This window comes from Bradyrhizobium sp. IC3123 (assembly GCF_020193625.1).
Taxonomy (GTDB): Bacteria; Pseudomonadota; Alphaproteobacteria; order Rhizobiales; family Xanthobacteraceae; genus Bradyrhizobium; species Bradyrhizobium yuanmingense.
Map to the genome: position 1 here is coordinate 57,672 of NZ_JADYVF010000015.1, position 57,671 is coordinate 115,342.

Here is a 57,671-nt window from a genome sequence, read left to right on the forward strand (position 1 = left end):
GGCCCCGATTTTCGGCATCAACAACTGCGCGTGAATCCGGACGCTGCGTCGGATCGACGTTTGATCGAAGAGCCGCACTACAAGAAGTGACAGGAGCGCCCACGGTCACCTGACCACCGAAGCTGCCGTTCAGCCAGGAGGGCGCACCGCAACATTTGTAGCGACACGTCGTTGGACGAACGCGGGGCGATCGGCTTTCACGGCGGCAAGATCGAGGTCGAGCGCTCGCGGGGTTAAGGAAATCGACTGTTCACCGCCGCTGACGCTAGGAGCTGTCGAAGGCGATCCGCGGCGCTCCGATTGGGCCTCGTCACTTAGCCGCTGCCAGATCGCCTCAGTGGGAGCCACGGGTGTGCACCCGACACCTCGCCGAAGCCGCAGCCCGCACGCGCCTGACCTTGACTGCTGATGAACCTCCTCGCTGTTCTTGAAGCGCCCGCAAAGCCATACCTACGTGTTTGTTCTCCTTGAACACGGTGTTAGAGAGCCGATTTCGTGCATTGTCATCACTGGCTTCGAGCGACTGGTCGCGCTCGCCGGGGAAACGCGCCACCTTGTAAAGCATTTGAAGATACTTCTCAGCAGTCGCCGTGACAGTTTTTGTCGAGCACTGACGCCGCTCATCATCTCGTGAATGTAATCAAAATCCGCGCGACACATTCGGCGGCGGTTTGCGGCCGAGGCGTCGGGCAAGGCCAGCGGAACCGTTCCCGCGCGCCGCATCCAATCGCTGCTCAAAGGCGTCTTCTACCGGCTGGTTCGGCTGCTGATCGTCTGACGGCGTGCTGTACCGATGGCGGGGGTCCTGTGTTGGATATCTCGAAATTGTGCGAGTCCATGCCAGTCTCCCGTCCAGGATCACTTCAGTGGGTTAGTCCGTACTCGGAGAATCTTTCGAGAAGCTGACGAGGCTACAGCCGGCTCCGGATCGCATTCGCACCGGGAACCAGGACTGGGCGGCCATGGAAGACTATGAACCGATCGAGGGGCTAAACTTGGCCGAGGGATTTGCGCGATTCGGATCCGAGGCCGCCTTGTCGGCGATCGAGCGAAGATTGAAGCAGGTGCTTGGTTCGAACGATATTGATCTTCTAGATTCTGACACGGCAGCACACGGGGCATGCACTGACGAGTTGCGTGAAAGACAGCATCTTCTGCCACTTCCATTTCTCGAGAGAGTGGTCGCCCGATGTTCCTACAACGGAGCCTCCGGAGCCGTCTCTAGGATCGCCGCGCACGGCACGCAAACCGCGCTCGATGTATTGCTAGAAATCCACACGGGCGCCACCGCCTCGCTCAAGGGAGCGGTTATGGATTCGTTAGAAACGCTGGCGGGCCGGTTGGGCGCATGAATTCGGCTGACCGGCAAGGGCAGACCTGAGGCAGCAACAGTTTGAAGTGACTGCAAATCGAAGATGCTACCAGGAGCGGCGGCAGACCTCCCCTCGTCGGCCACCAAGCAGGTATCCCTGAAAGGCACGCCATATGGTCTATTGTCCTTAGTCCTAGGACAAAGGACGGAGCGAATTTGTACGAAAAGTCAAGACCTTGTTGTATTGCTGAAGCTCGTGAGCCTTCAGCAGGCCAAAAATGAGGGCGATGCGCATCCTGGGGAGGCTGCGTATCACGATGACCCTTACTCCGTACGCAGCCTGGAATCAGCCCTTGGTATCAGCAAGACAGAGGTCAATGCCTCGATCAACCGGAGCCTTTCGTCGGGACTTGCGGTCAAAGATCGGGAATCCGGCCACGCAAAGCCTAACCGCCGCAATCTTCATAATTTTGTGGTGCACGGATTGAAGTTCGTTTTTCCGGCTAAACCGGGTGCGATGACCCGGGGCATCCCCACCGCCTTTGCCGCCGCCCCGCTTAAAAATCTTATCAGCGCAGGAGAGTACATTTATGTCTGGCCGTATGCAAAAGGCAAAGACATGGGGCAGGCGGTAGAACCGTTGTACAAAAGCGTGCCCCAGGCCATTCAAAAAGACGATCGTCTGTATGAATATCTGGCCCTATCGATGGTGTCAGGCTTGGAAATCAAAGGGAGGCTGGGTTCGCGGCCGAGCGTCTATCGGAAAGGCTTCTCAGAAAATGACCACCGTTAAAGACCGATTGCTTCAAATGTTGCAAACGGTCGCGCAATCTTTGGGAGATGAACTGCGCGAGCGGCTAGTATTTGTTGGCGGTTGAAATCCAAAACGCAGACGATGATGTTCGCTGCTACATTGCAGAGAAGTTCAAAGCGCTCTTAGGTCATGAGGATTTTGACCATTTCCTCGACGGCAATATCAAGGGACCTGAAGGCCGGGTCGATATTGTACGAGAGCGCTTTGTTGCCATAAGCCAGAGCGATGCTGGCGAGTGAGAGGGGAATGGAGATCAACTGGCGCAGTGAGCAAGGAAAGAGGACGCGCGATAACCGGGATTGCGGGGGAGTCGGAGTGCGCGCCGATGCCGTGTTATTTCTCCTTCTCGACGGTTCAACCTCTGGCCAAACAAGCGGTGACCTTGCCCGGCAGATTACCCGCGATGCCGTAGATTGGTACGTCGGCCACAGACGAAGCCGCAACGATAGAAAGCCTCAGCGCGCAGTTGCGCCGCACTCATCGCAGTTTATCTCCGCGGTTTGCGCTGCCGCGAGAGCTTGAGATCGCGTGCAGCTCCGGACATGGCGGTCAGCGTGAAGCGCAAGGCGTCGGCTCCAACTCGTCCACCAGTTCCAGAGGGTCCATAACGTTCCCCTGGACTTCGACATCTTGGCGCGGACCGAACCAAGCCGGGATGCGATGACCCCACGAGAGCTGGCGCGAGATGGTCCAAGCACTGCGTTTTAGAGCGTTTGTTGTCCATGTTTTCGATAGTGGCGAATACATGAAGAGCCGTGGCATTGGCCTAGCGTAGTCCCCACTTTTCCTGAAAGTTGAGTCGTGCTTCAAGGGTACATGAGCAGCATCCCTGAGCGACAGCGATTAGCTTGACGAAGGAGTGACCTGCCATTGCTTTTCATCCAGCCGCAGTTAGAGTCTCGGGGTTTTTGCAGCGAGACCGAAGTTTGGACCACTCAGAACTAGAGTTTTGCGCCTCTTGCAGCGAGACCGAACTTTGGACCACCCGGAACTAGAGTTTTGCGCCTCTGATCACGTTGGCGGGCTGGTGGCGCCGACGTGGGTGTGCAGCAAAATCGGTGGTCGATTTCCGATTGCCCCATGGGGCCGTTCTTCATTGTACTATCTGCGCCAAGTCTCCACTTTTTGCTGGGCGTCCGCAGCTTCTTCCAGTTGAAATAGGTCGCCTGGCTGATCCCGGCCTTGCGGCAGATCTTCGCCAGGTCCGTGACCAAACCTGTCGCCGTCAACGTGCGCGGCGGCAGCTTTCAACGGTCCCATGATCGAGGCGGAAACGCCACGGCTGCATCCGGGTCAACAGGATCATCGACGCTTCGCGATTTGGGCGGTCGTGCGTTACGTATTGAATTGTTTGCCGCAGAGTTGCGCTGGCGTTCATCGATGGACGATGAGACCGCTCGAGACTCAAGCCTCCGCTCCAGATCCGCCAATCCTGCCTTACATTCGGCGACAACCGATTGGGCGCGAAGCAGCTTGACCTTGAGCTCGTCCTGTTGCCTGAGTATTTTCTCAAGATCCGAATCGTTCTGCATTAGCTCATTGACCATCTGCAAGCACCGATGCAAGGCCGGCACCTAGCTTCAAGAATGCAGGCTCCGCATGTCGCAGATGCCCCACCCTGAGCCATGGGCTAAAGCGATGTCCAACGACCGCCCAGAGGACGCCTTTACGCTGGCGTTCTCGTTGAGAACCACCATTCGTTGCGAGCCCCTTAGAAGACAATCGGCTTCTGCCCGGCAAACCGGAGCGCGACCTGGAGATCGCAGAGTTCGCGAGGCAGGCGCACGGTTTGGAAAGCGCATCAGGGGACCTCTGCCATCGATCAAGCGGGCAAGTTTCATCTGAATACTTCGACCGGATGCTGAAGGAGCATCATAGTCACAGGTGGTTTCGTCACATCTTCAAGCAACCGGCATGCCAATGCCGATTGAGCGTTTTTATGAAGAAACGATGTCGGTTTTCCCGCAGCACGTAGTTGCAGGCGGTGTTGTTGTCGCGCTTGAAACAAACGGCGTCTTGAGCGAGACAGCCAAGGTCGCAACCACGAGCATCCGCGCACTTTCTAATGAAACTCTGGCAGGACTGGATCGAGTTCTTCCTGCTCGAGCGTCTTGGCTCCATCTTTCGCCAGGTACGCTGCCAGAGCTGCGATACCGGAGTCCGCTGGACATCGAGCGGGTGCCGATTTTTTGAACGGCACTTGTCCCAAACGCTCGGCAACTTCGACGCTCATGAGGTGGGGACGGATCGGTCGATCGACGGCGCGCTCGATGGTGTGGAAGATCCAGGTGCCGTCCGGATCGATGTCCGACCAATGAAAGATCGGCGTCTGTTCGGATACCAATCCTGCGATTGTCCGCAGCGCCTGCTGGGTGGCAAGCGAGGGGTACCCGCCGACATACATGGTCGTTCCTAATCGACCTGGGTCCGCCTCGGCGATGTGCCGATTGAAGCTTGCGAAGTTTTCGATCGTCAGAACGTAGGCTGGCCGCTCCCGGAACCGGACGCGATCAGCCTCCTTGGGAGTGATTCCGAGATAATGCGGAGATATCCTGGAAAGATCGGCTCCGTCGAGGTCGATCTTGCCCGCGATCAGCAGGGGCGGCGCGAAGCGCTCCAGCCCGATCGCTCGCAGTGCCTCGCGGGGGCGGGCGCCAGGCGGAAAGTCCATCATGCCGCTCAAAAGCCGGACCACGGCCCCCTCGATGCGCTCGAGTATCTTGCTGTGCCCCACCGTACGTCGCGAGAAAGTTTTGTAGTCGACGTCCAGATGCTTGTTGTCGAGGATCGCCTGGGCGAGAACGAATGCGTGGCGCAGCGTGTCGACGTCGGACGAACCGAATCCGTGCCACGTCTTACCCCGCGCCCACACCTCTGCGATTTGAGAGCCGCTGTTCTTCAAGGACTCGTGCAGCGCCACTCCGGCTACAAGCCGGACGGCGGCATGCTCCGCGATGCGTGAGGCCGGGGTGCGGCCGAGATATCGGTATAAGATCTCCGCCGAGACCAACCGCACGTGCGCCACTTGGTCTCGGCTGGCGCCGCGCCCCCAGCGGATGGAGACCGCGCCGGCACTTTCGGCTTCCCTGATCTGTTTCAGGAAGGCGTCCGCCGCGACGACTGATGGGAAGGCGGGGTAGTCCGGGTGGGCGATCGGGCTTGCGGCCCCCGCCTCGAAGCGGTTGAGCAGGTCGTTCAGCAGGCCGAGCGCATCCGTGAAACGCCGAGCCATGGCTACTCGGCGGCCAGACGGGTGGCGAGCTCATCTTCGGACATCAGGTCCGGATCGATGGCCATGAGTTCGCGCTTGGCCTTCTCTTTGAGTTCCACCACGGTAGCCCTGGACTGCTCGCCGATCCGGTCCACCTCCACGATGGTGTCCATGTGCTCGAGCACGGCGACGCGCTTCTCGAACGGCGCGGCAATCACGAACTGCAGGCCGAGGTTTTTGTAAAAGCTCATCATCTGCCGCTGGTTCTTGCCGTCCATCTTGGAGAAGGCCTCATCGAACATGGCCAAGGCAAAACCGGCGGGCTTGCCGGCACGACGCTCCGCGCTGCCGTAGACGGCGGCCAGCGAAGCGCCGATGGCAACGTAGATAGGCACCTGCTGTTCGGCGCCAGACCCGGTGCCGCGCCGCTGCTCCCAGCGGGTCGAGCGGCCGGTGGCCACATCCTCCATGTGGATCTCGAAGGTGTAGAAGTTGCGGTAGTCCTCGAACTGGGTGAAATCCTTGTCGGGGTCCTCGAGCAGCGCCTCGAGTGCGACGATCGTATCCTTGTGCGGGAAGTCATCGGGCACGTCGCCCCGGAACAGCATATCGAGCGCCTCCGGAGAGGTTTTGGCGATCTCGATGATCTTCAGGATGGGCTGGAATTCCACCATCTGGGTGCGGTGGAATGAGTATCGCTCGTTATGGAAGGGATGTGCGTAGAGGCTACGGTTCAACGATTGCAGCTCCCGCTCCATCTTTCCGATCCGGGCCGTGAGCGCGTTGATGAACTCGCCGCGCAGCAGGGTGGACGCCTTCTCCGCCGCTTCCCGCGCCTGCCGTTCGTACTGGCGCAGCTCGTTGGATTCGATATCCGAGATGAGCTGCTCCATCCACGGCTTCACCTCCCGCAGCGGCTCGCTTTCCGCGCCGACCTGCGAACTCATCCCGAACTGGTCAAAGTAATCGTAAAGAAGCTCGCGGACCCGTCGCTCGATCCGGGCGCGCTCGTTGTCGGACGCGTCCGCATCCTTCAAGGCCTTCTCGGCGATGGCCCGGTGTTTCTCCGCGGAGCCCTTTTGGGCTGCGGCATCGAGGCGGTCGCGGTAGACGGCCCTGCCTTTCGCGGTGGAGTAGAGTGAGAAGAACTTGCGGTATATCGACCGCGCGACCCTGAGGTTGAGTTCGGAGCCGGGCACGTTCTCGCCCTCTCCGAGCCTCCTCTCCGCCGACCTGACCTCGCCGTCGTGCTCGCCAAACGCCTTCTGCTGCGTCTTTCTCTCCTCCAGCCTCTTCTCCTTCAGCTTCTGCTGCGCCCTCTTTTTGTCGCGAAGCCCCCCGTCCCCCGCGCCGTCGAGAGCATCGAGCCTGGCCTGAGCTTCAGCGATCTCAGTCTGCGCGGCCGCGAAAGCGGCCGCGCAAGCCGCGAGGTCATTACGTTCCTCGCAGATGTTCTTCAGAGCGGCAAAAGCCTGCTCCGCGGCATGGGCCTCCTTTCCCTTGTCGGTCAGAATCCGACCCAGTTCCTCGGCCTGATCCTGCAGGGAGCGCAGGGCGTTCGCCTGGGCCGCCTTTCCGATCTTATGCTGCGAGGATTCGATCCAGCGATGGCTCCGGACGAGTCCGTCGTCGTAGAGGCCGTCCTTCATGATAGCCCGGCCGGGCCTGTTGAACTGGTCGAGCGTGTCCGCGAGACGGACATTGCCGTAGCGGCGCATGATGAAGGCCATCGCGTCCGGATCCTGGCTCCGGAAGATGGAGGGAAAAGTGCCGCGCTCCGGCTTGGCCCTGAACTGCTCGAGCTTGTTTAGGCTCACTAGCGATGCATGGCGAAACTCGCGGCGACCTTCCTTGAAGATTGACGTGGCGGCGCTGATATCCGCTCTGTCCACGAACACGGCTTCCCGGTCGCGGCCTAGGAGCGCCTCGGCGGCTCCTATCCACTCGGGTTCGGCGACGTCGATGATGTCGCAGAGCACGCGCGGCACCATTCCCCTCTGCCGCAGCCTGCGGCAAAGAAGTTCAGTGTCGTCGCCGAGATAGGCGCGCGCCCCTCCGGCGGCGTGCTGTCGGATCCGTTCGAGCACCTCGTCGCGGCGGCCTCGGAGCCCGGAAAGCTCCGCGATGATCGTTTGACGCGCTTCGTCGATCTTCGGCAGCCATTTGGCGCCGCTTGCCGCGAAGGACTTCTCGGCCGCGGTGACCTCGTCGGAGACGCCCTCGATGTCCGCCCCGGCGGTGGCCGTCACAAGACGCTCAAGCGCAGGAACGAAGTCCTCGAAACCGTCCGCGCACATCGCCCTTAGCGGCTCCAGGCGACGGATGTTCTCCATGCGAGCCTTGAAGTCCGCCGAGGCGCGGTGCGCCGCCTGCCCGGCCACATCGGCGGTCTGCTGCAGGGACTTTCTGCCGGTCTTGGCATCGTGCTCGGCGATCGCGGCCGTGAGCCGTTCGATCTCGTTGTCGACGGCCTTGACGTCGTCGTCGATGAATTCGAGTTCTTTTGCTGCGGCGTCCCGGCGCGCCATCTCGCTACGCCGCTTGGTCTTGAAGTCCAGGTTTGTCGCGCGCGCCGCGAGCCAAGTCGCGCGTTTTGCGATCCACTCCTCCCTGAACTTGGTCTCGAGCGCCTCTTCAAGGGTGCCGAGGACGCCCCGGAGCGCCCTCAGGGCTTCGAGCCTGAGGCGCATCTTTCGAATGGTTTCGCTGATGTTACGGTATGTCTGGATCGACTCGCGCAGCTCCTTGATGCCGATCGGACTGTCCTCGAGGATGTAGTTCCGCACGAACTGCGTGGCGGTCTGGTTGTGGTCGAGCGTCATCGCGTTGACGATTGATTTCTGCAGGGCGCTGGCGTTCTGCTCGCCATAGGGCGAATGCGGCAGAAGATGGCGCATGTACTCGCGGACGTAGTCGCTCGCCCGGTCGCGATGATTGACGAAGTTGCCTTCGCCGACCGCCGCGAGGACCCGGGCGCGCACGTCCTCCCATTGCGCCGGGAATTGCGACTTTCCTCGCTGCTCGATGAAGTCCTTGGAGCTCAGAACGGTCCCGACGGCGACGAACAGTGCCAGCACAGTCTCCCTGCTGTCGGATTTGCGCGCCTCGAGCGCCATGCCGATCGTGACCGGTGGCCGGGCGCCTTCCGTGTCTTGGAAGCCGAGCGCGATGTAAGTGCGCGCCTCGTCGCGCCGGCGCTGGTCTTCGCCGAGCGTCCCAAGGCAGTAATCGACGACGCTGCGCTTCGAGCCGCTGCGCGATTTTCCGCTATCGCCGGCGACCGCGTTCAGGCGCAAGAACCGCCGGCTCCCGCCGGTGAGGACGACCTGTGCCATGTCGAGGATCGTCGATTTGCCGGACCGGTTCTCGCCCAGCACCCCGACGTGTCCTGTCACGTCGATGTCGGCGACGTCGAACAGGTGCCAGTTCACCATCGTGAGGTGTCGCAGCTCCATCATGCCTCGTCTCCTGCGGGCTGCGGAAACCGCGCCTCCTCGCTACGGACGTAGCGCTCAAGCCGTTGGAGGGCATCGCCGCCACTAATCAGCTTGATCATCGGGCGGATCCTGATCTCGCAGTCCTGCTGCTCGTCGTCAAAATCACCGATCTCGACCAAACTGCGCTGGGCGGCCTCGCGCAGGATGTCCCGGAAGCGGGCGGGCGAGATCGCGCCACCGCCGCCGTGTTGGGCCATCTCGCGGTAGCGATCGAACAGGTCGTTCAAAGTGGCCACTACGACGGCTCGGTCCTCGACTGCTCCGACGTTCACCTCCTGCTGCCAGTAGGCCGCCAGCACCAGCATCACGATGGTTTCGTCGAGCTTCATCCGGGGCAGCGGCACGTCCTCGTCCATGGCGACGATGCCGGCCCACTGCGCCTCCGGATCGCGATGGACGCGGTATCCGCAACTATCGAAGAAGCCGTCGACCACGTCGCGGAAGCGGCCATCCATGATCGTGTTGTAGACTGTCCCGGTCCGGGGGTCTCCCGCGAACACGAACTGCCGCCGTAGCAGGAAGTGCAGCGCCTTGCGGAGGTCGGCTGCCTTTTCCGCGCCGAAGGAGCGCTCGACATTTTCGAATTCACTAAGCATGAGCCGCCCTCGCCTTCCGGACTGCGCCCGATCGCTTGACCAGGAAGTTTGCGCAACGGAGCCATTCGCTGTCGTGTGGTGGCGTGTCGGGGCACGGTTCGAGTTCGAACCCGGCCGCGACCTGCGCCGGAACCTCGCCCGTCAACGCATATCGGCGGGCGCAATCGAAGGCGAGGAAGTCGTCCACGGTGCCGATTTCCATGAAGCGGGCTTCCCTGGTCGCGAATGGCGGCACCTGGCCCTCGAGGAATCGTCTGACATCCTCGGGGCGGGGCGCGATGCGAGCGATGTACTCGAGGCGGAGCTTCTTGCGCAGTTCGTACAGCGGATCCGACGGCGGCTCGGAGAGCTCCCTTGCTTCGACGGGACGGCGCGGCTGCCTGGCCGGCGCCTGATGGTGCTCCGACCAGGGGGACCGCAACGGCTCGATGCTCCATTCGATTGCAGCCTTCTGGTGTCTGCCGTCGCGCAGTAGGGCATCCAGGCGCCGCACCAGGTCGCCGGCCCGGCCGACGAGTCCCTGCCCGCCCCGCTCGGCGTATTTAATGGTGTTGCGGACCCGGGCTTCGAGCTGCCTGCGGAAGGCCTCGATCCTATCGAACATCTCCCCGATCTGATCGAAGATGCTTTCGATGGCCAGCAGGTCGTCGGCCGCGGCCATTCGACCGTCCTCGAAGTCGGCTGCCATGCTGGAAGCTGTGTACTCCTCGGCGAGGACCTGCATGGTTTCCGGGGTGTAGGAGATCCTCCGCGCGAGGTCGACAATGGCGTCGCGGAAGCGGTACGGATGGTTGACGGTGAGGATGGACTCGAAATCCTTCAACAGGAGCTGGTCGACGAACTCCTCGAAAAAGGCTTCCAGCCGGGTAGCGACGGTTTTCGACTCCATGACGGTCCGTCGGACGCGCTTCAGGTCGGCCAGAATCGCACGCAGGCTCTTAGTGAACTGGTCGGCCTGATTGCGCGCCTCGCGGACGGCGAGCGCGGCTTCGCGCTGCTTGCGGTCGGTGATCTCGGGCCTCAGTTTTTCGACGGCCTCCAGGTTGAGGCGGATTTGCACGATCAAGCCGCCGAATCGCTGCGAGAGATCCTTGTTGAGGCTCGCGAGCCGCTGGATCACGAGCAGCGGTCCCATAGCCATGTCCACGGTGACGCGAAGCCCGTATTCCTCCTCTTCAAGCCATCCCCAGGCGAGCAGCCGGGCGTACAATTGTCGGGCAAGACCGAGCGCCTTGTCGCCCTTCTCGGAAGCGAGCGCGACGTCGGCCTTCCGGATCCGGCGGCGTCCCGCGGAAATCATTTCCGGCAGGCTGCCGAAATCATCGCCCTCGTTCCAGAGGGCGGGGTTGACGCGCATGACGTCGTAGATGGCGTGGACCACCTGCTGCGGCGTCGGGAACGACGGGGCGCCTGAAAAGAAGCGTTCATGTAGATCGAGCAGACACGCTGCGTACAGGTGCTTGTGATCGCGCGAAAAAGCTAGAAACGCATCGTCATGCAAATGGCGGAACAAGGTCAATGACGCAGCTCCTGGGCCCGACTTCATCTTGGGTCGGCGGCGTTAAACGCACGGCCTGCCGGGCAAAATGTTGTTGAGAGTGGGTTTGGAAAATACAACCGGAAGATCAGTTCTTAGTATGTTCTAATATAGCTTTCCAGCTCAATCGCTGTCGAGACTCCAAAAGTCCGATCGAAGCTAGTGCCGGTCGTGGATCGGAACAATCCGGCCTCAAGTCATTGAATTCATTGTTGTTACCGTTATGGCAAAATGGATACAAATTTGCTACCATTTTGGCAGGATGGATACAAAACCATTGTTACCACTCCGCCAAAATGGTAACAAATACCTATGAAGCAGTTTTCCAACATCGACCAAGTCATGTTCTCCGACCTGGTTCAGAAGGCGACCGACGCGGATTTCGACGAGAACTTCCCGGAAAACGGGACCTTTCTCAAACAGAAGCGAGCCAACCGCGAATACTATTACTACAAGGCCTACGAGCCCTCCGGTGGCGAGGGACCGACGAAGACGACTCTCAAATATGTCGGTCCGGCCGATGATCCCGAGATTGCCAAACGCGCGGAAGCTTTCCAGCGCACCAAGATTGGCTATCGCGCGCGACGCGAGCTGGCAGCGAAGTTGAGGCGGGCCGGCTACCCTGCCCCTCCCCACATGGAAGGTCTCGTCGTCAACGAACTCGCGCGCGCGGGACTCTTCCGGCTTCGCGCCACGCTCGTCGGTTCGATGGCCTATCAGACATACAGCGGCGTACTCGGCGTCAAGCTGCCCGACGAGCTCGTGACGACCGAGGATCTGGACATCGCGAAATTCTACGGCATCTCGATCTCGATCGATGAAAGCATGCCCGACATCGAAGAGATCCTGAAAAAGGTGGATCCGACATTTGCGCCCTCATTCTCCCCCGATGAAACCAAGCTGTTCAGCGGTTTTGCCAATGCCACCGGCTTCAAGGTCGAATTCCTTACACCAAACCGTGGCGACGAGGACTACTCCTCCAGACTGACGCAGATGCCTTCATTGGGACCGTCTGTAGGTGCGCAGGTGTTGCGGTTCCTAGACTACCTGATCCATGAGCCCATCCGCTCTGTGGTCTTGCACGACGCCGGAGTGCCGGTCCTTGTACCGGCCCCGGAGCGCTACGCCGTCCACAAACTGATCATCGCGACCAAACGGAATGTGTTCTTTGCGGATAAGGCCAAAAAGGACATCAACCAGGCTGGCGCGCTCATTCAAGCATTCAATGCCGTCAAACGTAGCAGCGACCTAGGCTTTGGGTGGATCGAAGCTTGGGAACGCGGAGCCAGATGGCGACGACGGCTTGGTGTTGGCGCCCTGCGTCTTTCGGACGACACTTTCGACATGCTCGCGAAGGGCGTAGCCGAAGCGGCCAAACTCGACGGCAAGCCGGCAGAGGAGTACGGGCTTACGGGAGGCAAGGAAGGTCTTCTGGCGCGCGTTTCAATTGCGAAGCCGACGGCGTCGCCAACGCCGTGATGCCAATTCGGTCGACGAGGCTGTCTCGCCCATCATCGGCGACGGGCGCGCCGGTGCTGCTGCTGATCATCGGCGGCGTCGGCATGCCGAATCACGTGATTGGCTCGCTGATCATCTCGCTGCCGATGCAGCTGACCATGTCGGTGATGTGCATCATGCCGTTCGATCAGCTCGGTCTTGCCGCCGACGCGCTCGAGGCTCAGCACGAAGTAGAGCTGGATCGGAACGTGCTGGCCTGTTTGATGGCCGGTCTGCTTGTTGTCCTCGACCGTGACCGGTTTTTCGATGACGAACGGACTGACGGGCTTGTCGGGGCCACCGCCATGACCTCCGCCCTGGCCCGGATTGCCGCCCGGGTGTCTTTTTCAAAGTCGCTTTCGGCGCGGCCAGCCCCTTGACCCAAGTCTCGTCCATCCTGCGCGAAGATCCCAATCTCAACGAGGACGCCGCTGCGGCGTTGGACGACCTGATCAAGGCGACGTACGCCCGACTGGCAGATACGAGCAGGGGCCCGTGATGGTTTTTTAATAATTTCAATAAGGTCGTGGGAAATCGCGGGGCTTCATACGCAATTGCGTATTATGCGCAGATATACGCGGACGCGTATAATCGTGCTGATATTCGCGATCGCGTATATTGACGATGTATACGCATTCGCGTATGGTAACCTATGGATACGATTGCCCGCACCCCCCAACAAGTTGGCGCCGGGATCAGGCGCTACCGGCGGCAGAAGAAGCTCACCCAGGCTGGCCTCGGTGAGAAGATGCATGCGCGTCAAGCGACGGTCTCGAAGCTGGAAGCCGGTGTACCTGCAACGCGGCTGCGCACCTTGATGGATGCGCTGGCCGCGCTCGACCTCGAGTTGGTCATCCGGCCGCGGACCAAATTGACGGCTGAAGCGATTGAGGATCTGTTCTGATGGCGCGTCGTCCTGCCCGCGCGCCGCTCAACGTCTATCTCAATGCACCGCTGGTCGGGCAGCTGCGGCGCGAGAGCAGCGGCGCAATCGATTTCCAGTATGACAAGCAGTGGCTCGCGTGGGAAAATGCCACCCCCGTTTCGGTGTCGCTGCCATTGCGGGAGGATCGTTATATCGGCGATCCCGTCGTCGCCGTTTTTGACAATCTTCTGCCCGATAATGACGACATCCGCCGACGCGTCGCCGAACGCGCGCATGCTGATGGCGCCGACGCTTACAGCCTGCTCTCCGCAATCGGCCGCGATTGCATCGGCGCGCTGCAATTCCTTCCCGACGGTGCCGCACCCGGGGGCGCCGGCGCCATTGATGGCCGCGCCGCTAGCGATCAGGATGTCGCCGCCATTCTCGGCAATCTTGCCAGCAATCCGCTCGGCATCGGCGCCGACCAGGACTTCCGCATTTCTCTCGCGGGCGCGCAGGAAAAGACAGCGCTGCTTTACTGGAAAGACAGGTGGCACGTGCCTCATGGCACGACCGCAACTACGCACATTATCAAGCCGCAGATCGGGAAGTTGCCGAACGGAATCGACCTGACCGGCAGCGTTGAAAACGAGCATCTGTGCCTTGAGCTGGTTGCGGCACTCGGCTTGCCCCGGCGGCCAATTCACCGTCGGCAGCCGCGGCATTCGCGGCTTTGCGACCGGCCGTCGCCAAATCAAGCATCATCGATTTCGCCGGACGCCGAGTGCTCGCAGTTGAGCGGTTCGATCGCATCTGGACGCGCGACGGCCGCCTGTTGCGGCCGCCGCAGGAAGACTGCTGCCAGGCGCTGTCTGTTCCACCCGCGCGAAAGTATGAATCCGATGGCGGACCCGGCATCCGCAAAATCTCGGATTTCCTCAAGGGCAGCGATACGCCTGAGGACGACCAGGCCATTTTCTTTCAAGGCGCAGATCGTGTTCTGGCTGCTCGCCGCCACCGATGGCCATGCGAAGAATTTTAGCGTTCATTTGGCGCCGGGCGGACGTTTTCATCTTGCCCCGCTTTACGACATCATTTCGACCCAACCGAGCTTGGACGCTGGACAGATCAGTCAAAACCAAATGAGGCTGGCCATGGCGATCGGCAGCAACCGGCATTACGTCGTCCACACGGTTCTCGGCCGACATGTCGTGCAGACTGCGAAAAGCTGCGGTCTCCCCGACAAAACAGTCAAGCTTGTCATCCAGCAGCTCGGCGATACAGCCGCAAAAGCCATAGATCAGGTGCTGAACGCGCTTCCAAAAGGATTTCCGGAGAAGATGGCCATATCGATTGCTGATGGCGCGAAGCGTCGTGTGAATTCGCTGGCTGCCCAGCCGGGCTGACTGCCCACAGCCAAACCAAGCGGAACGATCAAGGCAACAGAGATCAGAAATCCGCTCAAGGCGTGCAGCAAGCTCGCGGAGACGTCATAGAGTTCGGCCGGTTTGCGCAAGCTGCCAGCCGGCTACGATGACCTCCGTGAACGGTGGCAGGAAGACCGGATCGACCAATCCAAACCTGGATGCTGCCTACCAGAAGAGCAGCAGCGCGATCAGCAATAGGGAGCGTTGCCCGAAAGCAGCCAACCAGCGGCTCAAGAAACGGGCCCGGTTCTCGAACGGCGATTGCCGCTCTCCTTCGACGGCGAGCGGCCCGCGCCGTCCGTATGCAAGCTCCAAAAGCGACTGCGTTTCCAAACTAACCATGAGCGACGTCCTTCACTTCACGCTCGACGCGCTGAGGCCGCCCGTCAACTGCCCCCTTGAGCCTCTTCCGCTCACGCCGAGGTCATGGAGTGAAGGGCTTAAAACCTATCGCCAGCCAAAACACAAACTTCAGTTCGATGCGCTTCCGCCATTCCGTCGACTCGCACATCAGGAGGTTTCCGACCGCAATCCGCGTCACGTGACCGACACCGCCATTTCGCCAGCCGCTTCAAGCTGGTGATCGACAGGTCGAGCGAGATGACAAGGGGACATATTCTATCTTTCGAGAACGCAGAGGCAAAGCGCGGGTGCCGCGCAATCTGCGGAAATCTGCGATTGCCTTCCCTAGGAGCGGATGTGAACTTTAGAGGCCCGCGCCGCAGTATATCTACGGCATCGTTACTGTGGTGAAGAAGCAACCTTAAGCTTGGTTCCGCGAGCGACAACTCACTTCAGACTTCACAAATGTCGATGAGCGAGTCACTTTTGGCCCAGCATCGAGATGCGCCAGAGGCTTGCCGGAAGGCAACTATTTGACAAGCGTCTGACGGCGCCAGCTCTCGACAGCCTTATCGAGCGTCGCCGCAGCCGCTGGGTCGGCCCAACGATCCCAGAACTGGATCGTGCCGCTAAGCGGTTCGTTTATCGGTTTGGCAATGCGGATACGCGTGGGCAGTAGAATCGCATCGCCAACGACGAGTGCTTCGCCCGTGTCGAGGACCGGAAGCAGGTCGCCGAAGCCGCCGAGGCTGTCGGGCAGCAGCCGCCGCACGACGGCCTGGTCGTCACCGTTGGTTAGCCGCATCGCGATGAGATTGTTGCACTGGCTGGCGACCGTGCGGTTCACTTCGGCGGGGCGTTGGCTGATCACCACCAGTCCGACGCCATATTTCCGCCCCTCCTTGGCGATGCGCTCGAAGGTAGCGATCGCATTCTCCGCGGCGCCCGAAGTCGGATCCTGTGGAATATAAAGATGTGCCTCGTCACAGAACAGTGCCACCGGATGGCGAAGCCCCTGCGCGCTCCACTGCTGCACGTGGAAGGCCATGCGCGCGACCATGCCGACGATCAGCGGCAAAATGTCGGAGGGAACTTCGGAGAAGTCGATGATCTTGACGCCACCGTGGCCGCCTTTGGCCGTCCTGCCACCGAGCAGCAGCTCAACTGCGCGATCGAGCCAATCATAGCTGTCCGCCACGCCGGACGCAGGGAATAGGAAGCCGAGGCGCCGATCGGTGCGTTTGCCCTCGAGGCGCTGGATTAGCCGGCTGAGCTTGCTGTGGAAATCGCCCTGCTTCTCCCCCGTCCTGGCTCCCGGTACCATCTCTGTGTTGAGCCGGTTGAGCTCGCCGAGCACGGTTTCCATCCTGAAAGGCACCGGGCTGTCGATCGTGAAGTTGGCGAGCACCTCGACATGACCGCCGGCTTCCAGGAAGCCCGTCTTGGCGTCCACGACGGTACGCGACATGATCATGGCCTGGTTTGGGGCGTTCTGATCGGAGCGGTCAACAAACATCGAGACAAGCGCCTCGTAGCTCATAAGCCAATAGGGCAAATGCAGCACACCATCGTTCAGCCCCTTCCCCGCTTCGATGTCGCTTGGGCCCGCGACACGAAGATGGACGAAACCGTCGCCAGCCATGGACGCATATTCTCCGTGCATGTCGAACACGATGGCATTGGCGCTGTCGAGCTCGGCGATTTGCTCGAGCAGGCGGGCGGTCGTCCACGACTTGCCCGAGCCGGTGCTGCCCACGATGAGCGCATGACGCTGGAACAACCGATTGCCATTGACGAACGCCTGAGCGTTGGGATCGAGCGTATAGGCGCCAAGCGACAGGCGCTGCGCGCCGCCGGTCACCTCCGAAATCACGCCCATGAATCGCGTAAGGCACTCGCCTTCGAGAGCGAAGCAGCAGGCATCGATCTCCGGGACGGTCTCAAGCGTCCGGCGGAAGACATTGGCGCGCGGTCCGTCCCGATCGAGCAGCGTGCCGATCAACATAATCCGCACCAGATTGACTTCGGGATGCGCGGCCTCGCCTAGCTCGACATCGGCGATCTTCGCTTCACCGAGCGCGGTACGGATGATCTTTTGGATCACGCCAATCAACTTGTGGCCGGCAAGGCTGCTCTGGAGCGCAACCAGCCGGTTCACCTGCAGCGCCCGCAGCGCCTCGACATCATCGACGTGGACGATTACCGTGGTCGTGTCGACCGATTGGACGCGGCCAAGCGCTTCTTCGTCCGCAAAATTCAGAATGCTCACGCGGAAACTCCTGTCATCTCATTGAGGAAGCGGTCGAGTCGCCAGATCGGTTGATCTACGTCAAACCCGTTGGGCACGTCGTGCATGTAGGCGCGCGCGCCTATCGTCCCCTCCTCGATCGCGAGATAGCGCCGGCAGCGTCCGCCGCCGAGGAAGGTCCGGGCGGACGTAGTCAGCTCTTTGGTAATCACGACAAGCGGGACGGAATCGCGGTCGCAACGCTCGATCAGCTTGGTCTGAAGATGCTCGTCGTTGAAGCCATAACCAACGCAGAAATAGGCGCGGGCGTTCTCCAGCGCGGCATCGCTGCGGCCTAGGATCGTTCGGAACGGCTCGCCATGTGTCAGCCGGTATTTGTCGATTCCCGGCGTGATCATCAGCGGCGAGTATCCGGCCGGCACGTCGGGCATTCCGCGGACGCCGATGATCTGGCCAGCGGAATCCTGGAACCAGTCGAGAGAGCCATGCACTTTCCAGACGGCAACGGTACGGGTCACCTGCCGATTGACGAAAATGCGCGTGTTCGAATCGCGGGCGCGCGATTGCAGATAACCGTAGTTGAAGCCGGTGAACGTGCTTACATCGGCGGCGTCCGCGGCATATTCGGCAAGCCGGTCATAGTTTGGCGTGACGACATTAACGGTCTTGTGCGTGCTGTCGAAGAGATGGAGGTACAGCCGCGAGAGCGGCAGCGCGCGCCGGTCCGCCACAAGCGTCTGGAGGACGCGAAGATCGTGCGGCAGCAAGAAGGCGCGGGTCTCGCTGGCGATGAACTGGGTCTGGCGTTCCGTCGGGCGCACGGCCTGGAGGGCGCTTTCGAGATCATCGCCGGCCGCAAGCTGCGCGATGAACTTATCCCATTCGCTCCTCTCGTCTGCTGTCCAGCTTGTGGGCGGCTTGACAGCGGAAAGCTGCAACGCCAAGGCGCCCATGCCGGGCACACCGTGCGCAGCCGAGGCGCCGCTGCCCAGAATGATCACCGGTGCGGCGCTGAGCGCCGCCTGCGCGAATTCCTGCGCGATCTCCGGCGCGCTCTTGGCCGCCATACAGTCCCTTCCCGGCCAACGCCGACTGTATCCACTACAGCCGTCGTCATCCCTATGAGATTTAGTGAATGGATCAATTTCGGCGAGGATTGCATCCTCGCTAAATCTGAAATTAGCCCTTAGCCGATCAGGTTACGCTTGGTGTCGAGACGACGAAGGGCCTGCAGGACCGTGAACTTTCTCGGATTGATTTTCCCCAAAAGGAAGTCCGAGAAGCATGTCGACGCAAACTCCGCGTCGCGGACGGCTTTTGTAGTTAGAGATAATGATCTCGAGACTTGCATTCTGCAATCCATCTAAGCAACGTTTTTCATTTGATGTGGACGAGGCTCCAGCATTGCCGTCGAAACACTCCTGCCAAACGCGGTAGACGCCACATCAAGCAGGTGCTGGTGATGGGTGAAGAAAAGCACCTGCGTTTTCTCCGCAAGCAGTTGCAACAGCCTGAAACCGGCCGAGGCGCGCGCATCGTCATAATTGATGAACAGATCATCGGCAATAAATGGCACCGGCGCAGCATGCATCAGATACTCTTCAACGGCAGCAATGCGCAGCGCGAAAAAGAGCTGATCGGCGGCTCCTTCGCTGAGACCTGATACGGGCACCGCTCCACCGTCCCCACGCACGCCCGCCAGATGTGGCACATCTTTTTCGTCGTATTCGAGCGTAAGGCGTTGGAACGAGCCGCCGGTCAGAATAGAGAACAGCTCCCCTGCCCGTTTGAGCAATGGTGCCTGCTTTTCGCGCCTAAACCGCTCGATCGCCCACCTCAGGATGATGGTTGCGGAGCGAACGCGCGCATACTGCGCCGCCACCTCCTTCATCTCGGCCAAAGCCAGCTGACGATCACCAGCAGCTTTGGCCGCAGCGGCGTCGCCGCCGACGGCTTCGAACAAACGCTCAGCATCATTGCGACTCTGAATTGCGATCAGCTGGCGTTCCCTGGCATCTTTGAGTATTGCCTTCAGCGTTTGCTCCCGAGCCGTTGTTTGATCGAGATCGGCGCTGCGGCATTCCTCGGCGAGTTGTTCGACACCAAGCCCATCGCCATCAGCCTCAAGCGTGGTCCGCAAGCGCGATCGCTCATCCCTAAGCGCGCGTTGTAGATCGGACTGAAGAATAGCCGCTCGCAATCTGTCGATCGAATCGACGGCTGCGGCCCTCTTGAGGCGATCTATTACCGCCTCGGCGTCCGTCCTGGACTTGTCGCATTCTTCCAATTTCTTCTGCAGGCCCTGCATCGCCTCAGCTTTTTCGTCGCGGGACACGACAGTCTGCCTCGCCGCATTCAATTGCGCATGGAGTTGGAGGATTGCTTCATCTGCATTCTGCCCGGAAAACCGCGGCGCGATCGCATTTACGAGCTTTTCGACATCATCGGTAAACGCCGTGATGTCCCGCTCGATCTTTCCAATGCGCTCGTGCTTCAAATCCGCGATCTTGGCAGACGTCTCCCGCATCTGATCGATTGCTTCGATTTGCGCTTGAATGGTCTCAAGCGGGGCTTCGGGTAACAGATTGATACCCCTCAGGGCCTCCCTCCATTGCGCATTCCAGACATCACGCTCTTTCGCAGCGTTTTCAACAGCCACGCGCCTGCGTTCGACTTCTGTTGCGACCTTCCGTTGCTCTAGCGCGAGTTCATTCCTCTTTTGTGTGTTGCCCTCCTCCATACGGAGGCGCGCTTCGGCAGCCGCAAGAATTCCGTTCAGCGGCAGACTATCTGCCGAGGCTGCGATTGCCGTGTCCGCCATCAAGCTGGCGAGCTGTTGCTTGGCTTTTGCAATTTGCTGCTGGAGCGAGGACTCTGCATGAAGCGCGGCGTCACGCTTGGCGATTTGATCGAGCACGCCAGCCCTTGCATCGAGCCAATCCAGCATTTCGTCCGGAGAACGCGGGTTATCGGTAACCTGTTTCCACAGGATCGCCCAGGCCTCGGCCAATGCCTTCTGCTCTTCGGCTAACGAAAACAGCTCCTGCTTGGCGGATTCAAGGACGTCTTGCTCTTCAGCGATTTGCCGCGCCAGCACCATGGCCGCAGCCGTCGACTGCGCATTCTGAAAACGACGGTCCGCCGCGGCGTCGGCGTCTTCGATGGCCTTCACATACGCATTGAGCAGCGGCTCGCCGCTTGTAAAAGCGAGCTCCTCCGATTCTGGCACCATGATCTTGTCGACATGTCTGCGCCTGATGATAGACCATCCGGCATCCCGCCGTTCGCGCAGTTTCTTCAACTCCTCAACGCCGACAATTCTTTCATCTGACACAAGACGAGCATAAGACTTTAGATTGTTTTCGACTGTACGGGTCAGCTCACGCGTCACAGCTTGCTGGCGCTGAATACGCGCCTGAAGCTCGCGGGCAGCATCGCGATGCACCCTTACCGCCTCTTCCGCCGGACTTTTCAACGCCTGCAAACTCGTTTCACTCACGATAGGCGGATTCATATCAGCCATTTGCCGCTGACATGATCTATCGGCATCCTGATGCTCTTGATGGATACTCAGAAGACGCGCATCGAGATCGCCAAAAGCACGAATGGACTCGACGACCCCAGCCAGCGCCGAAAGGTCTTTCTGCGCTCCGAGCGTTTCAATCCGTGCCTGGATATCAGCGAGTTTCTCGCTGGCGCCCTCTAGCGCTGCTTCAGCGCTATCAACGGCGGCAAATCGGCTGCCACGCGATGTCAACAGTCCGCGGACTGCTGCAACCTTGGCCCGCGGCGGAATTCTCTCGACCAGGTCGGCGACGGGACCTGTCCAACCCAATTCAATCGCCGCGCGCTTCAGGCCTTCTTCCGCTGCGGCGAGTTCGGCCCGCCGCTTCGGTAAGTCCGTCCGGCCCGAAGAGAGCTGTATGCTGCGGTTCGAGAGGCGTTCAATCTCCGTTTGGTGGAGCAGAACGCTATCGTCAACCACAAGTCCGGAAATTTCCGCGCCGATTGTTGCAATCTGTTCGCGGAATGCGCTTATGCGCACTTCTGCAGCAGCGTTATCGCCCGAGGCCTCCTCAAATTGCCTAGCCGCGTCGGGAGGTAATTCGACCACCGCGCCGAGGTCCACTATCTCGGTTTCAATCTCTTGAAGCCGACGCACACCGCGATATACGCGCCGGACTCGAGAAATCTTTGCAAGTTCGGAAACTTGCTCTTCGATTTCCTTCTCGATCTGATTGCAAAGGCCGCGCGCCTCTTCAAGGGCGGATTTCAATTCCTGCCATTTGCTTGCGCTCACCATGTGTTGACGCAACGCCGCATCAGCCTCTTTAAGGCGGTCTTCCGCTTGGTAGTATTTTCGGTGTCCCGCCTTGCGGCTGGCCCAGAGCCCATCCGCCTCTGCCTGCATCGCACCCAACCGATCGCGGAGACCTGACACACCGGCCCCTGCGGCGAACAATGCCGCGCCGATATCATCCTTGGCCTGGGTGATATCCCGTCCGCCAGCCCGCAGGCGCTCATGGTCAAGACAGAACATCCGGCAGAAAAACGCGCGGTCCATCCCGCCGAGCAAAGGAGCAAGCAGGCCATCGCCAGCCGCAATCGGCAGATCGTCCGGGCCGAGAAGCGTGTCCTTGTTGCCCTTGCGACGCCGGACCGAAAGCAGCGCGCCGTCGCGTTCTAGGGCGGCGCCGATGCGCAGCGCCGCATTCTCATGCAGGAAATTACGGGATGATTGCCCGGGAATACCGAAGAGCAGATCTTCAATCGCCGACATCGTCGTCGACTTTCCAGCCTCATTCTCGCCATACACGATATGAAAGTCAGGTTCGCCTGACGGAAAATGAAGCGTCGTGCCGGTGAAATGTCCGTAACGGATCAGGTCAAGAGAACGAATACGCACGGATCAACGCCTTTCCGCGGTCAGACGTGCGCTCAGATATTCGCCAGCCTGCTCAATCACAACCGAGTATTGTTTCGCGATCACCGCTTCGAGAAGACAATCGTCAATATCAAGTGCCGCGTCGTGAGGAAGCCTGCGGACAAGGTCGCCCAGATCGTTCGCGATTTCTGCCTGGAGATCGGAATCCCCCGCAGCCTGAGCTAGCAGGACTTTGAGATCGTTGATCGCGCTGCCCGCTGACTGGATAGAAACTGCCGTCGCAGGCACGGTCGCATTGATCACACGTTCGATCCATGCAACCTCTTCGCCAAGAGCCAGTGCTGCGGCTCTCGCTTCAGCCAACAATTGCGGCGCAGACGCCATCAGTTCGGCGTGAAGAGCCGTCGGGCCACTTAGTTTGATGCGACAAGCCAGCAGTCGGCCTTCTGCGTTCTTGGCCGCCTCGTCGATCGAACGTTTGATTTGATCTACAACATCCCCGAACCGCGCGCTACCACTGACCGGTACATCGACATGCATCCATCGCACGACATCCGTTTGGAGCAGCTCAACGCCTTCGATCGCTCCGTCTTGGACCGTAACGAGCTGCGCCGATTTCGGGCCGGCTTCGCGGATGTGGCGCCCCTGTAGATTGCCGCAAAACACCACGTGCGGATTTTGATGCAGTACGCCGCCCTGATGCACGTGCGCGAGCGCCCAATAGTCGTACCCCTTGTTAACCAACTCTTCGAGCGTGCAAGGGGCGTAGTTCTCGTGAGAACCACCCATTCCGCCGAGTGCAGTATGCAGCACGCCGATGTTGAAATAGCCTTTGATCGGCGCGGGATAGGCTGCTGCCAGATTTTCCGTCGTCGCCTGCAGGCGGAAGCTTTGACCGTGAAGGGCGACGCGGCAATCATCGAGCTTGAAAGTTTGGGGCTTTCGATAGCTAAACACCTCAACATTGTCAGGAAGCGTCAGCCGCTTCGTGATTTGGCTTTCGGCGTCATGATTGCCGTGCAACACGAAGGCGGGGATTTTCGCCCCCCGCAAACGACCCATCTGCCGAACGAAAAACAGGCCGGTGTGAAAATCGCGCCAATCGCCGTCGTAGAGGTCTCCGGCGATGACCACGAAAGCCGCCTGTCTATCGATCGCCTGAGTAATGAGGTCCTCAAAGGCAGTTCGGGTCGCCGTTCGAATGCGCTCGGCCGCTGGCCCCTCCTGTCCGCTCAGGCCTCTCAGGGGGCTGTCCAGATGTATGTCGCCGGTATGGATAAATTGGAAAGTGCTCACAACAGGACTCGCTTAATTCCAATCAGAACAAACTAGTAAAATCCTTTTATCGCAATCTTGAGCGGAGCGTTGTCACCAAGTATCCGCAAACGCGGAAAGGGATTGTCGATGAGGACTCGAAGGGGCCGCCGAATTTGAGGGCGACGCGAAGATTCGGTGGCACGTTTAACATGAGTATCGCGTTATCCATGTTGCGGACAGCGTGTCTTCGGTAACGGTTCGGACAAGGTCTTATCTGAGCTAGCTCCCCAGTCCTGCGAGCCGCTTTCCTAGCGACCTCGCGTCGAAATTCTCGCAAATGCGGCGATCGGCTGGGAACACACACCGTGCCGCAACCGCGGTTTATCCGCCCAGGACCTTCGTCAGATGACGACTTTGGTTGTCAGACCGGCCCAAGACAGGCCGCTGCGACATCGACTTCGTAGTCGATACTGCCGCCTCGTCGCAACGTAAGACGCCGCCATAATGGTAAAGAGGCTCTTCACTGCGGAAGGCAGCAATCCTGCCGCGCGATGGAATTATCGCTAAAAACATGGAGCGCCGCCGTGGCCGGAGAGTAGTCGCGGGCCTTGTGGTAACCAATGCAATAGGATCGCACTGCTTTTCGGCCCCTTAGAAATCGACCCGATTACAGCCGATTCGTTGTCGTAGCCAAACGGGGCTCCGAGCTTGTGCAGTGGAAGTGCAAGCGCGAAAACGAACCCACAATTCACGCGGCTCGTTCAAAGAATCGGAGCTATCGCTTTGGAGACGACCAACTTTGGTCACTCTCACGGAACCCGATCGCAGCGAGCCGAATTGCCGAGGTACCCGATCACTTCCAGTTGTCGCTCCTCGGAGAGACTTAAAGCCTTCGCGACGATCCCCCAACTTCATCTTCTGCAACTCCGGAGTCAGAAACTCTGGTACGGAGCATCCGAAGCAGCCTCGCTGCTCGGCATCGATCGAAAGCTGCTGCTGCGTGAGCTCATTCGGCTTGAGTCTTGATCTGGACCCGGGCCCGTCGGCCGGACACCGTCCAGAACGGAAACTTACCTCGTCACGAAGAGGAAAATTCGTCAATTTCTGCCAGGCACCGCAGATATCAAGCGAATTTCATCATTTCGCGCTGGAGTTCATCGAAGAAATCAACTGCATCGATGTACCCATGCGGTACTGCAGGTACGCCATCGCCGCCAATGATCACGCTAATACCAATTTGGGATTTATCGATATCAGATTGGAATGGATGCGCGTGCAGGCCGATCGCGAGTGAGCGCCCCTTGTTTTCAGGCGGTGATGTGCGACTCGAAGAAGTCGAACAGCGCGATACAATCGAAAAGGGGTCGCCCTTTAGCGACCCCTTTGCCGGTTGCAATCGACTTCGGGATGAAATTCCAGCCCCGGCGAGGGTCAAATTATCGGTATCTAAATGCCAAGTGAACTCCGTACAATTACGGTGCGGTCGCGCTGTAAGAATTCCTCCGCGCACGAAGGAATCCGCGTGCGTCACTCCTCGGTAGCGCGCTCAACCTTTCCACTGACGCCAAATGGACGGGACACCTATAGCAAGTGCCCCACCTCACCAGGGCTGGGCGTCCTGGATTGTTTAAGCCTTTAAGCGCGACTGCGATCCATATCGCGCGAAGGCGTGCAGCTCGATATCCGTAAACGGCTCGCCTAACGCGATCAGAGGCCGGTGATCCGGCCGCGGGTACAGAAGCGATCGCGCGTCAGCGGCCGGATCAGAGATCAGCTGGTAGCGCGCGAAGACCTCAGCACATTGGGCGGCGTTCTCTCGGGGAGCGGCGGGCCTGTTCGCGCGTCAGCGCTGATCGGACGATGATCCGCTACAGCTTCAGCCGCCCTCCAGACACGCCTCGGCCCGGTCGATTGCGCGATCGCGCCAACGATGGGCTGCATTTCGGATACCGCCGGCCGTTCGACTTGCTGCGGCGGGAGGCTCAACCGGATCTACCGGGTTTGCCGGGAGGATGGCTCACTGTCCGCAAGCGACGAGCCCCCGATATGCTGATGAAGGTCAGCCCAGTGCTCGCTGGTCGCTGGACTTCGTCCACGACCAGTTCGCCAACACGCAGCGCTTCCGCATCCTCGACATCGTCGATGACGTGACTAAGGAATGTCTGGCGCCATTCCGGATACATCGATCTCGGGACGGCGCGTCGCCCGCGAACTGACGGCGATCGTCGCACGACGCGGCAAGCCAGGACTGATCGTGTCTGACCATGGCGCCGAGTTCACCGGCAACGCCATGCTGGCCTGGAGCAAGGACCGGTTATCGACTGGCACTTCATCGCGCCAGGAAAGCCAATGCAGAATGGTTTCATGGACAGCTTCAATGGTGGGATGCGCGATGAGCTGCTCAACGAACCTCTTTTTCGATCTCAATGATGCCCGTCAAGAACGTCCGGGCTTGTGGGCGCTGGAAAATTCATGCTGGGAAAAATCGCAATGTCGGTACCCCTGTGGTCCATTGAACGTAAGGTCATATGTCCGCCGCTGCATGGTCCATATCTTCCGACACCGCCTTGCTGGCGAGCTTCTCCGGTCCGGCGCGACTTTGTCAGAGATCGGCCAACTCCGAAGCGAGAGCCATGTCGTAAGCGGCATCTTTGACGAGGTAGAAATCCAAAGACTCGCACACTGACCCTGCCGCCGCTGGTACGCATCCAATGACCACTGCGCGATTCGCAACGCGAGCGGGCCAAGCGTTTGGAGACAAGGATTTGGAGACAACTACCAGCATGAGGCGCGGCGGCTTGCCGAGTTCGTCTCTTTGATGGCGAAGAAGGCTACGACCATCAGCACGAAGCTCGCCGTAGCCTGGCGTCTGCCACTCGATCGGCACGCATCATAGCCTTGCGATTAACCGCCGTTTGCGGTTTCGCGCGCCACGTCGCGAATATCGTGCCGGGAGCAGACATCTTGCTATCCTGCGCGCCGCGCCAAGCTACATAAGCGATGCGGAAGATCGGGGCCTACTGGGTGAAATCTTTGTTGTCGATTTCGAGCAGCGCCTCGAGTGCGATAATCGTATCCTTGTGCGGAAAATCGTCGGGCACCTCCCCCCGGAAGCCTTGAGCGCAGTGCAGCCACGTTTTCCGGCGGTGAGGCAGGCGGGCTCGGCTTTCTCGCCACATGCGTCTATTCCTAGGGCGATGGGGCTGCTGCGCCTTCCGGCGCTGGCTCCGCTTGCTTCAGGCGCTCTAGGTAGCCGCGTGCGCGCGAAATCACCGCCTCGACCACTGTGTCCAGGACGGGATCGCCGCCGGCAGGCATGGCTTCGACCGCGGCCTTGGCCGCCATTGCATGTTGCGTCACGGCCTGAGCAATCTCGGAGACGCGCCGGATCGTCTGCGCTGGAGAGAGCTTGCAGTCGGTGGCGAAGCGCTCCCAGTGGTTGCGTCCGAGCTGGTCAGCCTGCTTCTGCCCGCCGATCTTCTGCGCCATGTTGCGGGTGATCTTCGGATATGGCGCCGCACAGACGATATCGTAGCCTGGCGCCATGGCGGCGCCGCGCGCCGATAGCATCAACGAGTAATTTTTGGCGTGAGAATCCGTGTTCCAAACCATCGGATTGAAGATTGCAAGATCGACGAAGCGGGCGGTCTCCTGTGCTGTCATGTGGCGCTGGGTCACGCCGACCATGTCGGCCAATGATGGTCCTTTTAGGCCTCTATCGTTGTTCTGGTATTTGGCAGCTGGCGGTCGGCCCAGGGCTTGGCAGAAGTCCTCCTGATGCAGCCGCCGCCATCTCTTGCCCTCATGACGCCGGTCATAGCGCTCAACCAGCAGGTAGGTACGTTCGCCTGCCGTCCCGGTCGTCACCTTCGGCGTCGGGATTCCGATCATGCGCGCGAGCGTCAGGCAGAATGCCTCGTTCTGGACGGCGCCAGGCAAGCGCTCGCCATCGGGCTTGATGATGTGGGTCGATGGCGCGCCGTCGATCGGTATGTACAGGGTGTCGCCATCCAGAGCGACGGCGAGCTTCGTCTGCACACCGGCAAGCGACATCGACACGCCATCTTCGCCGACGAGGAAGGGCTTGTGGGGTAGCTCATTGAGGATGCGCTCGAGGGAGGCCTTGTCGGGGATCTCTCGCCATTTGCCGGCGATCAGCCCGGTGCCAGGCTGTCCGACGGAGAGCGCGCCGGCGGTGTCGCGGCCCATCTCGGCAAGAAGACCGATGACATCGGCCGGCGACTTGCCGAGCATATGACCTACGGTCCCGAGAGTTGCGTTCTCCGGCAGCAGATTTGCCGCCCATGGCAGAATTACCGAGGCATCGTACGACGCCCGCGAGAGCGGCATGGTGAGCGACACAGGGAAGGCGCCGGTCAGCCCGCGCCAGGATTCGGCATAGGTGAAGCCTGACGCTTCGTCGGCGGCCGTGATCCAGCCGACCTCTCGCGTCTCAAAGTAGACCGGAAGACGGTCCATGAGGCTCCTCCTCGTCGCTGTCGGGAATGTCCGGTGTCTCGGAAGTGTTCGCGCGGCGGGCTTGGGCATCCCTGAGAACATCCTCGATGCGCAGCCCGAGCACGTTTGCCACGTGCAGGCTGCGCCCGAGCTGACAGGTGCTTTTTCCGGCCTCGAGGTCGACGATGAAGCGCTTTCCTGTCCCGCTCACCATGGCCAGCTCGTCCTGCCGGAGGCCCTGGCGTTTGCGTTCTTTCTGGATGAGGCGACCGAATGCTGCAGCGAACTCGGCGGCTTGGCGGGCGACACCGGTCTCGCCAGGAGCCTCGTTTCCGCCCGAGGGGGGAGTGCCGTTTGGAGGCTTGTTCATAGCTCTCTCGTTATAAGTTACCGAACGGGAACTTTATGGGTTGAAACAGCAAATGTCCAGGAAAAAGTTACCGATCAGGAACTTTTGTTACCATTCCAATGGAAAGAAAGGATAAAGTTACCGGGCGGGAACATTTACCTCAAGCCAACGGTGAGCGGCCCAAAAAGTTACCGGTCGGGAATTCTGCTCCCCGAGCACTGGGTTCCTTGAAAAGGAGAATCGAGACGACCGGCGGGAAAATCCGCGCTAATCTCCGTCGAGCGAAGCATGTTCCTTAGCGTCCGCTCGGTGTCGAGCGGCGCTGCCGGCCCCACAACGATCTCGGCGATGTTGTAGGCGGCGGCAGCTCATCGTGATCGGGACGCCGGTTTGATCTTGCCACAAGCTGACAATTGCATTGCGCGACCGCGCTGCCCGCCATGGCGTTGGGACCCCGGCTAAGGCCGAGGTCGGCATCACCGAGGACAAGATCAAGTGTCGATCGGCAAGACGATCATCGCTGCGCGTTTATGGAGACGGCACCAACTGACAGCTTACCCTCAGCAAAATCAGCTGCCGCTGTGGCGTGCAGCCTCGCCGAATCGAACACCGGTAATTCTGAATGTTCCGGGCCGATGAGAAGCCCAATCTCCGTGCAGCCGAGGATAACGGCGTCGGCGCCCCGTGTACGACCGCGCGCGATCATGTCGATAACTTCCTGGCGCGACAGATCAGAAACAGTGCCGCAGCACAGGTCATCGAAGATGACATTGTGGATCCGGCTCCGCTCGCCCTCCCCCGGTATGACAGGTGAAAGGCCGAAGCGCTGCCGCAGGCGATCACAATAGAACGGCTGCTCCATCGTATAGCGCGTCGCAAGCAACAGTGGTCGCTTGAAGGAAGCAGCGAGAAGAGCCGCAGCGGTCACATCGACGATGTGGATGAGCGGCACACTCAGCTCGGCAGCAACAATGTCGGCAATCACATGCATCGTATTGGTGCAGATCAGGATGCAGCTGGCGCCCGCGTCAACCAACTGCCGGGCTATCCTCGTTAAATAAGCCGCGGCTTGCTTCCAATCTCCTGCGTTCTGAAGGGTGACGATATAGCCGAAGTCAACCGAGCGCAGCAAGATGTCTGCCGAGGCGAGACCGCCGCGGCGCTGACGGACGATTTCATTGATTTCCTTGTAATAGATGGCCGTGCTTTCCCAGCTCATCCCTCCGATCAGCCCAATCGTCCGCTGCACTTTGAGATCTCCACTTCATTGCGAAGGTGGCACAGGTTTACCGCGCTTTCGGCGGCAAAATCTCGGCGTTGTTGCAAAGCCGCCTGGATGCATAAGTGTATTCCAGAGCCAGCCGGCGTGCACGTTCGATGAGATTTGCGGCAGTGCTGTGCCCCCCATCGATGTTCTCAAAGTAAAAATAAGATTGGCCGAGCGCAGCGAGCTTCGCGGCGGCCTTACGGCCGTGCGCAGGATGCACGCGGTCGTCCTTGGTGGAGGTAAAAATGAAAGGCTCCGGGTAGGTCTTGCCCGGTACCAGCATTTGGTACGGCGAGTAGGCTTCGATCCACTCTCGTTGTTCGGGAATGGCCGGGTCGCCATACTCGGCGGTCCAGGACGCGCCCGCGCCCAAGTAGGTGAATCGAAGCATGTCGAACAGCGGCGCCCCTATGATCGCCGCGTTGAAAAGCTCGGGGCGCTGGGTTATTGCGGCGCCAACCAGCAGGCCCCCTTGGCTGCCGCCGATCACGCCGAGCCGGTGCGGACTTGTGACTTTCCGACGGATCAGATCGTCGGCGACCGCGATAAAATCATCCCATGTCTTTTGCTTCGTTGCTCCCTGGCCAGCCCGGTGCCATAGTGGACCGAACTCGCCGCCTCCCCGCAGGTTGGCAACGACGTACGCATTGCCCTGTTCGAGCCATAGCCGACCCAAAGCTCCTCCATAGGAGGGGAGAAGCGGAATCTGAAACCCGCCATAACCATAGAGAAGCGTCGGGGTCGAGCCGTCAAATCTGGCGCTCCTGGGCCGCACCAGAAAGTACGGGATCCGCGTGCCATCGCGCGAAGTCGCCTCGAGCTGCTCCACGACATGCTTCGATGCGTCGAACGTCGCAGGTGCCGTCTTCAAAAGCTCGAGCCGTTTGCTTTCGACATCAAAGTACCAAAGCGATGTTGGCGTGAGATAGTTAGAGACGGTAAATGTCGTTTCATCGTTTTGCGCGGAAGTGGCTGATAGGCTTACGGTCGCATTCTTCGGCAGCGGGACTGGTGTGGCAAGCCAGGCACCTTGATCGTACCTGTAGACGAACGCCTTGCTTTGAAGGTTATCAAGAATGGTCAGGACCAGGAAATTCCTGGTGCTGCCAAATCCGCTGAGTGCCTGCCGGCAGTTCGGCTGGAAAACGACAGAGGGTTTCGCACGCAGCGGATGCTGCTTCCATTCGGCCAAATCATACGAGATCATTGAGCCAGCCTTGAAGCTGGTATCGCCGGAGCGGATCCAGTCTTCGTCCAGTCTCACAAGCAGCCGGCCACTCGCGATGCCGACGATCAAGGCCTTCTTCGGCAGATCGAGCTCGATCGGCCCGGCGGGCCCGAACAGCACATACTGCCGCTCGAAGCCGTTGATTTGACGGACCACGCCGGTTACATCCATCCACCCTTCACCAAGCACAAACGGCAAGGTCCTGAAGTCGGTGTGCTGGCCGCGAAAGACTTCGCGCGCCTGATCGAGCGGCTGAGCGCGCTTGAGTTCCTTCAACACGAAAGGGAAGCCGGCCTCGGTCGCGGTCCCCTCGCCCCAATCACGTGCAACAAGGACGGTGTCACGATCAATCCAGCTGACGCTCTGCTTGCCCTCGGGCAGTTGGAATCCACCTGCAACAAAGCTTTTGGCTTCGCTGTCGAACTCGCGTATCGACACGGCGTCCTTGCCACCGTCGGAGAGTTTGACGAGGCAGCGCCGCCCAAGGCAGCTGCGACCCTTGTAGACCCAGTTCTTGTTCTCGGCGAGAGCGAGCGCGTCAATGTCCAGGATGGTCTCCCATCGGGGATCCTGGCCGCGGTAGCTCTCAAGCGTAGTGCGCCGCCAGATGCCGCGCACATGGCTCTCGTCTTGCCAGAAATTTTCGAGACCTTGCCGTTGCAGCGAAACGAACGGAATCCGGTCTTTTGCCTGGAGGATCGTCAGCGCGTCCCGGTAAAAGCGATCGTAGCGAGGATCCGATTGCAGCAAGCCGAGCGTCTTTTCGTTCTCGGCCTGTGCCCAGGCCAATGCGCGCGGTCCCTCGACCTCCTCGAGCCAGAGGAACGGATCGTCCACTGGAGTCGCACCAGACTGCCCATGGAGCAGCGCGACCGTGAAACACATCATCGAGAGCAACGCGGCGCGCAGAAGGGACTTCTTCATTTGGCTTATCCTCGGACCAGGCACGCAGGCCGAGCCCACAAGTTCTTGCGTGTGGGCGAAGGTAGCGAAATTCGTGTTGCGACCGTGCACGCGCTGTGTCGCGCCACTCGCAGCTCGATCTGTGCAAGCAGCATGCCGCCGACAAACAGCAGGTTTCCGCCGCATCGTGCCGCATCGCCATGCCAGTTTCCCGACATTGGCTCTGAAGTGACAATCAGGTGTCCGCCGAGTAACGTTTCGGCATCACCCTTTGAGGCCGCCGGTTCGACCGCGGAACCGCATCAGCAGTGCGAAATTGCGGCGGGGCTGCTTCTCGCTTGCGTTCGGACAGAGGGCGTGTGAGCTCTTAGCGGCCTGAGTGTTGGCGGCCTGATTTGCGAGCGGGCATCGTGCGACAAAGAAGAGCTCGTTTAGCAGTAGCCAAATCGCCGCCAGGAAAAGGCCGTGTTCATGGCACACCTGCGAACGCCGATTTGAGGATGTCGCAACACGACACTACCAGCTTAATTTCATTGGGACGCTGAAAGGCAACGTGAAGTGAGGGCCAATTTATCTATCTCCTCCAAGCGCAGGGATTTCGGGATGCGCTGTGCTTTTGCGCCTGAGATAAAGGACACGCGTACGCGATCCACCGGAGATAATTGCCGATCAATTCCATGTAACGGCACCACCCCAACGCGTGCCGTGTCGGGCCAGCCGCGCGCCTTTGTATGATGCTGACGAGTACTGGCGCGGGCGATCTCGCTCTACATCTGCGAATTCCGATTGAAGGCTTAGAAGTTAAGTGCCGGAGTGGGGATAAGGTTTTCCAGGCTTCCAGCTAGATCGCCGTTCTCATGACTTCCATCAGCCGATCCTGATAGTTCTGATCGACCGGGATTTTAGAGTTTGCGTGTTGGAGCGGTTCGTCGAACGTTGGGCGGAAGAAGCCCTTTCGGATACCCCGATGATCCTGATTGTAAGACCGCGCCGGGCCGGCGCGATCCGGTCCGCAAGACCGCCGCCCCCGACCGTAGAAAGGCCAAACGCCCAGCGCGCCGTCAAAGGCATCGCCCGACGGGGTGCGAGAACCCGCTTTGCAGAGAGCAGTTTCCGGAGGCGAGTCGGATCAGCCAACCCGGAGATCCTCAGCTGACATCTTACCCGAACGCCCGGCCTTGAGCTGATAACTTACCCGGGCCCCCTCTTCGAGAGTGGTGTAACCGGCTTTTTCGACGGCACTGATGTGCACGAAGACATCGGGACTTCCGTCCTCAGGCCTGATGAAGCCATAACCTTTGGTCGAGTTGAACCACTTCACAATACCCATTGCCACGGCAGCATCTCCATAGTGAACCGTTGTGATCTAGCGAAGAGTCTCCCGGCCATCAAGAGGGTCGGCAAGAGACGAGTCGCTGCGCTAGTCACGTGCTCGTTTTTCACCGCGTGGTCTAGCTGAGGCCGCATTGTGCAAGCGACTAAAGCGTCCTGACGTCGACGACAGTTCGCCTCAAGGCTTCTGCCCAGATGACGTTTGACCTTCGCCTCACTCGTCGTGCGCGACCGGCTTACAGAAGGCTTGCGGAGCCTCGAACATGCCGCGCTCATCCTGAGCCGGCGGATCGTTTTCATCGACGTTGAACAACAGGGCGGTCGTGAACTCCTTTGCGCAGCCTAGAGCAGGATTGTCAATCCGCGCATGCCTGTATTGAAGCTACCTGACGTGCTTTGAAGACGGCCCGCAGGGCTGCGCTTTGGCTGTTCGCCTTCGGATGTCAACCGCACGTCGAGTCCCATCGAACGAGCAGGGTCTGCCGAGACAATCCTGAATAAAGCGCATTTGGCAAGTTATCCGCTCGTCATGTTGTATTTGGGAAGCCAGCAAACCCGCTCGGCAACTGTGGAGCTTGTTCAAAACGGTAACTACTGACGAACTTCCTCGCGCCGCCGGCGGTTCATCAGCCTCTCGCCTTGGGTTCGATGAATTCAGCTGAGCACCGTGAAGAGGTTGAGATAACCGATGGTCTCTATTTGTCTGCTTCGATCAGCCCGTCCACCGACTTTACTCAGAACAAAGCCGCCTCGATGCATAGGTGTATTCAAGAGCCAGTTGACGCGCATCTTCCATGAGAATGGCCGCGGCGCTGTGTCCCCCGTCGATGTTCTCGTAATAGAAGTAAGGCTGGCCCAGCCCGGCGAGCTTCGCGGCAGCTTTGCGGCCATGCGTTGGATGCGCGCGGTCGTCCTTGGTGGAGGTAAGAATTAAGGGAGCAGGATAGGTGTTGCCCGCGACCAGCTTCTGGTAGGGCGAGTAGCGTTCGATCCACGCACGCTGCTCGGCAATGGCGGGATCACCGTACTCGCCGATCCAGGCGGTGCCGGCGCCCAGTTTGGTGTATCGAAGCATATCAAGCAGCGGCACCTGGATGATCGCCGCGTTGAAGAGCTCGGGACGTTCGGTGATTGCAGCGCCAACGAGCAGGCCGCCATGGCTGCCGCCAATGACTCCTAGCCGGCGTGGACTCGTGATCTTGCGGCGGATCAGGTCCTCTGCAACGGCAATGAAATCATCCCATGTCGTCTGCTTCGTTGCTCCCTGCGCCGCTTGGTGCCATTCTGGACCAAACTCGCCGCCCCCGCGCAGGTTCGCCACGACATAGGCATTGCCCTGTTCGAGCCAGAGCCGCCCGACCGGTCCCAGATAAGAGGGCAGAAGCGACTCCAGGACACCGCCATAGCCATAGAGAAGTGTCGGAATTGTGCCGTCAAACCTTGCGTTTTTCGGCCGTACCAGAGAATAGGGAATTGACGTGCCATCGCGCGAAGTGGCTTCGAGCTGCTCCACGACATGATTGGACGCATCGAGGGCAGCCGGTGTCGTCTTCAATTCCTTAAGGTTTTTGCTTTCGGCATCAAAATACCAGACTGAGGTTGGCTGAGATAGCTCGAGACGGTGAACATGGCCTGGTCCGCTTCATCGGAGATGCCTGACAGGCTGACATATGCATGTTCCGGTAGCGGGATCGACGCCGCCGACCAAGCTCCCCGATCGTACTTATAAACGAACGCTTTGCTCTGAACGTTCTCAAGGATCGTCAGTATCAACAAATTCTTTGTGGCGCCCCACCCGCTCAGGGCCTGGCGGGGCCCAGGTTGGAAAACAAGCGATGGTCTGGCGCGCAGCGGATCCTGTTTCCATTCGTTGAGGTCATACGAGATCAGCGATCCGGCGGTGAAGCTGATATCGCCCGGCGGCGTCCAATCTTCATCAAGCGTTACAAGCAGGCGACCACCCGCTAGGCCATTCATCGCGGCCTTCGTCGGCAGATTGAGCTTGACGGGTCCGTCGGGGCGAAAGACCACATACTCGAACTCAAAAGAGCTGATCGCGCGGCCCGCGCCGGTCGCATGAATATTGCCCTCGCTGTCACGAAGCACGAAGGGGGACGTCAGAACGTCGGTGGGCTCGCCACGAAACATCTCGCGAGCCTCACTGAGCGGCTGAGCGCGTTTGAGCTCCTTCACCACAAAGGGGTAGCCGGCTTGCGTCAAAGTCCCCTCACCGCACTCCCGTGCAACAAGGAGTGTGTCACCATCGACCCAGCTGACGTCTGCTTGCCCTCTGGGAGATAAAAGCCATCCGCAACGAAGGTTTTGGCGTCGCAGTCGAACTCTCATATGGACGCGGCATCCTTGCCGCCATCGGAAAGACTAATCAGGCAGAGGCGCTGTTCAGGCGGAAGGCAGTTCGCACCTTGAAAGACCCAGTTTCTTTTCTCGGCGACTGCCAAGGCGTCCACGTCGAGGATGGTCTCCCACGTTGGATCTTGACTACGATCGCTCTCAGGCGTGGTGCGCCGCCAGACGCCGCGTATGTGGTCCTCGTCTCGCCAGAAACTCTCCAAACCGCGCTCTTCCGATCGAACATCTGCGATTTGATCGTTGGACTGCAGGATGGAGAGCGCCTGTTCGTAGAAGCGCCGATAGTGAGGATCCGACTGGAGTACCCCGAGCGTCTTCTCGTTCTCGGCGCGAACCCAAGCCAACGCGCTTGGCCCTTCAATCTCCTCGAGCCAAAGGAATGGGTCATCAGTCACCGCCGCATCCGTTCGCTTGTGTGAAAGCGCCGTGCGCAGGCAATCGAAAGCAACGTGGCGCATAGGAGTGATTTCGTCAGGGACTTGCTCCGGCCGAGGTCGAGTGGCCACAGTCGCGGGCCCTGGCGCGTCAAGCAGAAGCGGCGGAAAGCACGCAAGCGCATGACGTAGCGCGGCTTACGCTGTGTCGCGCCCCCTTATTGCAAGCTGCGTGCCGGCTAAAGAGTCGTGAGTTTCAGCCGTTCGGAGCTGCACGACCCTGTTCGGTTGCCGACATTGCTTGCCAAGCGGACATCACAGCGGGTCGGCGAAGCGCCTGCCAGACAGCGCCAGCGTCAAAAACCGGGACGCAGCGATGCTGCTTTCCTCCGCATATGAGCTTGCGCCTTCTCGCTGGCGTCACCGGGCAGACTTGTCGACGGGCATCATCCCCACGAAGAGCAGCGCATTGATCAGAAGCCAGATCGACATCGGCAAGGGTGGTATGCATGGCGACCTCCTGGTCGTTGACTGCAAGCGTTGCCGATTTGGACGAGCTTTGTCCTCGCGAAACCCACAAGTCAAGCCGATAGCTCGGTTCGTTGACTGATTGTCGAGAGGATTGCGCTCGAGCGAAGAGAGTAAAAACGCCCTAGAAACGGGCTAGTTACGCTACGTCTTGAGATTGAGCCAACAATCAACAACAAGTACAAGCACCAGATCAGGTTCTTCGGCGCAACGGCGAAATGAAGCTGGGCATGAGCAGCAATTGAGGGAGCTACGGTCCAGCTTAAACGATCCTGATCCACCCGGCGGGGACCGACGCACGAGCCGTGATCCTCATCGAAGCCCTATTGCACAAACGAGATCAAGGGCGAGATTTTCGGTCGAGAACGCCCGCTCCGACCAGATCACCCGGGCTGGTTCAAGGCTAGTGCAACCCTCAGTGCGAACTGTTCCGTAACGGTGCTGTTGCGGCCCAGAACAAGCGCCGCTTTCCGGGCGGAACGATCAACGGGCAGCAGCGCGCCGGCTGCCGCCGCCACCACCCGCATCAGCGTCGTTTAGAGATACAACCTGAGTTGACTGCATCGCCCCCTTCTGATCATGGACCACTCGCATGATGTCTTGATTTCCTGCGGCCCTGCGCCGCGCGCAAGAACCGCGTCATCGCCCTGGATTGCTCCTCCGTCCTGCTATAGAAGCCTCATCCGCCGTGCTATGCTTTTCGCGGTCAGTCCTCGCTGGCACCGAACTCTTGTCCGTGATGACCATCGCGTGAAGCTGCCGGCGCCGGCAGATCCCAGAGTCTGTCCTGTGTATGCTTCAGTGGAGCCGCTAAAGCCACAAAGGCCAACTTCACGTCTGCATAGGCAGCCTCCTTCAAAGCGGCATCAGCGGGATCGATGTCGTTATAGGCGGTCAGCGCCGCGGCATAGTTTTGGTACAGGGGCATTTGAGCCTCGTTGGTCCATCCGAGACCGAGATGGTGGAACTGATCAGCCGGAACGGTGATGCGGCTCTTGTCCAGCTCCCGGAGGTAGTCCGCCGACCAGTCGTGGATGGTATAGGATTCGATCTTATCCATCATCGACCGCCAGCGCCTGACACGCTCCTCAAGCGGCATATTGGCCGCTTTCGAAATGGCGGCTGCGATTTCTTCGGGATGGTTTGGATCCACCAGCAGCGCCTCGTCCTCGTTGAAGTCTTCAGCCGCCCCAGCAAACTTCGATAGTACCAGAACGCCGGGATCCTTCGGATCTTGGGCAGCAACATATTCTTTCGCTACCAGATTCATGCCGTCCCGCAGCGGCGTGATGACACCTACATGTGCCGCGCGGTAAAGACGCGCGAGTGCAGCCTGGCTGAACGGGTCATTCGTGTAGTGGATCGGCCTCCACTCCTCTGTGCCATGCTCGGCATTGACATGGTTGATCGCATTCTCCACGTCCTCCTTGTACTTTCGATACTCGTCGACGTCGGCGCGCGAGGACGGCGCGATCTGCAACAGCGATATGCTGCCCGGCTCGACCGCCAATAGTTGGTTAAATGCTTCGACGCGTTTGTCGATACCTTTCGTGTAGTCTAGGCGGTCCACGCCGATCGCAAACCTCGCGCCCTCAAAGTTTTGCAATAATGACGAGATTTTTTCTTGCTCTGCGGGCGAGAGCTCTGCCGAAAGATACTCTGCGAACTGCCTGGGATCGATACCGATTGGGAATTTTTGAAGTCGCGACTGCCCACGTTCCGTGGTCACGACGCCATCCTTGCTCTCCAGCCCGAAATAGGTTCGCAGGCAGGCCGAGAAATTGTTCAGATCCCGGTTCGTCTGAAAGCCGAGCAGATCGTATTCCAGCATCGACTTCATCAGTTCGCGATGATTGGGTACTCGCTCTATCATGTCGGGCGTCGGCCACGGCGTGTGCAGAAAGAAGCCGGTCGGCCGCTCGATGCCGAGCTTTTGCAGATCGCCCCCGAGCGGGAGCAAGTGATAATCATGCACCCAGAATGCGTCCCGATCCCGCAAGTCGAACGCCGCACGCGCGATGAAGTTGTTCATCTGTCGATAGCTGTCGTATCCCTCTTCCGCGCGCGACATCCGGTCGGACAGGGAGTGTAATACCGGCCACAAGGTTGAATTCGAATAATCTCGATAGTAGCCGCGATGGTGCGCGGCCGGAAGATCGAGTTCGGCCACATGGCCTTCGCCAGCCTTCACGAGTGGCAGGGGCCGCTCAGTCCCGTCGCCGATTCTCCGAGGAGAACATCCAGACCGCGCCGGAACGTTCGACGACCGACTCGAGGGCTGCGGCAAGTCCGCCGGTCTGGGGTTTATTGGGGTCGAACGGCGCGCCGCGGTTCGAAATCACGACCAGCTTCATGTCGGGTTGCTGGTTTACCGAGCGATGCTCCGCGTCGCCCGAGGCAACAGCATGAGAAGGACCTGCACCTCCTTCTTGCTCCTGCTCCAACGGTATCTCGTCGAGGTGCAGGGCGAAGGCCGCTTGGGCTGAGGTTTCATCTTCCTGGGTTGCGCCTGATGTACCGCCGGAATCCACCGTTGCGGTATCGAGCGCGTCATGGATTCGAACCATCTCGTAACTCCCTTTGGCCGCAACTTTCCACTACGCTAGGATGCCGGGTCTAGCTTTCCGAAAGCTGACCGGTCGCCGAGCTAGATAGCAGGATCGAAGGTTCTGGATGACCAGCACCGCGCATCACTCTCCAGCCGCCCCCCGCTAATCAGACGCACTTTGTGCGGCCAGCCACGGTGCTGATGACAAGATTTGCGTGGTCAAGTGGTCGATCCTTCGAAGTGTCCTTGGACGTTCTTCCGCTCATCGCAGGAATGGTGGTGCGCATGGCCATTCATGTGCAGCTGTGGAGCGCACCAGATGCCCTCGTCCCGTGGCACTCTTTCGCATAGGAGTCATCTCCACATCGCCTACGGTGCCAGCTTGGTGCTGCTGAGAATCCGATCATCATGTTGGGGCATCGCAAAGAAAGGTCGCAAGTGCGGCATCGCGCCTGGTCGTGATCTACAGCTAACGCAGAGGTGAACCGCACGATCGTCGTCGGTGCAACAATTGGTTGCCGTGCGACGGACAGATGGCGATCATTAACCGGCGGCCTCGCCGCCTGCTGCCGGACAGCCTGCGCCGCTATGGCAGTTGTTGCCAGTTCTCGACACCGGCGACGGCTTCCTGGTCGACGTTGCGGGTTGTTGCCCAGGCGGATTCGGATTGCGAAGCCGGCTGGGCGGCAGCTTCGAATTCCGGAAACAGCCGAACTACGTTCGAGAGGTCAGTTGTCGGGCTTAACGGCCTAAGCGTGTGTCTTTGAGCACGTGCTCCTCCAGTGGGAGCACATCGCACGACAAGGTTGAGATAAATGGTCGGGTTCAGATCACTCGAATTCCGGGCACTTGCCAGGAAAACGCACGAAGTATGGCACTAGCCATTGCCGCGCGAATAGCTCGGCCGGCGTCTGCCGGCGAAAAGACTGGGCAAATTGATCGATTGCTTCGGCTTCGTCCGAAGAAGGGATACACCACCTTTGACCGGAGCGCGAACGCCGAGGACTTTTCAAGACCATGAACCTGCTACAATTTTCAGCGACAACCCTCAGCACGATGATCGTTCCAGCGCCGGACTATATAATGAGGTCCCGTGCTGGGCAGGACTACACCGACTAGCTTCTTGTTTAGCCAGTGGAAAGCGTGTCCTACAGGTGACAGCGGCACGTCGCGACGACCTCAGATGCTATGCTCCGAAATCAACACCAGCGAAGATCTGCTGATCGCGGAGTGCACCTTCACAAAGGAGAGCCCGGCGTGAGTAATTTTGATCCAGCTTAGCCTCGCCGTCCAGCAACTTGGGAACCGCGCTATTCGTTCCAGGGGCACTGGCGGATGGCCCGAAGTTCTTCCCACGCGGCGGCGGAAGCGTGAATTGAGAAATCGATTATTTGGAAAACCGGCAATCTCACTTTTTGCTTAAGTTTAGTTTGGTTGTGAACGCGCTGGTTCCTATAGCTATACCTATCACGCACACAAAATATCCGAGAGTTGCCTTCATTGTCGTCGGCTCGCCAAACACAACGTACGCCCAGGCCGCCGTAATCACGGGAGTAAGATAGATCAGCGTTGCAACTTCACTCGCCGCATTTTCCCGTAGGCAGAACCAGTAAAGTCCATAACCCACGGCGGTTGAGATAATTACGAACCACAGGACGACAGTGGCAAATTGCGCCGTCATGTGAGGAGCGAGTCTTCCATCCAGAACGGCGAAGGGGAGCATACAAAGCGCTGAGACCGCGCTTTGTACTGCTAATGCAGGAAAAATGGACATAGAGTTGGAACTCAGCTTTGAAATAAGCGTCGCCAACACCAGACATAGACTAGCTGCTACCGCCAATCCATACGCCGAAAGCGGGGCATGCCCTGTTGGCCCTCCCGTTGCAAGTGCTACGCCTGCAAGAGCAATCAAGGACCCCAGCCACTTTCTGGCAGAAATCTTCTCGCCTAATACAGGCCCAGCGCAAATTGTCGTTGCAAGAGGCTGCAATGCACTTATCAATGCTGCCGTTCCAGGAGGCAGGCCTGTTGCGACGGCCTTTACTGCAAAGGTGGTGGAGCAGAACATTGCTAAGAAGCCAAGACAGCTTTGGTTCGCAACGTCGCGGAGCGCCACCCCTCGGATCAATGTCAAGCCCAGCCATGGAGAGAATATGACTGCAGCTATTGCGAACCTCCAGAAGAGGACCAGGTAAACCGATTCTCCGCCATTGATCATCCGTGCACCGATGAAACCTGAGCTCCAGGCCAAAACAAGCCCGGCCTGTACAAGAACCTTCTTGACACTTTTCACGCCTGGAATCCTCCCAGCGATAGTTTTGTTGTTAAATGATCGCTCAGGATCGGCTATGTTGGCGAAACGATTGGAAAAGCCAGCGAACATCTCGGCGCCCATAAGTCCGCGTAAGCATGGTTGCGTTCGCAGGTCGCGTTCGTCATCGGCGTGGGAACCACGTCAAGAACATACGAGCTTCAGTGCCGCTCCGCGAGCATTCCAACGCATCAACATTTGTAGTGTCCTCGGCTGAAAGCATGTTTCGCGGCTAGGCTCGCCTACCTCGCTGGAACTAATGTGGACTCACGATCTCGTGTCGGATCATCGCGTCTAGTTGGAAGGCTTCCGGCGGACATGCCGAAAGCCTTCTTGGGTGTTTAACGCTGATCTATGGAGCCGTTACTTTTCTCCTTTCCCTAGTTCGCAAGATCTACCAGTTGCGCTGAGCGCGCAGCAGCAACGTCAGTCTATTCTGATCCTTGAGTTCGTACACAGTACCCGGCTTAGCGATATTGGCTTGCTGCGGCAGCGTCACAGTGCTTCCGCTCGCGTACTTCTGGTCGAGCACCATGTAGGAGAGTTCAGCCGAGAAAGTCAGATTCCTGACGGGAGTCCAACGCGTAACTGTACCAAGAACGGCATAGTTGAAATCGGGATTACAGCCGGAACCGCCGCTTGACAACGCGAGGGACGTGACGAACGTGCCACAGACGTAGCCCTTGGCCGTGTTGTTGTACCGCACAGCCGTCCACGCACCGTAGATGGCACTACTCCAATGAGGATCCCAATTGTGGGTGTACGCGCCGTTAAAGCCGTAGCTCGTGGTCAACTCCTGGCCGGCGCCAGTTATGAACACAGAGTCAGAGATGCCAGCAAGCCCGATGCTTTGGTAGGCTCCCGAAAGTCCGGTGCCACCATACATCGCGTAGGTGGTCGACTTATAGCTATCGAAGTTGTAGCGGCTCGCGCCGCTCGTATACACGCCTTGGATGTTGACGGTGTCACCCGGCCCCGTCGGGACGTTCTTGATGGACAATGCCAACTGACCGGCCCAGCCCCACTTGTCACTCGGATTGCCGGTGACTTCGGATGCGCCATAATATGCAGCATGGTTGTCATGTGCAGCAACCGACGCCTGAAAGAGGCCCCAAGCCTGGTCAACGCGCACCATACCGACAAGGTCTGGTGTGCGCGAACCGCCGATGTCGTTGGCACCGTATGCGCCGACGGCTAGACCGCTGGCTGTCGCACCACTCACGTTCCAGACATTGCTCGTGTAATTGGCGACTTGATCCTGGACTGAGAACGAAGCCGTGACTCCTTGACCGAGGTCAGCGGTGTAAGTGAACTGGTTCACGGGCTCCCAGCCGCCGCCGCCAGGCAGTTCGATGTTGTTTCCGGGATATCCCGTCCAAGGCGAGCTGAACTGCGAAGCCGCCTTGCCGAAAGTGAACCCAGCGAACTGGATAAAGGCGTCGTAGACACCAAGGGAACCAGCGCCAACCGCAGAACCGAGTGACGACGTATACGCTGTCGAACCATTCACGCCAGTTGTACCCACGCCGGCATAGGTACCTGTGGTCCAGGTAAAGGCGCCATCGAAGAAGGTGCGCACTACACCATACTCGGTCGCAGTGCGTGTATCGATAGAAAGATATTCGCGAGAACGTGTACTGTAATAGTCCGTCAGGCGATTACGAGCCCCAGGGACGCCGCTGCTGGGCATGTCATAGTGGCCGCTCGTGTTCAGTGTGGTTTCAACGCGCAGATACCCGCCCAATTTGATGCACGTATCGGTGCCGGGAATGTAATAGAAGCCGGCCCCATACAACGAGCAAATCTTCACGTACTCGATTGGCCTGGCCTTCCAGGGAAGATCGGTTGCATGCGCCTCGACCACGGCGATCAGACCGACCGCCGAACCGAACAAAAACTTCTCCACGAACTTCATAACTGGCCTCTAAACTGTACCATCTCAAAGGCGGCCAGCAAGGCGCACCGAAGAGACCATCACCTTCGCCCCCCAATCACTTTCGACAGAAAGGGCTCTATTCGAACGCCACCTGACTGATTGAACCAGTGAACGTCGCGGCGCGGACCATTCCGCAGCTCGCATCGCTATGATGTCAGATCACCCTCGTTATCGGCGCGGAAACTGTGTAGGAAACAGACGAACCTTCACGCTCGCTCTGGCAGGTGTGCTCTAATCGTCTCACAACGGTATGCTTCGGACTGCAATCGGCTAAGAACGTATGCTTCATAGCAACGCATCTTGCGCCTCAATGAGATTAGAGCTGAACGCCGTGAAAGCATTAGCCGAGGCATATGCATGCGCACCTCCAGGCGACACCTGCCGTACAAGTCGTTTACAAATTGAACAGAAGAGGCGAAGCCGAAATTGGCTGCACTTGTTTTAGTTGGTCGACTCTTTCGCTGCAATTGCGGATCCCAAGGAGGCATACGCTTCGGAAACAAGCTTGTAACAAGTGCATGCCCTTTGCTCGAGGCACTTGCGTTCATCGATCCGCAACACGCCGCGCACCTTGCGAATAAGACGCTGTTCAGCAAACTTGTTCAGGGTCTCGGTTATCCCCGGACGAGGCAATCCCAAGACGGACGAAAGGTAGTCATGGGTAACTGGAAGAACATGAGTGTCAGCTGAGTCACTCGATAGACAGAGCCAGCTCGCGAGCCGCTTTTCGCGATGGTGCCAAACGCCACAAAATCCTGTCTGAGCGCAATGCAATGATAGCGCGTCGACGTAGCGAGATAGCTGTTCCCGGATTTGCGGACGCTCGTTCATCAGCTGACGCAAATCTTTGACGCGGATCCTGAGAGCGGTTCCAGGAAAAAGCACGACAGATTGATGCGTCGAAAGATGACCTCCCAATAGAACCGAAGCGCCGACCGCTCCCCGAAATCCTATTACCGCCGTTTCAAGGATAATGCCGGAGGTGACAATCCTTAGCGATACGAGCCCCGACTCTATGAAATAGACGTAATCAACATTCCTTTTCGGCTCTTGCAGAACGATGCGTTCTCCCAGAACGATAGGCTCAAGACACTGCCCTATTGCTGCGAGATCCTGGAGAGGCAGCCTCGCCAGGATCGCATTTTTGACAAAGGACCGCATACTTGCCCGCACGACGCAGCTGCCAGGGCGCGGAAGCATCGATAGACTGCTCTGCTCTTGGGTCACATCGTCCAACGCGAGTTAGGTATGAACCGACGGGAGTTCTTAAACTACGAGATAAGGACGATCCGCTGGTTTCCGCCTACAGGCGTGCAGAGCAAGCCCGGCCACGAAACAGATGGGCCCCACACTTGGGCCGGCGCCGTCGTCCAGAGACATGTCGAACTCCACACTTCTGTCGCCATCCGTCCACGCCTTCGAGCACGTTCTGAATGATCGTGAACCCATCGACGGCCCGCACAGAACCATCACTGATCGGCGACGTCTCCTGCGCGCCCGCGGGCATCCGGTGCGCTATGCCTTCGCACCCGACCTCGTCAGGCCGGCGCCGATCGACAGTTTTCTAAGCCAGCAGAGGGATTGATCGAGAGCTTGCATCTCCAGCTCAACCACCTTTCCAGGGGCCGACTGCGCCATTTCGGCGGCATTAATCATCCACTCAGCGGGCAGTTCCCGGAGATTTGCCCAACCAAAAATGGATTCTCCAGGCTCGCCCGTGCCGCGTCGGTCGCGCAGCGGGGCGCGATAAGACCACGTGTTCTCGAAGCAGATGCGGTCGAGCCCGAGCCTTGCGAGCTTTTGCGTCAGCTCTGCGACAGGTGCAACGCCGGAACCGATCGGCACACCGAGCAGGGTCCCCTCCTCCCCCTGACGCACAGGGGGTAATAGCACGCAATCCTTTAGATGTGCGGAGCATACCCAGGGCTCCATCGCCTCGAGGGCATCACAGGGATGCTCAAAGAAGAGCATCGAATTGACGTAATCGAACAACGCGCGGATCCAAGCGCTATTGACCGATGTGAGGATCTCCGCGACCTCGGCGCCGCACAAATCTTCGTGGTTCTCCAGGAGAATTGGAATGCCGACCCGCTCGGCTATCGGAGTGAGCTGAGATAAATTCCTCTTGGCCTCACTCACGCGATGGCGGCGATCCGGCGCACCTGTCGTGAAGGTCCTGAGGTATCCAGCTCCGACGTCAGCGGCCATGGCGAGGCAATCGCTTAGATGGGCGACCTCCGTCCCGCGGGTCTCGATGTCGATGAGTAGCCCGCGGTGATCGAGATGGCGTCGTACCTTCCGAAGGTGATCGCGTCCGCGTCCGGAGATTTCAATATAGCCCGGTAGGTGAGCTGATACGTTGATCCCGTCGAACCCGAGTTCGGCCGCGATATCGATCAATGAGAAAACGTCGAAGCCAGGTTTGTGACGATAGTGATAGCGCAGGCCGTAAGAGTGCAAGAACAGCTTGGTCATGTCCGGTTTCGAAGTGTCAGGGTCGGTTGCGGGACGCGGTGAGACGCTCCTCGCCGACAGCCCAAAGGGCAAGCAGCGAGGTAGTAAGGATGAATAGGCCAGGAAGAATTGGCGCAGGCGATCCGAGAAGAAGACCCGCCGCATTGAGTTTGATGAGTGTGCCCCAATCGCTTGCCGGAGGCTGCACACCGAGGCCCAACACGCTGAGCGCGCTCAGGAACATCAGGCACGACACGAAGCGGTTGATGAGTTCTACGGCTGCATAGGCCCGTATATTTGGCCAGACGTCACGAAAGACGAGGTAGCCGATGCCCTCTCCGCGAATGCGCGAGAGCTCCACGAACGGCTGCGCAATCACCTGAGCGACGGGCGTGCGCAGGGATCGGAACACACGGCAGAATTCGACGACGATGATGACGGCGATCAGGCTGGACGTACTCGATCCGAGGGCCGCGATCAGCACGAAGGCGACGATCAGACCCGGGATCGCGATCAGCGCATCCATCGATCGGGCGAGCACCGAGCCGCCGAAACCTCTCGACAGGCCCGTGAGCACCGCGAGGCCGAGGCCGAGACCAAAGGCGACGAATGCCGCAGTCACGGAAATGAGCATAGTCTCACGGCCAGCCGCGAGTGTCTCGGCGAATAGATCTCGCCCGAGGTGATCGGTTCCAAGAATGTGTGCCGCGGATGGTGGCTCGAACCGCTCGGCGCCGTAACGCTCCGTCCATCGCGCGTCAATCAAAGATGGTGCCATGAAGAGAACAAGCGAAAAGATCGCGAAAACGGCAATCCTCATGTGCGGCCCCGTCCAACAGAATGCGCCGGCTCGAAAGCGCTCGCCGAGTTCGGGAACGTCGTGGGAGGCGATGCCGCGTCGACGCTGATCACAGAGGAGAGCACGCGTCCGGCACGCATTTCGACCACTTCATCAGCGAGCCGCGCCACCATGTCCGGTTGATGTGAAACGAAGAGCATGCTGACCGAACGATGATCACGTACTTTGCGCAGAAGCTCCACGACAAGAGCGCCATTGGCAGAGTCGAGCGAGGCCGTCACCTCGTCGAGGAGAAGAATGCGTGGCCGCGACGCAAGAGCCAAGGCGATCCCAAGCCGTTGGCATTCCCCGCCCGAAAGCTCTGACAGGAGCTTGGGCAGATAACTGGTCGGAAGAAAAATCGAGTCGAGAACCTCTGCAGCCTCGTTTGAGTTGCCGGCCTCCCCCGCCTGACGCAATCTGCGGCCGATCAGATAGGCAATCGTCAGCGCCGGGTTGAGGTGCAACCGAACCGACTGAGGGACGTACTCGAAAACACGCTTCTCGGCGGTTGTGCGGGCCGAATAGTGCAGAGGTAGACGGCGCCCTCCGACCAAGATCTCCCCCGAGGAGTCACGGTGCTGACCAAGAAGTGCACGAAGAACTGTCGTCTTGCCTGCGCCGGACGGGCCGACGAGACCGATGCAGCTGCCAGCGCCCAGCGAAAACGAGACATCGGCGACAAGCGAACGCCCGCTTGGCGCATGCACACTCAGTCGGTCGACACGGAGCGGCACAGCATGCCGCGGCGGTGATTCGCCCGTGTTCGAGTCGAGAGGAGTAGGACGGTCTTCTGGGGCGAGCGCCCTTATGCTGTTGCGGTCTTTTTGGCGGGAAGTGGCCGCTTGGGTGGGAAGCGGTCGCTTCAGATGCCTAGCAAGGTCGATAGTTCCATCCGACAAGGCTTCGAAAAAAGCGAGCTCGTGGGTCACCACTATGGCTGCAGCGCCGATCTCTTGGATACGCGCTTTGATGGCAGTCATAACCGTGCTCTTCAGTGCCGGCTGGAGCGAACTCGTCGGTTCATCCAGCATGACGAGGCGCGGTGCAGCGCAGAACAAGCTAGAGACGAGAATGCGCTGGAGCTGGCCGCCGCTATATTGGTGCGGATAGCGGTTCTCGTTGAACCCCGGAATATCGAGGCGATCGAAGGCGCTGCGAAGCAGATGCCTGCGCTCAATGCGTTGCGAGCTCGTGTCCCCGGGGAAGGCCGCGAGTTGATCGACCACGCCACGGCTTGAAACGAGAGTCGTGGCAGACGACTGGGGAATGTAGAGGATGTCCCGCCCCCAAAGCGCCTGCCGATCAGGGGGAGCCATTCCGGTGAGTGATCGCCCCAGAAACGAGGTATCGCCACCCGTGATACGGAGATTGGGACGCTGCCAGCCGATAAGGGCCAGGCACAGGCTCGTCTTACCGATGCCCGAGGGACCTATGACGGAATAGAGGCGACCGCCCGTGAAAGTGGCACTAAGCGCGCCGATCCGGTTCACGGCGCTGTCCGAGCTTGCGATTTCTACTGTGAGATCACGTATCCGCAGCACCTCTGTCACAGCGCAGTCCTCGCGACGAAGCGACCGCTCACGAGATCGGACAATGAATAGAGCAGCATATAGATGCCGGTAATCAGCATCGCGCAGAACTGCAGTACGGGGATATCGCGCCACACAACAGAGGACACAGTAAGGTCACCAAGCCCCGCAAAGCCGAACACGACTTCGATCACGAGCACGCCCGTCAGCAGATAGGCGCAATAAGTCAGTGCGAGATTGAGGATCGATGGTGTAATCGCAGGCAATGCATAACGCAGCGCAGTTTCGCCCCGGCCAAAGCCTTTGAGCCGGGCAAACTCGAAGTAATCCTTGCGTTCCTCCGTGGCGAGCAGCGCGAGCACCATCCGCCCGACATAGGCGACCATGCCGACACCGAGACAAGCGCTCGGCAGAACGAGGAGACGGAGCTGGTCCAGGAAAGGCTGTCCCTGCGAAATGCGGGAAACCGCAGGTAAAAGCCTAAGCTCCACGGCAAACACATAGATGAAGATATAGGCGATTAGGAATTCCGGCGTGCAGATGACAATTTGCGCTACGAGCCTGAAGAAATGCTGCGTGCGTCGGCCAGTCATGAACACTCCAAGCCCTGCCGCGATCGCGACCGGAAACCACAGAAACGTCACGGCAGCGAGGGCGAGGGTGTTTTCGAGGCGAGGCTCGACAACTTCCCAGACGCCGGTGCGGGTCGTAAACGAGCGGCCAAGATCGCCGGTCAAGAAGGCGCAGAGCCAGAGGACGAAGCGTTCCACAAGGCCACGATCGAGGCCGAGGTCAGCGCGCATGCGTTGAGCGAGCTCGGGAGTGTAGTCCTGGCCCAGCAACTCTGTGACAAAATCCCCCGGAATGACTGCCGTTCCGAGAAAGATCAGGGCGGATGCGCCGATAAGAATGGCAACACGTGTGAGGATGCCACGCAACAGCAGCCACGCTTTGGCACGCTTTGAATGCACGCGCTCAGGCGCGGCGTGAAATGGTGTCAGCACTTGCACGGGATCAAACCTTGCGATCGAGCCAGATCTCGGAGAACGCCGAGCCTTTGAGCGCTCCGAGCGGTGACGGTGCAACGCCTTTGACATAGCTCGCCTTGGCATCGAGCTGATTGAAGAACAGTGGGATGGCGGCACCACCCTCCTTGTGGATCGCCTCTTGGATCCCCCAGTACAACAGGCGTCGACGTTCTAGATCAGTCGTAGCCAGGGCATCGTCCATCATACGGTCGATCTCGGGTCGTCTCCACCGTGTCTCATTCCATTTGGCGTCAGATCGATAGGCAACGCGCAGCATAGCGTCGGGCGTGTAGCGCATGCCCCAACCACCCACCATCAGCGGCTCTTTGAGCCAGATATTGTCCCAATAGCCAGCAACGGGATCCCGTCGCGCCTGCACATTGACGCCCGCCTGGCGCGCCGTATCGGCAAACATCTGCGCCAGGTCGACAGCCACATTGGGCGTAACGGCCTCAGAGGCGTGCAAAACGAGTTGGCCGAGGTCGACGCCAGCCTGGCGAAGCAGCGTCCGCGCCCGGTCCGGATCGTAGGGTCTGACGGGCAACTCGGAATGGTAGAACGGGCTAAACGGAGGAATTGGATGGTCATTGGCAATGCTCGCCTGCCCCGCGCACAGTTTGTCGCGGAGAAGGGAGCGGTCGAACAGACATTTTAGTGCCTCGCGCACCTCGACACGGTCGAATGGTGCCTTGTCGACATGCATCGCGACCACGTTGTGCACACCGCTGGGCGATGAGACGACCTCAAGGCCGGTCACTGCGGCCACGCGTTTAGCCAGCGCAAAGCTGATTGTCTGCACAGCGTCGACGTCCCCAGCGAGCAAAGCCGAAACGCGCGCGATCGGATCCTGGTTGCCTTGAAATGAGACCTCATCGAGATAGGGCTTGCCGCCGTCCCAGAAGTTCGGATTACGGCGATATGTGTTTACGCCAGCCGGATCGAGACCATTGGCGATGAAGGCGCCCGCCCCAAGTGGCTTGTCGAAGCGCGAATATCCCTCAGGCAAGATATGGAAGCGATCCTGGGCGAGCAGCAGCGGGAAATCGGCATCGGGACGTGTCAGCTTGAAGCGGATCGTCTGCGGGTCTTCAGCAACGATATCGCTCACGTGGTCAACAAGCACGCGCAGAGGCGACTGCGCTGCCGGATCGCGCAATCGGTTGATGGTGTAGATCACGTCCCGCGCCGTGACCGATCTGCCATCGTGGAACTCGGCGCCGCGGCGCAGGCGAAAGATCCAGTCGTTCACCTTGCCGTTTGCGGCTTCCCAGCTCTCCGCCAGGGCCGGAATGGGCTGAAGATGCGAATCGACATTAACGAGGCGAGCTCCTATCAGCTCATAGGCGAAATAGACCGCCCACGATGCAACCTTGGTCGGATCAAGTAATGACGAGGAAGCCGTCTCCTGCAGGATGACCCGCACGCGACCGCCGCGGCGAGGCGCGGTTTGCTGGGCCCTGGACGGCCGCGACGCCGTGGACAGGGCAGCGGCACCGATCAAACCAGTGAAGTTGCGACGCGTGATCATATGAGATGCCATGGCAACGGCCTCACCCCCATCGAGTATTGGTCCGCTCGGAACGGCCGCCGCATTGTGTTTGCCAAGCAGCCCGCTCTTGACGGCCGCACTCGTATATACGAGTTGAGATGACAGCCTCATGACACAGAATGGATACAATATGGATAAAGTCGATGACCCTCTCGATGGGGCTGACACCGATTCCGATGCTTTGGAAGGACCCCGGTGGCGCTTTATCGCGAAAACGCTGAAGCAGGAGATCCTGAGCGGGCATTTCGAGATCAACAGGCCACTGCCATCCGACACCAAAGTCGCCGAACGCTTTGCCGTGAGCCGCATGACGGCTCGCAAGGCCTTAGCGAGCCTTCAAAGCAAGGGGATCATCCGCATTGAACACGGGCGTGGCTCGTTCGTGGAGATCGATGCCCTCAAGTACCGCCTCAGCGGACGCCACACTTTCTCGAAGAACGTCATCGATAATGGCATGAGGCCGAGCCGTAGGTTGCTCGCGGCGGATATCGTCCAACCCGACGACTGGGTGCGGCAATCCCTTCGCTTACCCCTAGATTCTTCGGCCTTACGCATCCGACTCGTCAGCGAGGCCGACAACCGCCCTCTCGCATTGAGCACGTGCTATCTGGAACTACCGCGTTTCGACGGTTTCGTCTCGGCGCTTGGTCCCGAGGCAAACGTCGAAAACGCGCTACAGCAATTCGCTTTGGTGGAAAAAGCCCAGATCGATGTCAACCTGCTCGCGCGGATGCCGAGCGAGGAAGAAGCAACCCTGCTGGATCAATCCCTGGCTAGGCCGGTCATGGAAAAGCGCGCATCAAGCATCGATCAGCATGATGAACCAGTCTGGTGCTACCAGGTGATCTATGCTGCCGATAGGGTCCAATTTCGGTTCGACAGATTGTAGATATTGATGACACTCGCAACCTCGTGAACAAATCGCCCGGCAGAACGATTTGGACCATGGTTCCGCCGCTTGCTATCTGGGTATTGACGCGTAGACAAGGATGTCACTGGTTGAGAGGTCCACATGCATGGCCCGAGTACAGCGCGAATGCGCCGCGATCGAAACCCAAGGTCGAAACCGATCGAACTATTGGAGTATAACCCGGATCGACACAGGCCCTCGGAGTCGCCGAATTCGTCGGTGCAAATCGCTGCTGCAGTTCTGCAGCGGCCTGCGCGCCGGATAATGCAATTCACAAGCCCCGTGACGGCGGCCCCCCTGCCGGTCTAAAAGAGGCCCTTGAGCAGTTCGCCGGCCTCAATCCGCCTGGGCGCCTTGCTTCTTAATCGATCGCCTTTCCGCCAACGATCGAAAGCCAGAATGTCCGCTGTTATCTTTTCCCCGACAAGCAGCGCCTTCTAGCATAACTAGGCTTGCCGAATGATGGCGATGTTTCGGCCGAAGCCAGCGATCACGATGCCGGCTTACCGCCGGGCCCCCGGATCCACGACGCCAAAGCGGTGAGAGGATCGCGTTGCGGCTTCCATGGAACGACAAGGTGAATTCGCGATGCTTGCCGATCAGATTCCAACGTCTGTGGCGACCTCCGTTTTTGATCGTTTTGTTGGCACTCGCATGGCGGCCGGATCGCTTGTAACTCGTGCTTGAGGATCGACGCCCCACCTCATCTCTTTCCCTCTACCACACTATCACTCGACGCTAAGATCGCTTTGATCGGATGCTCACGAGGCCAAATGCGAGCACGCTCCCCGCTCCGCAGATCGCAAGGGATACTAATGCGGCGGTGACGCCATAATGATCTTGCACCGAACTGAAGAATAATGGCGCAAGAGACGCCGATAACAGTCGAAAGCCGTTGATCAACCCAACTCGACCTCCGTATCTGTCCTGCCCGTACGTCGCCAGGGGTAGCGTTCCACGACAGATGCAGTTTAGACCGGAGCTGAATCCGAGCAAAACAACGAAAACCGTAACTCCAAGGACGGAGTGAGAAGCTAGTGCAACGATAAGCGTAGCCGCGAAGAGCAGGAGGCATGAGAGAAGAGTGAGATGAATTTCGGCCATTCTCTCGGTGAGCGAAGCCGCAAAAAGCAGTATTAAGACCTGAGACGGTCCAAAAAGCGCTGAAATCAAAGGGCCCTCCGGACCTAAGCCAAACGTTGAGAGGATTGGAGTCATCTGACTAAGGAATGCTGAGACGATAAATGCGGTGAGCGAAAAACCAAACGTTATCAACGCACAATCAATCGCCTTGGGGGAGGACTGTGAGTGGACTTGCGATTTGTGCGATTTATCTAGAGCTGCAGGGCCAACGGGGGCTCTCCGACGAGCCCATACCATTAACGGGAGAGCAATGAGAACATTACAGCCCGCATAGATCCCAAACACCTCTCTCCAGGATATCCAAATGAGCAACAAAGAGGTGAGCGGCCAGAACAGCGTTGACGATAACCCACTGATCAAGGTCAGCAGAGCGATCTGCTGTTTTGCCTGCACCCCATCTCGTTGGATCAAGAACAAAACTGCAGCTTCGTAAAAAACAAAGGCAGACGCTATTTGTATGCTGAACAGCGCGAACGCGAATACGGTCGCATTCCAGGAGACTGCGGCTATTCCTAAACTGGTAGCGCCCAGAACTGAGGCGATTTCCATCGCTCTGGCGGCACCGTATCGGTCCATAAGGCGACCGGCGATCAACGACATTGGCGCACTCGCTAATTGAGCGAAGGAAAAACAAGCGAGTATCCATGCACCTGTGACTGCGAGGTCACGGGCAACCTCGTTAGCCACACCGGCGATGCAATAGTAGAGTGTGCCGTAACTGATGATTTCTGCGCAGCCCAGTGCCGCGACAACGATTTTGTCATCCTTCCAGATGATCGCTAGCCCTCTCCTCGGTTCTCATACCTAACCGTCGCGTCGACCGATTGTTGATTCGTTGTCTTTAATCTGAGCTTATGAGACTGGCACTCGGCTCAGTCTCGTTGAGAATGCCATGCCATAGAGCGAAATCTTATACCCGTCGGCTGCCTATGTCGGAACGTCTCGGCTGCCATTTGCAGAATGGAAGTCCATACCTCGGGGGACACCTGACTCGGAATATCGTGGAAACCAGCCCAGTAGTTGAGATACTGCTCCTCGCTCATGGAGATCGTCTCGGTGGTAGCAAGAGAAATGCAGTTGCCCAGCTCCGGATATTGGTTGAGCAGCGCCTCGTAAGTTTCCATCTCGGCAACGAATGGGAGACGCGCCCGCCGCAACGCCGGCACCATATCGCGTAGCTTCGCTTCAATTTCGAGTTGAAAGGGGTCGGTCTCAAGATCGTTAAGGAAGGTTGTAATTGTGAAGAACCCGCGGGGTCGCAAGATCCGCATAACTTCGCGAAGCGCTTCGCTCTTGTTCGTCCAATGGAACGACGAGCTGTAGCAAACCCAATTGAGCGTACCGTCGGCCAGGCCCGTGCACTCGCCCGGCGCATTAATCCAAGAGACGGTTGGATAAGCTCGGCCGAGCCTCTGCCCGACCGCGACCATCTCAGTATCAGGTTCGACCGCATAGCCGGTAAGCCCCATGTCAGCCAAGGCATAGGCGATCGCGCCCGTACCAGCGCCGATATCCGCGAAAGTCGGACTGTCGGCTAAGTTCTTTACCTGGTCGACAAGCATCTGAAGGACTCGACGTGAATAAGGCGGACGCCGCGGATAAGTCTCTGCTACTTCGGAAAAGTTTCCAAAGGACCGCTTCTTAGCAACTCGCATCTCGTCCTCCATCAGGCTGGTCGTGCCAGCTAGCTTGTCTGAATTGCCGCTTGATCGTCACGCCGATGCGATTGTCTGAGTGAACGATCCCGGTCAGCTATCGCCGTCGATGATCCCCTCGAAATCGTAGTCCATCGCCGTGGGATCGCCGGGCAATCCTGAGACTCGCTTCAGCCTCGATCTAACTATCGCGTCTTTGTAGACGCTCGAAAGCCAAGGCGCCGAAGTGCTTTGCTGTAACCGTCTGGCAATCTTGGAACGAACAAACCTACACGACGCGGTGAAGCCGATTTGAGGTCGCAGCCGACGATAAGGATATACTGCTCGAGGTCGACAAAGGCTGCGATCGTATTTTGCAGGGTAGTGAGCCTTGCCGATGCCCCCTTACTGTCGAATGCACTCTGACGTAAATCTGGCACGTTGCTTTCCTTCTCGTCCGACCTAAGTCGGTACCAGAGATGAACGCCAATCGGCAGCTCCGCCCGCTCCCGAAGGAAGGGCTTCAAAACGCGTGCCAATTTGGCTGCTCGATGCGAAGAACGTTTTATTGGTTGCGTTCAGCAATTTTGTTAGAGAGGCCCCAATAAGTGATTGAATAAACAAGCCTGTGTCGACGATCTGACAACCCAAACACAAAGTGTTAGATGGTTCACCTGAGACGTTTGTCCGCTGACCAAAGCGCGTGGTCAGGTTGCGAGCCGACTAATGATCATACGAAGCCGCTACGCGAAGTGAGGGCAAGCATGCTGAACGGTGATGCTCTGTCGGAGAGGATCTCGGTCATTGCGCACTCCATCCAGACAGGAGATTCAGATGACTACGAGGAACCTTCTGTGCGGGATATCGAGAACGTCACAATCCGCAATTTGTCGCCATCAACTCAAATCCTATATCTATGCGATTGCAAAGTTCAGCCGACATTCGGCTTCTCCCCGGGCGGCGTTCGATGATACCGCGGATGCCCATGATGTCGCCTATTGTTCCGGGATGATGTCGCCCGGATCCCCAAACACTATCGAAGCGTGCGAGAGTGATTGAATGTCGCGGCTTAATCTTGGCCAAGCGATTAATGGCCGGAGCCGCCGGGTCGGGCGCGCTACTCCTGCGCATCGAGGGAGTAACCTCGCGAGTGTACGGTGCGGATATAGTTGCGCTGGCCGCCTTTATTGAGTGCCTTGCGTAGGCGGCTGATCTGAAGGTCGACGCTTCGCGACCCGACATGGAGGTTCTGTCCCCAAATGATTGATAGGAGCTCGGTCCTAGAAAACACCTGCTCGGGGTGTTCAAGGAAATGCTGCAGCAAGCGGAATTCCAACGGCCTTACCTTGATCGGCCGACCGTTGCGGCTGACGCGTTGGGCGCGAACATCCAGGACCAGGTCTAGAAACACCAACTTGTCGTGAGAGGGCGCTATGCGTGTGCTTTCCGACTTTTTCTTGCGATCGATGGGCCGCATATCAGTCTCGTAATTATCCTACGATAACGCGCGTTCCTTGGCTTCTCAGCGGTGCAGCACGCCGGTCGGACGAGTTTCTGGAGGCATGAAACTCCTGCAAAGCCGCTCGGCGGTTCATGGGCTCTCATTCCTTTTGGCGGATTAGAATGGTCCGGCACCGATACATTTCGCCGGGTACGCTTTCCCCCTTGCACAATCGAACGGTACTCCTCTTTGCTGTGATCGAGCGCTGACCTCGCTAACAGATGATCCGAACGCGCATTAGCTTTGCCAATTTGTGCGGCATTGTACCTTGTATCCATCGCAAGACGCTCATTAAGGCTGTAAGGCCCCGCCGACCGACGCATAAATCAAGTCACCTAATTTCCTATCTGCTGAGCAGTCATTCACACGAGCTGCGGTAAACAGCTAGCTGTAGGAGAATTTGCACGGCCAGGTATAGTTACGCGAGCCGCCGCAGCGGATCGCCTTGCGCAAGCTGAATGACGGCGTTTCGCTAGCCGGTGGGTGCTCTCCGCGTCGTGCCGCAGCCACGAACTCGTCGTGGGGGGAATGCTCACGGAGATGACGGAGCAGGCGGAACGCAAGCGCTCCAGTCGAACAGACGGCTGTCCCGGCTGACGCACCGGACGGGTAGATTTGTGGCGAGGCTTGGAAAGGCCAGCATACGATCGGTCTCTGCAGCAGAACGGCGGCACGCTTTTTTTTGGTCCTGTGCTGCCACTCGACCGAGCGACGCTCGCCTCAACAACGGACCGACTATGATCTGGGCTGCTTGCTCGCTCTCTGCCCAGAGAGCGGCGTCACGCGCAATAGCGTCTTCCGCAAGAGCTAGGCGCCTATATGCGCGGCAGCTGCCACTGGCCGTGGTCGAGAATCGGAGGTTTCGAGCCACTATGTTATCCTCTTGGTGATCGCAGGTCCTACGGCTGCTCGCCTTCGCATTGCTTCTGTGCGGCGCTTCGAGGCACGTTGAGCTTGCACTCGCCGCGCTGGGTAAGTGGAGCGTGTCGCAAGGCGCGTGGGCACCTAGTCAAACCAAGCCTCATCTGCTTTTGACACTACCAACTCTGGTAGGTGCCAAGCGAGATACGCAACTGCTCAATTACATTGCTTCAGTTGATGATCTGACAGAAGCGGACCACGGGCTTCTTCTTGGTCTCTAGCTTGTTGCGTATCGGAACAAGGAGCTTGCGAAGCGCGGCTTCGATAACGCCGAGGCTAATGGGTGAGCGGCCATGGCTGGCCCCCTCTCCCGTTGAACTTCCGCCGATGCGGCGCGGAAATGTAGCCACCCGTTGATCAAGTAGGTACCTCACCGCCTATGACCAGCATACCAGCTGGATGTCGTGATCGAGATGAGCCTAGCCGATCCGCTGCCTGTCCCCTGTTTCCATATTTATTTTCAACGTGCCGGCAGTGGCCACCACCGCGCTTCAGAACAAGGCGGTGGTCAATGACATCCTGCTCAAGCAGGCAGCCGAGACGCTCCGTCTTATCGGCGCCAACCCGATGCATATCGGAGCCGAAACCGAATGATTGCACTTTTCCATGCCGTGGCCGGCTCCTGACGCATCATCCGGGTGCACATCGCCTCTCGTTGCCTGGCAGCGGGCGGGATTGCCCCTGGTGGAAACCGGGCTGGCTAGCCCGGGCTTCCTCCTTTTCGTTCGGCTTCGATTACGATTGCCGGCGGCTGTTCGTGTAGTGCCTGCAGGAAGCGTCCGGGGACGCGAAACTCCGGTTATTCGGCCACCTGGCGCGCCTGAGCGAGCTGGGCGGCATTTGGCCACCATGTCGACGCCCTCCGCAAAGTCGAATGGACGTCTGCGCCAAGCTCCGTTCGGCGTATCCAAAGCACGTCTTGTCTATCTCAGCCAGCTACACCCCATCACGTTGCGGTCCCCAGGGATCGGCTCCTCACCTGTGAGCAGGATCATCCGCTTGCGGCGAAAGAATTGATCGCGCCGGCAACAAGTCCGAAGTGATCACGCTGGACATTGAGGAGCTCACC

At 59.1% G+C, this 57,671-nt stretch carries 40 protein-coding genes and 3 pseudogenes; 11 read left to right on the forward strand and 32 right to left on the reverse strand.

Annotated features, from left to right (window positions below; translation table 11 throughout):
• The first annotated feature begins 962 nt into the window (after positions 1–962).
• The 3 genes from I6F20_RS32315 (at position 963) to I6F20_RS32325 (ending at position 2,365) form a co-directional block, all read left to right on the forward strand.
• Positions 963–1,352: a hypothetical protein gene (locus I6F20_RS32315; protein ID WP_225129738.1), complete on the forward strand. Its 390-nt coding sequence runs from the start codon at positions 963–965 to the stop codon at positions 1,350–1,352.
• Positions 1,353–1,556: 204 nt separating this feature from the next.
• The gene (locus I6F20_RS32320) at positions 1,557–2,105 is read left to right on the forward strand and encodes a hypothetical protein (RefSeq protein WP_306469178.1); all 549 of its coding nucleotides are present in this window, start codon (positions 1,557–1,559) and stop codon (positions 2,103–2,105) included.
• A 74-nt stretch (positions 2,106–2,179) separates the two neighbouring features.
• Positions 2,180–2,365, forward strand: coding sequence for a hypothetical protein (locus I6F20_RS32325; protein ID WP_225129740.1), 186 nt, complete (start codon positions 2,180–2,182; stop codon positions 2,363–2,365).
• Positions 2,366–2,675: 310 nt separating this feature from the next.
• Here I6F20_RS32325 and I6F20_RS38500 read toward each other — a convergent pair whose 3' ends face one another.
• The 6 genes and pseudogenes from I6F20_RS38500 to I6F20_RS32355 all read right to left on the reverse strand — a co-directional run bounded on the left by I6F20_RS38500 (position 2,676) and on the right by I6F20_RS32355 (position 10,949).
• A complete protein-coding gene (locus I6F20_RS38500) occupies positions 2,676–2,888 on the reverse strand; it encodes a class I tRNA ligase family protein (RefSeq protein ID WP_368736805.1) in 213 nt (70 codons plus the stop codon).
• A gap of 249 nt (positions 2,889–3,137) precedes the next feature.
• A pseudogene (locus I6F20_RS32335) lies at positions 3,138–3,266 on the reverse strand (integrase core domain-containing protein); the annotation flags it as partial.
• 922 nt (positions 3,267–4,188) lie between these two features.
• Positions 4,189–5,358: a Wadjet anti-phage system protein JetD domain-containing protein gene (locus I6F20_RS32340; protein ID WP_225129742.1), complete on the reverse strand. Its 1,170-nt coding sequence runs from the start codon at positions 5,356–5,358 to the stop codon at positions 4,189–4,191.
• Positions 5,359–5,360: 2 nt separating this feature from the next.
• The gene (locus I6F20_RS32345; protein ID WP_225129743.1) at positions 5,361–8,795 is read right to left on the reverse strand and encodes an SbcC/MukB-like Walker B domain-containing protein; all 3,435 of its coding nucleotides are present in this window, start codon (positions 8,793–8,795) and stop codon (positions 5,361–5,363) included.
• A complete protein-coding gene (locus I6F20_RS32350) occupies positions 8,792–9,430 on the reverse strand; it encodes a DUF4194 domain-containing protein (protein ID WP_128932111.1) in 639 nt (212 codons plus the stop codon). The genes I6F20_RS32345 and I6F20_RS32350 overlap by 4 nt, the downstream gene beginning before the upstream one ends.
• Complete coding sequence (locus tag I6F20_RS32355) at positions 9,423–10,949, reverse strand: Wadjet anti-phage system protein JetA family protein (protein ID WP_225129745.1); 1,527 nt, start codon at positions 10,947–10,949, stop codon at positions 9,423–9,425. The genes I6F20_RS32350 and I6F20_RS32355 overlap by 8 nt, the downstream gene beginning before the upstream one ends.
• Positions 10,950–11,279: 330 nt before the next feature.
• On the opposite strand from I6F20_RS32355, the gene I6F20_RS32360 reads away from it, so the two are divergent.
• From I6F20_RS32360 to I6F20_RS32380, 5 genes and pseudogenes are all read left to right on the forward strand, one after another.
• The gene (locus I6F20_RS32360; RefSeq protein WP_225129747.1) at positions 11,280–12,446 is read left to right on the forward strand and encodes a nucleotidyltransferase family protein; all 1,167 of its coding nucleotides are present in this window, start codon (positions 11,280–11,282) and stop codon (positions 12,444–12,446) included.
• Between the two features lie 53 nt (positions 12,447–12,499).
• Positions 12,500–12,844 (forward strand): hypothetical protein, encoded by a 345-nt coding sequence (locus tag I6F20_RS32365; RefSeq protein ID WP_225129749.1) that lies wholly within the window; start codon positions 12,500–12,502, stop codon positions 12,842–12,844.
• Positions 12,845–13,116: 272 nt separating this feature from the next.
• Positions 13,117–13,368: a type II toxin-antitoxin system RelB family anti-toxin gene (relB, locus tag I6F20_RS32370; protein ID WP_225129751.1), complete on the forward strand. Its 252-nt coding sequence runs from the start codon at positions 13,117–13,119 to the stop codon at positions 13,366–13,368.
• Positions 13,368–14,735 (forward strand): annotated as a pseudogene (locus I6F20_RS38505) (type II toxin-antitoxin system HipA family toxin). The gene relB and the pseudogene I6F20_RS38505 overlap by 1 nt, the downstream one beginning before the upstream one ends.
• 127 nt (positions 14,736–14,862) lie before the next feature.
• Positions 14,863–15,339 carry a hypothetical protein gene (locus I6F20_RS32380; protein WP_225129753.1) on the forward strand — a complete coding sequence of 159 codons (477 nt, stop codon included), beginning with the start codon at positions 14,863–14,865 and terminating at the stop codon, positions 15,337–15,339.
• A gap of 288 nt (positions 15,340–15,627) precedes the next feature.
• Here I6F20_RS32380 and I6F20_RS32385 read toward each other — a convergent pair whose 3' ends face one another.
• From I6F20_RS32385 to I6F20_RS32400, 4 genes are all read right to left on the reverse strand, one after another.
• Positions 15,628–17,367, reverse strand: coding sequence for an ATP-binding protein (locus I6F20_RS32385; protein ID WP_225129755.1), 1,740 nt, complete (start codon positions 17,365–17,367; stop codon positions 15,628–15,630).
• Positions 17,364–18,413 (reverse strand): SIR2 family protein, encoded by a 1,050-nt coding sequence (locus I6F20_RS32390; protein ID WP_225129757.1) that lies wholly within the window; start codon positions 18,411–18,413, stop codon positions 17,364–17,366. The genes I6F20_RS32385 and I6F20_RS32390 overlap by 4 nt, the downstream gene beginning before the upstream one ends.
• A 296-nt stretch (positions 18,414–18,709) precedes the next feature.
• Positions 18,710–22,252: an AAA family ATPase gene (locus I6F20_RS32395; protein ID WP_225129759.1), complete on the reverse strand. Its 3,543-nt coding sequence runs from the start codon at positions 22,250–22,252 to the stop codon at positions 18,710–18,712.
• A 3-nt stretch (positions 22,253–22,255) separates the two neighbouring features.
• Positions 22,256–23,527, reverse strand: a complete 1,272-nt coding sequence (locus I6F20_RS32400) for a metallophosphoesterase family protein (RefSeq protein WP_225129761.1) — start codon at positions 23,525–23,527, stop codon at positions 22,256–22,258.
• 976 nt (positions 23,528–24,503) lie between these two features.
• On the opposite strand from I6F20_RS32400, the gene I6F20_RS32405 reads away from it, so the two are divergent.
• Positions 24,504–24,782, forward strand: coding sequence for a hypothetical protein (locus I6F20_RS32405; protein WP_225129763.1), 279 nt, complete (start codon positions 24,504–24,506; stop codon positions 24,780–24,782).
• 521 nt (positions 24,783–25,303) lie between these two features.
• Positions 25,304–25,906, forward strand: a pseudogene (locus I6F20_RS32410) (DDE-type integrase/transposase/recombinase); the annotation flags it as partial.
• Positions 25,907–26,505: 599 nt separating this feature from the next.
• Here the strand turns inward: I6F20_RS32410 and I6F20_RS32415 are convergent.
• The 19 genes from I6F20_RS32415 to I6F20_RS32505 all read right to left on the reverse strand — a co-directional run bounded on the left by I6F20_RS32415 (position 26,506) and on the right by I6F20_RS32505 (position 50,472).
• Complete coding sequence (locus I6F20_RS32415; RefSeq protein WP_225129765.1) at positions 26,506–26,667, reverse strand: hypothetical protein; 162 nt, start codon at positions 26,665–26,667, stop codon at positions 26,506–26,508.
• Between the two features lie 10 nt (positions 26,668–26,677).
• The gene (locus I6F20_RS32420) at positions 26,678–28,048 is read right to left on the reverse strand and encodes a type II toxin-antitoxin system HipA family toxin (protein ID WP_346277012.1); all 1,371 of its coding nucleotides are present in this window, start codon (positions 28,046–28,048) and stop codon (positions 26,678–26,680) included.
• Entirely contained in the window at positions 27,942–28,316 is a 375-nt protein-coding gene (locus I6F20_RS32425) for a helix-turn-helix domain-containing protein (protein WP_463671674.1), read from the reverse strand. Before I6F20_RS32425 ends, I6F20_RS32420 begins: the two co-directional genes overlap by 107 nt.
• Positions 28,317–28,809: 493 nt before the next feature.
• Positions 28,810–29,544 carry an aspartate/glutamate racemase family protein gene (locus I6F20_RS32430; RefSeq protein WP_225129769.1) on the reverse strand — a complete coding sequence of 245 codons (735 nt, stop codon included), beginning with the start codon at positions 29,542–29,544 and terminating at the stop codon, positions 28,810–28,812.
• 37 nt (positions 29,545–29,581) lie between these two features.
• On the reverse strand, positions 29,582–31,714 hold the full coding sequence (locus I6F20_RS32435) for a prolyl oligopeptidase family serine peptidase (protein ID WP_225129771.1): 2,133 nt from the start codon (positions 31,712–31,714) through the stop codon (positions 29,582–29,584).
• Between the two features lie 1,108 nt (positions 31,715–32,822).
• Positions 32,823–33,029 (reverse strand): cold-shock protein, encoded by a 207-nt coding sequence (locus tag I6F20_RS32440; RefSeq protein ID WP_122406874.1) that lies wholly within the window; start codon positions 33,027–33,029, stop codon positions 32,823–32,825.
• A gap of 726 nt (positions 33,030–33,755) precedes the next feature.
• On the reverse strand, positions 33,756–34,580 hold the full coding sequence (locus I6F20_RS32445; protein WP_225129773.1) for a prolyl oligopeptidase family serine peptidase: 825 nt from the start codon (positions 34,578–34,580) through the stop codon (positions 33,756–33,758).
• Positions 34,577–35,245: a beta-propeller domain-containing protein gene (locus tag I6F20_RS32450; RefSeq protein ID WP_225129775.1), complete on the reverse strand. Its 669-nt coding sequence runs from the start codon at positions 35,243–35,245 to the stop codon at positions 34,577–34,579. The genes I6F20_RS32445 and I6F20_RS32450 overlap by 4 nt, the downstream gene beginning before the upstream one ends.
• A 122-nt stretch (positions 35,246–35,367) precedes the next feature.
• Positions 35,368–35,853, reverse strand: coding sequence for a hypothetical protein (locus I6F20_RS32455; RefSeq protein ID WP_225129777.1), 486 nt, complete (start codon positions 35,851–35,853; stop codon positions 35,368–35,370).
• 1,150 nt (positions 35,854–37,003) lie between these two features.
• On the reverse strand, positions 37,004–38,467 hold the full coding sequence (locus I6F20_RS32460; RefSeq protein WP_225129779.1) for an alpha,alpha-trehalose-phosphate synthase (UDP-forming): 1,464 nt from the start codon (positions 38,465–38,467) through the stop codon (positions 37,004–37,006).
• A 37-nt stretch (positions 38,468–38,504) separates the two neighbouring features.
• A complete protein-coding gene (locus tag I6F20_RS32465; RefSeq protein ID WP_225129780.1) occupies positions 38,505–38,864 on the reverse strand; it encodes a hypothetical protein in 360 nt (119 codons plus the stop codon).
• A 1,389-nt stretch (positions 38,865–40,253) separates the two neighbouring features.
• Positions 40,254–41,240, reverse strand: coding sequence for a DMT family transporter (locus tag I6F20_RS32470; RefSeq protein WP_225129782.1), 987 nt, complete (start codon positions 41,238–41,240; stop codon positions 40,254–40,256).
• Positions 41,241–41,550: 310 nt separating this feature from the next.
• Positions 41,551–43,071: a porin gene (locus tag I6F20_RS32475; RefSeq protein ID WP_225129784.1), complete on the reverse strand. Its 1,521-nt coding sequence runs from the start codon at positions 43,069–43,071 to the stop codon at positions 41,551–41,553.
• 462 nt (positions 43,072–43,533) lie between these two features.
• Positions 43,534–44,253, reverse strand: a complete 720-nt coding sequence (locus I6F20_RS32480; protein ID WP_225129786.1) for a Crp/Fnr family transcriptional regulator — start codon at positions 44,251–44,253, stop codon at positions 43,534–43,536.
• Between the two features lie 354 nt (positions 44,254–44,607).
• Positions 44,608–45,567, reverse strand: coding sequence for a sugar phosphate isomerase/epimerase family protein (locus I6F20_RS32485; RefSeq protein ID WP_225129788.1), 960 nt, complete (start codon positions 45,565–45,567; stop codon positions 44,608–44,610).
• Between the two features lie 16 nt (positions 45,568–45,583).
• Positions 45,584–46,366 (reverse strand): ABC transporter permease, encoded by a 783-nt coding sequence (locus I6F20_RS32490; protein WP_225129789.1) that lies wholly within the window; start codon positions 46,364–46,366, stop codon positions 45,584–45,586.
• Positions 46,363–47,937 (reverse strand): ABC transporter ATP-binding protein, encoded by a 1,575-nt coding sequence (locus tag I6F20_RS32495; RefSeq protein WP_225129791.1) that lies wholly within the window; start codon positions 47,935–47,937, stop codon positions 46,363–46,365. The genes I6F20_RS32490 and I6F20_RS32495 overlap by 4 nt, the downstream gene beginning before the upstream one ends.
• Entirely contained in the window at positions 47,934–48,926 is a 993-nt protein-coding gene (locus I6F20_RS32500; RefSeq protein WP_225129793.1) for an ABC transporter permease, read from the reverse strand. The genes I6F20_RS32495 and I6F20_RS32500 overlap by 4 nt, the downstream gene beginning before the upstream one ends.
• A 4-nt stretch (positions 48,927–48,930) precedes the next feature.
• Entirely contained in the window at positions 48,931–50,472 is a 1,542-nt protein-coding gene (locus I6F20_RS32505) for an ABC transporter substrate-binding protein (RefSeq protein ID WP_225129795.1), read from the reverse strand.
• A gap of 151 nt (positions 50,473–50,623) precedes the next feature.
• Between I6F20_RS32505 and I6F20_RS32510 the strand changes: the two genes are divergently transcribed.
• On the forward strand, positions 50,624–51,382 hold the full coding sequence (locus I6F20_RS32510) for a GntR family transcriptional regulator (RefSeq protein ID WP_225129797.1): 759 nt from the start codon (positions 50,624–50,626) through the stop codon (positions 51,380–51,382).
• A gap of 759 nt (positions 51,383–52,141) precedes the next feature.
• Here I6F20_RS32510 and I6F20_RS32515 read toward each other — a convergent pair.
• The 3 genes from I6F20_RS32515 to I6F20_RS32525 form a co-directional block, all read right to left on the reverse strand.
• A complete protein-coding gene (locus I6F20_RS32515; RefSeq protein ID WP_346277023.1) occupies positions 52,142–53,323 on the reverse strand; it encodes an MFS transporter in 1,182 nt (393 codons plus the stop codon).
• A gap of 95 nt (positions 53,324–53,418) precedes the next feature.
• Complete coding sequence (locus tag I6F20_RS32520) at positions 53,419–54,108, reverse strand: class I SAM-dependent methyltransferase (protein ID WP_225129801.1); 690 nt, start codon at positions 54,106–54,108, stop codon at positions 53,419–53,421.
• Between the two features lie 1,189 nt (positions 54,109–55,297).
• A complete protein-coding gene (locus I6F20_RS32525; protein ID WP_225129803.1) occupies positions 55,298–55,657 on the reverse strand; it encodes a winged helix-turn-helix domain-containing protein in 360 nt (119 codons plus the stop codon).
• Between the last annotated feature and the right edge of the window lie 2,014 nt (positions 55,658–57,671).

Excerpts from the sequence above, each read along its gene's own strand:
- I6F20_RS32315 (WP_225129738.1), top strand. The coding sequence starts at position 963 with ATGGAAGACTATGAACCGATCGAGGGGCTAAACTTGGCCGAGGGATTT.
- I6F20_RS38500 (WP_368736805.1), bottom strand. The coding sequence starts at position 2,888 with ATGCCACGGCTCTTCATGTATTCGCCACTATCGAAAACATGGACAACA.
- I6F20_RS32340 (WP_225129742.1), bottom strand. The coding sequence starts at position 5,358 with ATGGCTCGGCGTTTCACGGATGCGCTCGGCCTGCTGAACGACCTGCTC.
- I6F20_RS32345 (WP_225129743.1), bottom strand. The coding sequence starts at position 8,795 with ATGATGGAGCTGCGACACCTCACGATGGTGAACTGGCACCTGTTCGAC.
- I6F20_RS32350 (WP_128932111.1), bottom strand. The coding sequence starts at position 9,430 with ATGCTTAGTGAATTCGAAAATGTCGAGCGCTCCTTCGGCGCGGAAAAG.
- I6F20_RS32360 (WP_225129747.1), top strand. The coding sequence starts at position 11,280 with ATGAAGCAGTTTTCCAACATCGACCAAGTCATGTTCTCCGACCTGGTT.
- relB (WP_225129751.1), top strand. The coding sequence starts at position 13,117 with ATGGATACGATTGCCCGCACCCCCCAACAAGTTGGCGCCGGGATCAGG.
- I6F20_RS32380 (WP_225129753.1), top strand. The coding sequence starts at position 14,863 with ATGACCTCCGTGAACGGTGGCAGGAAGACCGGATCGACCAATCCAAAC.
- I6F20_RS32390 (WP_225129757.1), bottom strand. The coding sequence starts at position 18,413 with ATGGCGGCCAAGAGCGCGCCGGAGATCGCGCAGGAATTCGCGCAGGCG.
- I6F20_RS32415 (WP_225129765.1), bottom strand. The coding sequence starts at position 26,667 with ATGTGGCGAGAAAGCCGAGCCCGCCTGCCTCACCGCCGGAAAACGTGG.
- I6F20_RS32420 (WP_346277012.1), bottom strand. The coding sequence starts at position 28,048 with ATGTTCTCAGGGATGCCCAAGCCCGCCGCGCGAACACTTCCGAGACAC.
- I6F20_RS32425 (WP_463671674.1), bottom strand. The coding sequence starts at position 28,316 with ATGAACAAGCCTCCAAACGGCACTCCCCCCTCGGGCGGAAACGAGGCT.
- I6F20_RS32435 (WP_225129771.1), bottom strand. The coding sequence starts at position 31,714 with ATGAAGAAGTCCCTTCTGCGCGCCGCGTTGCTCTCGATGATGTGTTTC.
- I6F20_RS32455 (WP_225129777.1), bottom strand. The coding sequence starts at position 35,853 with ATGCGCCACGTTGCTTTCGATTGCCTGCGCACGGCGCTTTCACACAAG.
- I6F20_RS32465 (WP_225129780.1), bottom strand. The coding sequence starts at position 38,864 with ATGGTTCGAATCCATGACGCGCTCGATACCGCAACGGTGGATTCCGGC.
- I6F20_RS32470 (WP_225129782.1), bottom strand. The coding sequence starts at position 41,240 with ATGGGCGCCGAGATGTTCGCTGGCTTTTCCAATCGTTTCGCCAACATA.
- I6F20_RS32475 (WP_225129784.1), bottom strand. The coding sequence starts at position 43,071 with ATGAAGTTCGTGGAGAAGTTTTTGTTCGGTTCGGCGGTCGGTCTGATC.
- I6F20_RS32480 (WP_225129786.1), bottom strand. The coding sequence starts at position 44,253 with ATGCGGTCCTTTGTCAAAAATGCGATCCTGGCGAGGCTGCCTCTCCAG.
- I6F20_RS32485 (WP_225129788.1), bottom strand. The coding sequence starts at position 45,567 with ATGACCAAGCTGTTCTTGCACTCTTACGGCCTGCGCTATCACTATCGT.
- I6F20_RS32490 (WP_225129789.1), bottom strand. The coding sequence starts at position 46,366 with ATGAGGATTGCCGTTTTCGCGATCTTTTCGCTTGTTCTCTTCATGGCA.
- I6F20_RS32505 (WP_225129795.1), bottom strand. The coding sequence starts at position 50,472 with ATGATCACGCGTCGCAACTTCACTGGTTTGATCGGTGCCGCTGCCCTG.
- I6F20_RS32510 (WP_225129797.1), top strand. The coding sequence starts at position 50,624 with ATGGATAAAGTCGATGACCCTCTCGATGGGGCTGACACCGATTCCGAT.
- I6F20_RS32520 (WP_225129801.1), bottom strand. The coding sequence starts at position 54,108 with ATGCTTGTCGACCAGGTAAAGAACTTAGCCGACAGTCCGACTTTCGCG.
- I6F20_RS32525 (WP_225129803.1), bottom strand. The coding sequence starts at position 55,657 with ATGCGGCCCATCGATCGCAAGAAAAAGTCGGAAAGCACACGCATAGCG.